The organism is Leifsonia shinshuensis (assembly GCF_031456835.1).
In the GTDB taxonomy this organism is placed as follows: domain Bacteria; phylum Actinomycetota; class Actinomycetes; order Actinomycetales; family Microbacteriaceae; genus Leifsonia; species Leifsonia shinshuensis_C.
The window spans coordinates 2752898-2807426 of sequence record NZ_JAVDVK010000001.1 but is presented as its reverse complement, the minus strand read 5'-3'; the positions used below and the strand labels follow the sequence as shown (position 1 = coordinate 2807426).

Here is a 54529-nt window from a genome sequence, read left to right as displayed (position 1 = left end):
GCGTGTCGGATCCACCAGGCGCCCCCAGACGGCCTCGTCGACGGCCACCCGCAACTCGATCGCGGACGACCAGCTGTCGAGCAGGGCGCTGACCTCGTCGGCCGCGTGCCGTTCGTCGTGGGCGCCCCGCAGCGCGTCCCGCGCGCGGCCGAGCACGTCGATGACACGGCGGGCGGCCGCCGCCCGGTCGGCGGGCGGAGCCGCGGTGAGCGCCAGCGCGCCGGCGATCAGCTCGGACTGGACGCCCGCGTGGAGCAGGCGGGCGAGGGTCGCGCGCTCCCGGTCGTAGTCGGCGCGGACCCGGGCGGCCGCCGCGACGTTGGCCTGCAGCGCCGCCTCCAGCTCCGCCTGGTCCTGCCGCACCCGCACCGACAGCGAGGAGACGAGGGCGACCGTCAACGCGATCAGCGGGTAGGTCGCCGTCTCGAACCACGCGGGGGCGGGGTCGCTGCCGGCGAGCGCGAGCCCGACGGCTCCCGTCGCCGACACGAGGAGGCCGACGCCGATGTAGAGGAGCAGGAGCACCGTCAGGCGCGCGGCCGGGTGCGCGGGCAGCGTCACCGATGCCACGAGGGAGCCGCCGATCAGGAGGACGACCAGGCCGGCCGCCACCGGTGCGACGATCGCCGGGCCCGAGAGGATGGACACGAACGGCAGCACCATCGCGGTGAACAGCAGCGCGGTGGCCAGGGGAGGCGCGGCGCGCATCCCGCCGACGACCGACGTGAACCATTCGCGGGGAGCGACCTGCTCGCCGTCCGGTCCGGGGGCGGCGCCGTCGTCTTCGTAGACACGGTGGCTGGCGGGGCGGACGACGTCCTCGGCGAGCCGCCGCAGCAGGCGCGCCGCCTCGGCCGGTTCGGGCAGGTCCGCCGCCGCGGTGGCCGCCGTCCGTTCGAGAGCCTCCACGACGTCGTCCAGCGCCTCGCTCCGCAGCCGGGCGAGCCGTTCCGTGGCACAGCCGATGTCGTCACCGGACGCGCGCTGGGCCGCCCGCAGGCGACGGAAGACGCCGAGGTGCTCGCGCACGAGGTCCACGGCCACGGCGATGAGCGCGAACACCGCGACGACGACCACGACGTTGACGGCGATGCGACCCGCCAGGTCCCCCGGCGCGACCGGGATGCCGAGCAGACCGCCGGCCTCGAGGAAGAGCAGGGGACGGACCGCGCCGATCGCCGCGTAGATCGCGAAGACGGCAACGGGACGCGCGCCACGCGGGACGACCCGGAGCACAGCCGCCCCGAGCAGGAGGAGCCCGCCCAGGATGCCGTGCTGCAGGCCGGCCACGGCCAGCACGGCTCCCGGTCCACCGGAGACGTATTGGAGGCCGGACATCACGGTGAGCGCGAACGGCAGCGTGAGCAGCCAGCTCCACACGGTGATCGCCGCCGGCCCGTGGACGCGCGCGAGGGAGCGGCGGAGCGCGGTCATCCGGATCAGAGTCCCGAAGCGGGGTCGCCGAAGGTCGACGTGTACAGGGTGGCCGCCGCGACGCGCGGTGCGGTGCGCTCCCCGCCCGCGAACCCGAGCGCCTGGAAGACGCGCTCCACGCTCTTCTCGACGGCTCGCACGGTGACGTTGCGCCGGCGGGCGATCTCCGCGTTGGACAGGCCTGCGGCGAGCAGCCGCGTCGTCTCGAGCTGGGCGGCGGTCAGGCGCAGCAGACGCGAGCGCGCATCCGTGCCCGGCTGCTCCCGCCGGACGGGACGGTCGGCCAGGACCGCCTCGGCCGCATCCACCAGCTCCTCCACCGACTCCACCGCGGCCTTGTTGACGAAGGAGGCGTCCGCGACCGTGCTGCGCTCCTGGGCGGCGGCGGCCTCGCGCGACAGGTTGCTGAGGAACATCACAGCGACGTGCGGCGACCGCGCCCGCAGGATGGTGGCGAGTTCCACGCCGTTCGGCCGGCTGCCCAGGTCGATGTCCGTCACCAGGAGATCCGGGTCGAACGTGCCGGCGAGCGCGAGCGCGTCGGGGGCCGTCGCTGCGCCTGCCGCCTCGAAGCCTCGCTGGCCGAATGCGTCGACGACGAGGGAGCGCATGAGGGCGTGGTCCTCCACCACGAGCACCCGCCGCCGCCATGTGTCCACCGTCACCCGCACAGGATAACGCGGGTGAGGCTCCCGTCCGGACCGTTCGCCGACCCCCGTTGTGGTCGGCCGGGAGCCGCGGAATCCGTTCCGTAGACTGGCTCCGAAGACCCGACGACACGGAGGATGCGCATGGGATCGAGGTGGGCACGCGTCGGACGCGGGATGCTCGCCTCCGGTGCCGCGATCTTCGTCGCCGCGCTGTTCCACGTCGCAGGAGGCGGAGCGGCGCCCGGTCTCGTGCCCGTCGCTCTCAGCCTGGCCTTCGCGACCCTCGCCTCCGTAGCGCTCACCACACGCCGCCTCTCCCTGTGGCGGCTGACCGTCGCCGTCGGGCTCAGCCAGTTCCTGTTCCACGCGCTCTTCTCCCTCGGCGGCGGAGGGGTGCGGTTCACCGCGCCCGACGGGATGGCGCACCTCCACCTTGGCGCGCACCTCACGATGTCCGCCGGGACGATGAGTGCCGGTGCCATGCCCGCGGCGCACGGGTCCCAACTCACCCCGTCGATGTGGCTCACTCACGCGAGCGCCGTGCTGGTGACGGTGGTCGCCCTCCGCTTCGGCGAGCAGGCGTTCTGGGGCCTCTTCCGGACGGCGCGCGTGCGCATCGCCCGGACGGCCGAACGACTCGTCGTGGTGCCGGTCCCCGTCTCCGCGGCCGTCGTCGCGCCGACGGTCGTCGCGCCCGCCCGGCTGCGCGACCTCGGCCTCCCGCTCGCCCGGCTGCGCCACCGCGGTCCTCCCGCGATCGCCGGCGCGTTCTGACGGCAGCCCGGGGTCCCCGGCTCGCCGCGTGACGCGCGCACGCGTTCATCGACGATCCGATCGCAAGGAAGACCCCATGAAGAAGTCCACGTTCGCCGCGTCCGTCGCGGCGGCATCCACCGCCCTCCTGCTCCTGGCCTCACCGCTCGCGGCGAGCGCCCACGTCCACGTCGACCCCGACCAGGCGTCGCCCGGCAGCTACACGAACCTGACCTTCAAAGTTCCGACCGAGTCCGCGACAGCGGGGACGGTCAAGCTCGTCGTCGACCTGCCGACGAAGACGCCGTTCACCTCGGTCAGCTACCTGCCGCTCGCCGGCTGGACCACCACGGTCGACACCGAAAAGCTGGCGAAGCCCGTGAAGACGGACGACGGCACGATCACCGAGGCGCCCATCCGGATCACCTGGACGGCCGACAGCGGCGTGCAGATCGCGCCGGGGCAGTTCCAGCAGTTCACCGTGTCGGCGGGCGCCGTCCCGAAGACCGGCTCCATCGAGCTGCCGACCCACCAGTACTACTCCGACGGGACGGTCGTGGACTGGGACCAGCCGACGCCCGCGTCGGGTGACGAGCCCGAGCATCCCGCCCCCACCCTCTACATCGAGGACGCGGCGCCGGCCGAGGACGGCTCGCCGACGCTGGTCGCGACCCCGGCGCCGGTCCCCTCCGCGGCGACCAGCACCACCGCGACCGTCGTGTCCATCGCGGTGGGAGTGGGCGGTCTGGCGCTCGGCGCGATCGCCCTGGTCGTGGCCGTGTTCGCCCTCACCCGGGTGGGACGCCGGGGCGAGCGTAAGGTGCAGGGATGACGAACAGGCTGCTCGCCGCGACGGCCGGCCTCGTCGCCGCCGTCGCCCTGGCCCTCGCCCCGGTGGCCGCCGCGGACGCGCACGACTACCTCGTGAGCAGCGACCCCGCGGCGGATGCGACGGTCACCGCTCCGCTCTCCGCGATGACGCTCACGTTCAACGACCGCGTGCTCGACCTCTCGGGGAAGGGCTCCACGAACCTGCTCACAGTGACGGGTCCGGACTCCGGAACCCGGCACTTCGAGACCGGATGCGCGACCGTGGCCGACACTGCCCTGACCGCCCCCGTCGCCCTCGGCGGCGCCGGACGGTACACGGTCACCTACCAGATCGTGTCTGCGGATGGTCACACGGTCTCGTCGTCGTACGCCTTCACCTACCAGCCGCCGGCGGGAGCCACCGCAGCGGCGGGCTCGGAAGGCAGCCCGTGCGGCGCGACCGGCTCGACGGAGGCGGGGTCGTCGCCGGGCGCGGGCGGCAGCAGCGCCGGCGCCACCCCGCCCGCCACGGCAGCCGCATCCACGGCCCAGCCGACGACCCCGGCCTCCACCGGGACCGACCTGGGCCTCGTCATCGGGATCGCCATCGGCATCGTCGTGCTCGCCGTGATCGGCGTGGCGATCGTGCTGCTGACATCGCGACGCAGGCCGCCGGCGGCGCCCGGTGCCCCGGAGGATCCCGCGGGCACCGACTGAGCAGTGCGAGGAGGGGGCTTTCCGGCCCGGGATCGCAGGCGTAGCGTTCGCGCATGGCCAGACAGACCAGCGACCAGCAGACCGACGACTTCCCGGACATCGTGCCCGAGGAGCAGATGGATCCGGACATCGTCCCCTCCCCGCAGCCGACACCCGACTCGGTGGACGACGGCGACGAGGAGGACGGCCGCCTCTAAGCGGTCGGGTCCTCCCCTTCGCCGTGTTCCGGCAGCTGTCCCTCCTCGGCGTCATGCGCCGTGAGATCGGCACTCGTGTACTGACGCTCGCCCGGCGCGAGGTCCTCGCGCTCGTCGTCGCCGTTCGCCCGGGGGTCCGACATGGTGGCTCCTTCCATCGGAATGCTGTGCGGCTTCGGACGGTAGTCGCGCCTCTCGCGGTGCGATAGGGGCGGACGGATAGCGGATGCCCACCGCGGGTTGAGGTCCCGTCCAGTCTTCTGGGGCAGGGTGGGGCCGTGGAGATCGTGGTGGACGTCGTGCTCGTGGTGCTCGCCGTCCTCGCGATCGCGGCGGGCTGGACGAAGGGCGCCATCCGCGCCGCCGGGACGCTCGTCGGTCTGGGCCTCGGGCTCTGGCTGGGGCTCACGATCGCGCCGATCGTGGTCGACTGGTTCGCGTCCGCCGGTTTCGGCGGGGTGACCCAGCGCTCGGTGGTCGCCGCCGTGGTCATCCTGGTCTGCGCCGGGATCGTCTACGCCATCGCCGGTGCCCTCGCCTCCCTCATCGGCAAGGTGCTGCGCCACGGGCCGATCCGCTGGCTCGACTCGCTGGTCGGCGCGGTCCTCGGGCTCGCGACCTGGGCGGTCGTGGTCTGGCTCCTGGCCGGATTCGCGATGGCCACGAGCCTCGCCACCGTGGTCCAGGCGGCCAACTCCTCGAGCGTGGTGGCGACCCTCAACCGGATGGCGCCGCTCCCCTCGTCCACCGTGCTGGGCGCCGTCGACGACGCGCTCGCCGGAGCCGGCCTGCCGAAGGTCTTCGAGGGCGGGGAGACGATCCGCGCGGTCCCCGAGCCGGACGGATCCGTCCCCGCCGCCGTGTCGGGCGCCGAGCAGTCGGTCGTCACGGTGCTCGCCTCGAAGCCCGCGTGCGGGCTCGACTCCGAGGGCAGCGGCTGGGTGGTGCAGCGGGGCCGGGTGGTCACCAACGCGCACGTCGTCGCGGGAGCCTCGTCCGTGGTGGTCCGGCAGTCCGGCAGCAGCGCCGTCGAGCGGGCGACGCTCGTCGCCTTCGACCCGTCGCGCGACCTCGCGGTGCTCGACGTCACCGACCTCGGCGCGCCCGCGCTCGACATCGGCCCCGACCTGGCCGCGGGGGCGCCGGCGTACGCCCTCGGCTACCCGGGCGACGGTCCGTTCACCGTGTCACCGCAGCGCGTGCGCGACCGGGTCACCGCCCGGGGAACGGACATCTACCAGAGCGGAAGCGTCGACCGCGACATCTACTCGCTCCGCGGCTCCGTGCGGCCGGGGAACTCGGGCGGACCGCTGCTCGACGCCAATGGCGACGTCGCCGGCGTGGTCTTCGCGCGGAGCGCGACGGACCCCGACACCGGGTACGCGCTCACCCTCGCCGAACTGCGGCCCGTGCTGTCGTCGGTCGGCAGCGCTCCGATCAGCTCCGGCGCCTGCTCCGCCGGCTGAGCGCCTCGCGAGACGCCTCCGGTCATGGTTTGCTGGAGGCCATGAAGGCAGTGACCTACTCCGCCACCGGCGGCTCCGACGTCCTCACCCTCGGCGAGCGCGAGGAGCCGCATCCCGGTCCCGGCGAAGTGCGCGTGCGCATCCACGTCTCGGGGGTCAACCCCACCGACTGGAAGGCCCGGCGCGGCAGCGGCCCGGCGGAACTCCCCCGCCCCCAGGTGCCGAACCAAGACGGCGCCGGCGTCGTCGACGCGGTCGGTGAGGGCGTGACCGGGTTCGCGCCCGGCGACCGCGTCTGGGTGTGGGATGCGGCGTACCAGCGCCCCGACGGCACAGCCCAGGAGCTCACGGTCGTGCCGGAGCGGCAGACAGTCGCGCTGCCGGACGACGTGAGCTTCGACGAGGGCGCGTCCTTCGGCATCCCCGCACTGACGGCGCATCGCGCTCTGACCTCGTACGAGCAGGCGCCGACGGAGCTGGCCCCCGGATCGCTGGAGGGGCGCACGGTCCTCGTCGCGGGCGGCGCCGGCGCCGTGGGGCACGCCGCCATCCAGCTCGCCGTCTGGGCGGGCGCGACCGTGATCGCGACGGTCAGCAGCCACGAGAAGGCCGAGCTCGCGCGGGCCGCGGGAGCCCACCACGTCGTCAACTACACCGACCCGGACACCGCGAAGGCGATCGGCGCGCTGGCGCCGCGCGGCGTCGACATCATCGTCGACGTGAACGTGATCGCCAACGCCGAGCTCGACGTGAAGGTCGCCGGAGCGAACGCTACGATCGCGAGCTACGCGGACGCACCCGGCGCCGACTCGGTCACGATCCCCGTGCGCCCGAGCATGTCGAAGAACCTGCGCTGGCAGTTCGTCCTCACCTACACGGTCGCTCCGGAGGCCAAGGAGGCCGCCGTGCGCGCGGTGGCCGCCGCAGCCGCCGACGGCGCCCTCCGGGTGGGAGAAGAGGACGGCCTCCCGATCACCCGCTTCCCGCTCGCCGAGACGGCGGCCGCCCACGACGCGGTCGAGGACGGCGTCGTGGGCAAGGTGCTCATCGACGTGATCTGAGCGCCTGCACCACCAGCGCGACGACCGCGGCGACCGCGATCGCGGCGGAGTACCCGAGCGCCGTCGGCAGCAGCCCGATCGCGACGATGAGCTCCCCGGCGACGAGCGCGGGCACGCCGTAGGCGAGGTAGCTGACCAGGAAGATCCCGGCGAAGAGCTCCGCGCGCTGATCGTTCGGAGCGAGCGGCGCCAGGATGCGCAGCATGGCCGAGAAGCCGGCGCCGAAGCCGCCTCCCGCCACGGTCGCCCCCACGAACAGCAGCGGCAGGATGGCCGCCGCGATCCCGACCGCGGCGATCAGCACGCCGACCAGGATCGCCGCCATCGCCCACACCACCGTCCGCCGCGCAGGCGCACGGGTCAGCAGCAGGCCGGCCGTCGCGCCGACAGCCGGCGGCACCGCGACGATGGCTCCGTTGAGCAGTCCGCTGTCGAGGTGGAACACCCCGTGCAGGATGGACGGCGACAGTCCGATGAAGAGGCCCGCGAGCATCCACGTCGCCAGGAACAGCGGGATGGCGCCGGCGAACTCCGAGCGGGCAGCGCGCGGGATCAGCAGCCGCGGGATCAGCGACCGCACGGCCCCCGGCCGGCGCTGCACCGTCTCGGGCGACGCCGCGATCACCAGGATGCCGGCGGCGAACAGCAGCGCGAGCACGACGAACACGAGGGTCGTCGGCTGCGGGACGAACTGCACCGCGAGGCCGGTCAGGAAGGCGCCGATGGCGATCCCTCCGACGGGCGCGGTGCTGCCGATCGTGGCGCCGAGCTTCTTCTGCCGCTCGGGCGCGAGCTCCACCAGCGCGGCCGTGAACGTGCTCATGGCCGCGCCCGTCGCGACGCCCTGCACCGCTCGGGCTCCGATGATCCATCCGATGTCAGGTGCGAAGAGGAAGACCAGCATCGCAACGACCTGCAGCGCGAGCGCCCCGATCAGCACGGGGCGCCGGCCGATGTGGTCGGAGAGCGACCCGGCGATCAGCAGGGTGATGAGCAGGGTGACCGCGTAGATGGCGAAGGCGACCGTCAGGAGCCACGGCTGGAAACCCCACTCCTGCTGGTAGAGCACGAACAGCGGGCTGGGCGCACCCACCGCGAGAGCCACGGCCACGAAGGCCAGGGCCGCGCCCGCGAACGCGGCGGCCGGGCGGAGCCGGAAGGAGGAGACGCGGCGGGACGGGCGCAGGGGACGCGCGGCCAGGATCCCTCCGGTCGGGCAAGGCTCTTGCGCTGTGGTCATGGTCGGCTCCTTAAAGCAAAATTGATTGCTTTTAGCGACTATAGGGAGGGTTGTGGTAAAAAGCAACAGGATTTGCTTTAAGCTATTCCCATGGAAAACACGACCACACCGTCGAAGCGGACGGGCGGACGCAGTGCCGCGGTCATCCACAACGTGCGGACCGCTGTCGAAGAGCTCGTCGAAGAGAAGGGCCAGGACAGGGTCACCGTCCCGATGATCGCCGAGCGCGCCGGCGTCAACCCGACCAGCATCTACCGCCGCTGGGGCGACCTCCCGACCCTGATCAACGACATCGCCACCTACCAGCTCGACCCCTCGCGCCCGCTGCCCGAGCGCGGCGACCTGCGCGCCGACCTCACCGAGTGGGCCCGTGAGCTGGGGGAGCACTACCGCAACCCGGTCAACGCGGCCCTGCTGCGGGGCGGAGCCTCCGCGGCCGGCGAGCGCCAGTCCAACTGCCTCCGCAACCGCCGCATCGAGGCCAACCTCCTCCTCGAGCGGTACCCGGATGCCTCGATCACGGACGACGACATCCTCGACACCGTCGTCGCCCCGATCGTCTACCGCGTGATCTTCCTGCCCTGGACGCTGGAGGACACCACCGCCGAACACCTGGTGGCCCGCCTCTTCCACTGACGCGTCTTTCACCGACGCGGCCGGAAGGCGCTAGGGTCGGGAGGCGATGCGCCAGGAACGGACCAGCGAGGAACGCGCCGCGGCCCGCTCCGGCTGGGCCGTCGGCATCGCGACGGCTCTGTACGGGATCTCGTTCGGAGCCCTCGCCACAGCCTCCGGCCTGGACGTCTGGCAGGCCTGCGTTCTGAGCCTGGTCATGTTCAGCGGCGGCTCGCAGTTCGCGCTGATCGGCATCCTCGCCTCCGGCGGCGCTGCGGCCGGTGGGACCGCCATCGCCAGCGCCGCACTGCTGGGCGTGCGCAACTCCTTCTACGCGCTGCGGCTCTCGCGGATCATCGGCCCCGGCTTCTGGCGCCGCACCGCCGCCACCCAGCTGACGATCGACGAGTCCACCGCCGTCGCCACCGCGCAGACGCAGCCGCGCGCCCAGCGGATCGGCTTCTGGGTCACCGGCCTGGTCGTCTACGTCGGCTGGAACATCATGACCCTCGCCGGCGCGCTGCTCGGCGACCTCATCGGCGACGTCAAGGCCTACGGGTTGGATGCGGCCGCCGCGGCCGCCTTCCTCGGGCTGCTGTGGCCGCGCCTCAAAGCGCGCCAGACACAGGCGGTCGCGGTGGCGGGCGGTTTCGTCGCCACCCTGCTGACCCCGTTCCTCACGCCCGGGCTTCCGGTGCTTGCGGCCGCCGTGGTGGCGATCGTGCTCGGCGTGCTGAACCTGTTCGGCACCCGAGACGATCCGCCGCATCCCGAGGCCATCCCGATGGAGCGGGAGGTGGAGCCGTGACCACGTGGCACGTCATCCTGCTCGGGTCGATCGCCGTGCTGGCCCTCAAGGCCGTCGGCTGGCTGGTGCCGCCCAAGGCCCTGGACCACCCGACGGTGGCGCGCGTCAGCGACCTGCTGACCGCGGCCCTGCTCGCCGCGCTGATCTGCGTGCAGACGCTCGGCGCGGGCCAGTCCCTGCAACTGGATGCGCGCCTCCCCGCCGTCGCGATCGCCGCCGGCCTCTACGCCCTCCGCGTCCCGTTCATCGTGGTCGTGCCCGCGGCGGCCGTCGTCGCGGCCCTCATCCGCCTCTTCACCTGAACGGCGGCAGCCGTCGCCATGGCGACGGCCACAAGGATGTCCGCTATTCGACCACCAGGACACAACAGGTTGCGCACCCTCCCGCGCCCACGTAGCATCGATCCCGGTAGCTAGGGATGGAATAGTTCCCCGAGCGCCGATTCGAGAAACCCACGCTTCAGGCGTGGGTTTCTGCGTTGCAGGACATAATCGAGCGGTGCTGCTCGCCTACATCGATGAGATCGGGGAACCCGGCGCCTTCGTCGATAGGTCGCACGACCGTTTCAATACGAGCCCGGCGTTCGGTTACGCCGGATTCGTGGTTCCCGAGGCGGGCGCGCGACACTTCGGGAGCATCTTCAACGAAGCCAAATGCGCGCTGTTCGCTTCAGAGATGGCGGCCGCGCCTCATCCCGCGAGGTGGGAGAAGAAGGGCGCGAGTCTGCTTCGCCCGGACACCCCCAGACGGTTTCCGCAGCACCTTCGCGTCCTGGACAGTCTTGTCCGCAAACTCCGCGGCATGAACGGATCCCTCTTCTATTACGCAGACGAGAAACCACTGGGGACCCCCAAGCAGACGGGTCTCGTCGTCACAGACCGAGAGACGGCCGCGATGCGTGAGGCACTCAACCGGATCGCCCGGCATGCAGACTCGCGTGCCTCGAATGTCATGGTGATGATCGACCAGATCAACGAGAAGACCCGAGCGGAGCGCCTACCCGCGATGTATGGACATATCCTCGGCCGTGGCGGCGACTTCCCAGAGATGCGACGGATCATCGAACCGCCCATGCATGTGGACAGCGTGCTGAGCTCGAACATCCAATTCGCGGACTGGGTGGCCGCCTGCGCAGGACGGGCCATCGACTATCAGCTGATCAAAGGATCGCCGTACCAATGGGTTACCGATCGGCGATCTTTGCCGGCGCTGCGTGGCGCATTCACCCACGAGTCCAAACTCCACCTGTGGCGACGAGCCGTTCCTGACCTCAATCACTCTGAGATCCTCCGGCCCGAGCGGACGGTGCACCCGCGCCCGGCGGGCAGCCTCATCGCCGACGGTGTGGATCCAGCGATCTTGCGGAAGATTCGGGCGGCAGCGGAGCGAGTGCACAGCAGGGACGCCACCGATCGAAGTGACCTGCCTCAGTCGTAGCCGAGGATGATGACGTCGTCGTCCAGGCGATGGTCGGCGTCGGCGGCAGTGCACGGGGTCATGCTCGGGATGCTAGGCGAGCGGCGGTGCCCGGCGGATGTACATGACGTCGATCGGACGGAGCGCTTCCGACGGCCTGTACATCGCCGGGCCGTCGGCGGCGCAGCCGTGTCGGCGGCTCCGCATACCGTGACGCCGTGAGCGCATCCTGGCACCCGGTGGCGAATGCGCAGCCCACCGAGTGGCTGATGCGCCAGAGCTCGACGGGCACGCCGTACGGGGTGATCCGGCGATTCGCCTTCGGCGACCCGAACCGGCCGGACATCTGGTTCCGGGTGGTCACCTGGGCGCCGACCTCCGAGGGCAGGGAGCTGATCGGCTGGTGCCGCACGCTGGAGGCCGCGGCCGCGGCTGCCTGGGACCATCGCTGCGCGGCCGAGTCGTGGCGCCACCACCTCGCCGCACGCCGCACCGATGCCGGCACGATGGCGGCCCGTCGCCCGCCCGCCGCCGAGCTGGTGCGGTTCTACCGGGCGTCGCTGCGAGCGAAGAGAGGAGCGGGCACGGACCGCGAATCCGTGCTGGCCCGGATGCCGCAGCCCGCCGGCCGCCCCTAGCCTGGTGCTGTCTCGGCCAGGGGGAACCGATCCTGTCGGGGGACGGATCGGGAAAGGGCCCGGAGCGCTCAGCGCTCCGGGCCCTTTCATGTGCACAGGATGTGCGGGACCGACTTACTTGGTCAGCGGCTCCAGGGTCGGGTCGTTGGCGTACGCCTCGGCCGCGTTCTCCTTGGTGACGATGACCGGCTTCAGCAGGAAGGCCGGGACGACCTTCTTGCCGTTGTCGTACGACTTGTCGTCGTTGATCTCCGGCTTCTTGCCCTGCTGCAGGTCCTTCACCATGGTGATGGCCTGCTTGACCAGGTTGCGGGTGTCCTTGTTGATGGTCGAGTACTGCTCGCCCGCCATGATGGACTTGACCGACTCGGCCTCCGAGTCCTGACCGGTGACGATCGGGACCGGCTTGCCGGCGCCCTTCACCGAGGTGATGATGGCGCGGGCCAGGGTGTCGTTCGGCGACAGGACGCCGTCGAGCTCGGTCGAGCCGTAGTTCGCGGCCAGCAGGGTGTCCATGCGGGTCTGCGCGTTCGCCGGCAGCCAGCCCTGGGTGGAGGTCTGCTTGATCTCGGTCTGACCCGAGACGACCTTCAGCGTGCCGTCCTTGATCTTCGGCTCGAGCACCTTCATGGCGCCGTTGAAGAAGACCGCGGAGTTGGCATCGTCAGGCGAACCGGAGAAGAGCTCGATGTTGAAGTTCTTTTTGCCCGGGTACTTCTTCGCCATGCCGTCGAGCAGGGCCTGGCCCTGCAGCTCGCCGACCTTCTCGTTGTCGTACGCGACGTAGTAGTCGACGTCGTTCGTGTTGAGGATGAGGCGGTCGTACGCGATGACGGTCGCGCCGGCGTCGTGCGCGGCCTTGGCCTGCGCGGCGAGCTGGCCACCGTCGACGGCGCCGATGATGACGACCTTCGCACCGTTGGTGATCATCGACTGGATCTGCGACTGCTGGTCGGAGACGCCCGAGCCACCGGCGTACTGGACGTCGCCCTTGAAGCCGGCCTCCTTCAGGCCGTCCTCGAAGAGGCCACCGGCGAGAACCCAGTTCTCCGACGTCTTGGTCGGGAGGGCGACGCCGATGGTGGCGCCCTTGTCGAAGCCGGACGCGGACGAGCCGTCGCCGGAACCGCTGCGGGCTCCGCCGGAGCAGCCCGTCAGGGCGAGCGCGGCGGCAGCTGCGACGGCCACTGTCGCGAGTGCGATTTTGCGCATTGCTATCTACTTTCTCTGTGTGTTGGGGGTGTTGCAGGGTGGGAAAACGGAAATCGTTACTTGGTGAGAGACCGCGAAGTGTCCTCGGCCTGGTCGCCCGTCGGCACGACGGCCGGCTGCTCCTGGGCCGCGGCGTCGATGCGCTGCGTGCGGTCGCGGTTGAACATCCTGCCGATCAAGGACGGGCCGCCGCGACGCTTCGAGTAGACGTCGATGCCGACCGCGATGAGCAGGACCAGGCCCTTGATGATCTGCACCTTGTCACTGGTGACACCCAGCAGCTGCAGACCGTTGTTCAGGACCGCGATGACCAGACCACCGATGATGGAGCCGGCGACGGTACCGATACCGCCGGAGACCGCGGCGCCACCGATGAAGACTGCGGCGATCGCGTCGAGCTCCCAGCCGAGACCGTCCTGGGGACCGGAGGACACGGAGCGGGCGACGGCGATCATGCCGGCCAGCGCGGCGAGCACCGACATGTTCATCATCACGAAGAAGTTGATGCGGCGGATCTTCACACCGGAGAGCTCAGCAGCGTGCCAGTTGCCGCCGACCGCGTAGATGTGACGACCGAAGATCGTGTTCCGGGTGATGAACGAGTACAGGATGATCAGCACGCCGAGGATGACACCGGCGACCGGGAACGAGGTGCCGACACGGCCGCTGCCGAACAGCACCGCCGCGTACACGACGACCGCGTCCAGGATGACGACCTTGAACACGCTCACCCAGAGGGGCGCCTTCTCGGAGCCCATCTTGGTCTGCTTGCGGCGGGTGCGGACCTCTGCCAGCGCGATGACGACGGCGATGATCAGGCCGAGCAGCAGGGTGGAGTTGTTGAAGCCGGTGTTCGGGCCCCACTCGGGGAGGAAGCCGCCGCCGATGTAGGTGAAGCCGTCCGGCACCGGGATGGTGTTCGCGTTTCCGATCAGCTGGTTCAGGCCGCGGAAGATGAGCATGCCGGCGAGGGTAACGATGAAGGCGGGGACGCCGACGTAGGCGACCCACCAGCCCTGCCAGGCGCCGATGACGACGCCGACGAGCAGGCCGAGCACGATCGCGAGCGGCCACGGCACGTTCCAGTCGGTCATCGACTTGGCGACGATGATGCCGACCAGGGCCGCGACCGAGCCCACCGACAGGTCGATGTGACCCGCGATGATGACCATGACCATGCCGATGGCCAGGATCAGGACGTAGACGTTCTGATTGACCAGGTTGATCAGGTTCACCGGCTCGAGGGTCTTGCCCCCGGTGAGGATCTCGAACAGCAGGATGATGACGACGAGCGCGCCCAGGATGCCGAACTGGCGGCCGGTCGACTGCCCCCCACCGAACATCATGCCGAGGTCGCGGATGCCTCCGGACTTCTTCTTCTCAGCGGTCTGTGTGGTCATGGTTATCGGGTCACCCTCTTCTTGGCGGAAGTCATGCTTTTCAGGAGAGTCTCGGGGGTCGCTTCCGCGATGGGGAGCTCGTTGGTGATCTGACCCTCGAAGATCGTGTAGATGCGGTCGGAGATTCCGAGCAGCTCGGGGAGCTCGGAGGAGATGACGATGACGCCCTTCCCCTGCGCGGCGAGCTGCTGGATGATCCCGTAGATCTCGAACTTGGCGCCGACGTCGATGCCTCGGGTCGGCTCGTCGAGGATGAGGATGTCCGGGTCTGTGAACATCCACTTGGCCAGGACGACCTTCTGCTGGTTGCCGCCGGAGAGCGTGGAGACGCCGCGGTCGACGTCGGGCGTCCGGATGCGCAGGAGCTTGCGGTACTCGTCGGCGACCGCGTACTCCTGCAGGTCGTCGACGACGCCGCGCTTGGCGATCTTCTTCAGCTTGGCGGCGACGACGGACTGCTTGATGTCGTCGAGGAGGTTGAGGCCGAGCACCTTGCGGTCCTCGCTCACGTAGGCCATGCCGTTGTCGATGGCCTCGGAGACGTTGCGGACCTGGATCTCCTTGCCGTCCTTGTAGATCTCGCCCGAGACCCAGGTGCCGTAGGAGTGGCCGAAGACGCTCATCGCGAGCTCGGTGCGCCCCGCGCCCATGAGGCCGGCGAAGCCGACGATCTCACCGCGGCGGACGTAGAAGCTGGAGTTCTTGACGACCAGACGCTCGGAAACCTGCGGGTGCTGCACGACCCAGTCCTTCACCTCGAAGAACTTCTCGCCGATGTTCGGCGTGCGCTCCGGGAAGCGGCTCTCGAGCGTGCGGCCGACCATCCCGCGGATGATGCGGTCCTCGTCGACGCCGTCCGCCTTGACGTCGAGCGTCTCGATGGCGCGGCCGTCGCGGATGATCGTGATCTGGTCGGCCACCTGCTCGATCTCGTTGAGCTTGTGGCTGATGATGATGGAGCTGATCCCGCGGCCCTTCAGCCCGAGGATCAGGTCGAGGAGGTGCTGCGACTCGGCCTCGTTGAGCGCCGCGGTCGGCTCGTCGAGGATGAGGAGCTTGACGTTCTTGTTGAGCGCCTTGGCGATCTCGACCAGCTGCTGCTTGCCGACGCCGATGTTCTTGATCTGGGTGTCGGGGTCGTCCGTGAGGCCGACGCGGGCGAGCAGCTCGATGGCGCGGGTCTTGGCCTGCTGCCAGTCGATGATGCCGCCGCGGCCCGGCTCGTTGCCGAGGAAGATGTTCTCGGTGATCGAGAGCTCGGGGATGAGCGCGAGCTCCTGGTGGATGATCACGATCCCCTGCTGCTCGCTGGACTTGATGTCCTTGAAGCGCATGACGTCGCCCTGGTAGACGATGTCGCCGGAGTAGGTGCCGTAGGGGTAGACACCCGAAAGCACCTTCATGAGGGTGGACTTGCCCGCGCCGTTCTCGCCGCAGATCGCGTGGATCTCGTCGGCGTGGACGGTGAGGGAGACATCCTCCAGAGCTTTCACACCAGGGAACTCCTTGGTGATCGAGCGCATCTCGAGGATGACTGCGTTCGACGGCATCGTCGCTCCTTGGCTCTGCGTGGAAATGATGTGCCTAAGTAGTAAACGCTATGTTCACACTTGTCGTCAAATAGTGAAGACAACGATGCGATAACGGCTTCACTCGTTGCCCGCGAGCGCTCCCTGGATCACGATCGCGGCCGCTCCGAGCGACTCTGCGCGGTCGCCCAGCGAGGACACCCGGACGCTGGTCGTCCCCGCGATGATCGGGAGCGCGTTGTGCTGGATGCCGTGCCGGATCGGGTCGAGCAGCGCATCCCCCAGCCCCACCAGCGGGCCCCCGATCAGCACGAGCTCCGGGTTGATCACGTTGGCGATGTTGCCGATGGCCCGTCCGATCGCCGTGCCGGCGTCGCTGACCACACGCAGCACCGCCGGGTCCTTGTCCAGCCCGCGCCGGAGGATGTCCGCGGTCGTGACGGCCGCGCCCGTCCCGCGACCCAGGGATTCGAGCATCACGCTGGTGGATGCGACGGTCTCCAGGCAGCCGCGGTTGCCGCAGCGGCAGATCACGCCGTGCTCGGCGACCGGAGTGTGCCCGAGCTCGCCCGTGATCCCGAGGAAGCCGTAGTACGGCTGGCCGTTGAGGATGAGGCCGGCGCCGATCCCGGTGCCGATCTTCACGAAGATGATGTTGCGCTCGCCCCGGTTGGCGCCCCACGTCACCTCGGCGAGCGCACCGAGGTTCGCGTCGTTGTCGACCATGACCGGGAAGCCGAAGACGTCCTCCAGCTCGCGCCGCGTGATCCCGACCCACTCGGGGAGGATGGCGCCCTGCAGGACGGTCCCGGTCCGCCGGTCGATGGGTCCCGGGATGCCGACGCCGACGGCCAGCACCGACTCCCGGTCGTGGCCGCCCTCCACGAGCATCCGGTCGAGCAGGCCGGAGGCCTCCCGCACGGCGCCGAGCACGTCGTACCCGGGCTCGAGGGCCACCTGCTCCTCGGCGATCACGTCGTAGCCGAGGGTCGCCAGCACGATGCGCACGTGCCGCCGGCCGAAGTCCACGCCGACGGCGACGTCGCCGGTGTCCGTCAGCTGCACGAGAAGAGCCCTGCGTCCGCTCGAGGTGACCGGACTGGTCGCGACGACGCCCTTCGCCGCCATGTCCCGGACGATGTTGGACACGGTGGCGGTGGACAGGCCGGTCCCGCGCGCCAGCTCAGCCTGGGTGGACGGTCCGTTGGCCAGGAGGAACTCGACGAGTCGTTCCTGGTTCAGATGCCTCAGTGCGCCCTGCGACCCGGGATTGCGTGCGCCACGTGGGATCAGCCCCGGAGTGGCGGTCATGACGATAAGCGTGAATGATCGAGCGGTTGGAGTCAAGCTGTGAACGCAACAGTCCAGCCCACACCCGGGTGACACGAGCGTCGGGGACCTCGGGCTGGGATGATGGAGGCATGCCCATCCTGAACAAGGACATGCAGGTCTGCATCTCGCTGGCCGGCCGCCCCAGCAACATCGGCACGCGCTTCCACAACTTCCTGTACGACGAGCTCGGACTGAACTTCGTCTACAAGGCGTTCACGACCGACGACCTGGAGGGCGCCGTGCGCGGCATCCGGGCCCTCGGCATCCGCGGCTGCTCCGTCTCGATGCCGTTCAAGGAGGCGATCATCCCGCTGGTCGACAACCTGGAGCCGTCCGCCGTCGCCATCGAGTCCGTGAACACCGTGGTCAACGAGGATGGACTGCTCACGGCATCCAACACCGACTACGAAGCCGTCGCGCAGCTGCTCGCCGAGCACCGGGTCGACCCCGCGCAGCGGGTCCTGGTGCGCGGCTCCGGCGGGATGGCGAAGGCCGTGGTCGCCGCCTTCCGCGGCGCCGGCTTCGACGACCTCACCGTGCTGGCGCGCAACACCGACGCCGGCCCGGCGCTGGCGGAACGGTACGACTACGCCTGGGTCGCGGAGGACCCGGAGCCCGACTTCGACGTCATCGTCAACGTGACACCGCTCGGGATGCGCGGCGACACCGAGTCCGTCCTCTCCTTCGAGCGGCCGTTCATCGAGCGTGCATCCACCGTCTTCGACGTGGTCGCGTTCCCGTCCGAGACGCCGCTGATCGCCGCGGCGCGCGAGGCGGCCACGGCGGTCATCACCGGCGCCGAGGTGATCGCGCTGCAGGCGGCGCGGCAGTTCGAGCGCTACACGGGCGTCGCGCTGACGCCGGAGCAGGTCGCCCGGGCGTCGGAGTTCTCCCGAGCGGAGTGATGCGGAGCGCCGCGTCCGGGGAGTAGCTTGAGCCCACGAACGTGAAGGAGCGTGACGCATGGGCATCGGAAGCGGCATCTTCATCTTCGTCGTCGGGCTCATCCTCGCCTTCGCCCTGCAGGTCGAGGTGAGCTGGATCGACCTGAAGACGACCGGGTACATCCTGATGGGCGCGGGGCTGGTGGTGTTCGTCACCTCCCTGGCGTTCGCGCTGCGGCGCCGGCCCCGCACCGTCATCCGGCGCGAGAGCATCGACCCTGCCACCGGCGAGCGGGTCGAGCGACGCACCGATGAGTACTGAGTCCCCGCCCTACACTGGTCGGGTGCCAGACGACGTCCTCGCCCTCGAGAACCAGGTGTGCTTCGGCCTGGCGGTGGCGGCCCGGAGCGTGATCGCCCTCTACCGGCCGGTGCTCGAACCGCTGTCGCTGACGCATCCGCAGTACCTCGTGATGCTCGCGCTGTGGGAGCAGGAGCCGCGGTCCGTCAAGAACCTGAGCGACACGCTCGCGCTGGAGCCGGCGACCCTCTCGCCGCTGCTCAAGCGGCTGGAGGCGACGGGCTACGTGGAGCGACGCCGCAGCACGGCGGACGAGCGCGCGCTGGAGGTGCGCCTGACCGTACGCGGCCGGGCGCTGCGCGCGGAGGCGGAACAGATCCCGCCGCGCATCATCGAGCGTCTCGGCCTGCCGATCGCCGACCTCGAGAACCTGCGCGAGAGCCTCCAGGCCATCATCGCGGCCGCCGCACGCACCCCCTAGCGGCTGTACCCTGCCCCGCGGGTCAGGGTCTACGCTGACGGCGGAGGACGACATGCGCATCAGCGAGCTGGCCGAACGGGCCGGAGTGACGGTGAAGGCCGTCCGCTACTACGAGCGACTCGGCCTGGTCGCTCCCACGCGGCTGGGCAACGGCTATCGGGAGTACGGCGACGAGCACCTGCGCGCCGTGCGGGAGATCCGGGAGCTCGCCGCCACGGGCATCCCGCCGGGCAAGGCGCGCCCGTTCATCGAGTGCCTCGGGTCCGGTCACGCGCACAGTGACGAGTGCCCCGCATCCCGCGACGCCTACCGCGACGGCCTCGCCGAGCTCGACAGCGCCATCGCGCAGCTCGAGCGGCGCCGGGAACTGCTGGCCCGGCGGCTCGCGGGGGCCGAGCACCGCATCCCCGAGCCGGAGCACGGCTGCGGGTGCACCGTCCCCCTGCCCTGACCGGTCGCCCGGATCATCCCCAGGGATGACCCATCCCCCACCTGCGGTCGATGCCCTCCGGCGGCGCTCACGGTTGACTCGGAACGTCGGCTCGCAGCGCAGTGCTCCCGGGCCGGACACGAAGGGGGAGACCGATGACGACGCTGGGCCACGGACTGCGAACCGCACCGACGCTCGGAACGCCGTCGGAACCGGTGCGGCGGCGGGCGCGGGGGCTGCTCGCCGCCGTCACCGGCAACGCGTACCTGCAGCTCGCGATCACCCTGCTGCTGATCGCCGCCGGGATGGCGCTCCTCCTCGTCGGGATCGGTTTCGTGCTCGACATCGCGGTGCCCTGGGTCTTCGGCGACGAGCTGCGCGCACTGAAGGTGCTCCTGCCGCAACTGGGCTGAGCCCTGGCCGATCAGGCGCGCCGTCGCCTAGAGTCCCGGGCATGGGACGCCTCCTCTATTCCGCGATCGCCTCCGTCGACGGCTACACGGTCGACGCCGCCGGCTCGTTCGCCTGGGCCGCGCCGGACGCGGAGGTGCACGCCTTCGCGAACGCTCTGGAACGGGGCGTCGGCACCGTGCTCTACGGGCGCCGGATGTACGAGACGATGCGGGTCTGGCAGGACATGCCGGGGGCGGAGGACGATCCGGTGACGGCCGAGTTCGCGGCCGCCTGGCGGGACTCCGACAAGATCGTCTTCTCGTCGAGCCTCGCCGAGGTGACCACTCCCCGCACGCGGCTGGAGCGGACCTTCGACCCGGATGCGGTGCGCACGCTGGTGCAGGACGCCGAGCACGACGTGTCGATCGGCGGGCCGACCCTCGCGGCCCGCGCGTTCGCCGCCGGCCTGGTCGCCGAGGTGTGGCTCATGCTCGTGCCCGTAGCCGTGGGCGGCGGCACGCCCGCCCTGCCGCTGGGCCAGCGCCTCGGGCTGGAGCTCCGCGACGAGCGCCGCTTCGGCAACGGCACGGTGGCCCTGCACTACGCCGTACAGAACTGAGTCCGCTCAGTCGCCATCCCACCAGCGCAGCACCCGGAGCGCGCGCAGAGTGAGCCACTGGCTCGGGAAGCCCTCCATCTCGAACTCGACGTTGACCGGTCCCTCGTGGTCGTTCTCGAGCACCCAGCGGCTCTCGGCGTCCCGCTTCGACCGGACCAGCTCCACCGCCTCGGCCAGGCGCGGATCCCGCCGGTCCTGCAGCCGGAAGTGCTCGAGCCCCCGCAGCACGTCGTGGTACCAGCGGACCGGGTAGGAGAGCATCGTCATCCGCGGATCGGGGATGCTGCCGTCGGAGCGGCGGCGGAACAGCCCGCGCGCGAGGAGGTACTCCTCCCCCGCGGCCGCGGTCTCCTCCACGCGCGGGTCGGAGCCGCCCGCGTGCTGCCAGGCCCGCAATCCCTCGACGGCGCAGATGGTGGAGTGGAAGGACGAGACCCGCGCGCCGTACTCCGCCCAGCAGTTCCAGCCGCCGTCTCCGAGCCGCGAATCGGCCAGGGTCTCGGCGACACGATCGCCGGTCTCCCCGAAGTACGTGGCGATGGTGAGGACCACGCCGTTGATGCACGGTTCGGTCTCGCCGTCGAAGTACGGCTCGCCGGCGTGCTCCCAGCGAACATTTTCGCGGACCCGGGCGATGGCGCGTCGCGCCTCCGGACTCGTCGGATCGAGGCCGAAGTCCACCAGCTGCTGCAGGGTGAAGTGCGTCCCGCTCCACGCATCGAAGCCGTCGCGCTCCGGGGGGATCCAGCCGGGCCGGTAGGTCCCGCCGTCCCAGAGGCCGTCCTCCGCCTGCTCGGCCAGCAGTGCCGCACCCCAGCCGTCCGTTGCGATGCGGGCGCGCTCGGCTGCGACCTCCTCAGCGGGCGCGTCGGTGAGCGCGTGCAACACCTGCCAGCGGATGGCCGGATCGGAATCGAGAAGCCAGTCGAGGACGTCCATGCGGCACACCGTAGCCCTCGCACGCGCCTGCGCGCACCTGCCTGCAGGGGTACCCCCCATTGGAGGGATATGTCAATGACTGGACCCGCCTCCACCGGGCGTCTTCCGTGGGCGGCACAAACCCATCCGGGACACACCCCATCCGGGCACATCCACCGAAAGGAAACGGCAGTCATGACCATGTCAGACGACCAGTCCGCGGACACCCCGATCTTCGACAGCAGGCGAGAGACGCTGGAGCCCGAGGCCGGCCTCCCCGAGTCGGTGCTGCCCGGCGGCGCAGCAGGCGCCGGCGGCACGACGACCAGCGGCACGACGACCAGCGGCAACTCGACCGGCGGCCAAAGCGGCGTACGCGAGGAGGCGGGACGCGTCGCCGGCTCGGCGGCGCAGGCCGGCAAGGACGTCGCAGGCACCGCGAAGGAGCAGGCGAAGAACGTCGCGAGCGAGGCGAAGTCGCAGGCGAGAGACCTGTACCACCAGACCCAGCGCGAGCTGCGGGACCAGGCGGCCCAGCAGCAGGAGCGGGTCGCGAGCGGTCTGCGCTCCGTCGGCGACGAGCTGGACCAGATGGCCTCGTCCTCCGAGCAGGGCGGCGTCGCCAGCGACCTCGTCCGGCAGGCCGCACAGCGCACCCACTCGATCGCCGGCTGGCTCGAGCAGCGCGACCCCGGTTCGCTTCTCAACGAGGTGAAGTCGTACGCACGACGCAACCCGGGCACGTTCATCGCCGCGGCGGCCATCGCCGGCGCGCTCGCGGGACGCCTGACCCGCGCTCTGGCGAGCGGGAACGACTCCGACAGCGGCAGCAGCTCCGGCTCGACCGGCACCACCGCCGCCGGATACACCGGGACGACCGGGTACACCGGCACGACCGGTTACACCGACACCACGGGCTACACCGGCGCGAGCACGACCGGCCTGAGCGGCACGGGGACGGTCGCCGACGGCGACCTGTACGACGACGGCGTCACCGACCAGCCTGAGCTGCCGGGCGCCGGCTACACCGGAGGCCGGGCATGACCGACCAGCCCAGTGCCGCAGAGGATCGCGCAGCGAACAGTTCGCTGGGCGAGCTCCTCGGAGAGGTCAGTCGCGATCTCTCCACGCTGATCCGCCAGGAGATGGAACTCGCCAAAGCCGAGATCCGGCAGACCGCCACGCGCGCCGGAAAGGGCGCCGGGCTGCTGGGAGGCGCCGGCTACGCCGGACTGATGGCGGTGTTCTTCCTGTCGATCGCCCTGTGGTGGGCGCTCGGCTACCTGGTCGGCAACGCCTGGTCCGCGGTGATCGTCGCCGTGATCTGGGCGATCGTCGCGCTCGTCCTGTACCTGGTCGGGCGCAAGCAGCTGGCGACCGTGAAAGGCGCACCGCAGACCGTCGAGACGGTCAAGGAAATCCCCCCGACCCTGAAACCGAACGGAGAGAACCGATGAGTGACGACCCCGACGCCATCCGCGCCGACATCGAGGCCACGCGCCGCAATCTGAGCGGAGACGTGGACGCACTGGCCGACAAGGTCACGCCCAGCAAGATCGTGGACCGCCAGACCCGCAAGGTCAAAGGCGCCTGGCACTCCCTCAGCGACCGGGTGATGGGCACCGCCGACGACGTGGGAGGCACCGTCTCCAACGCCGGCGAGTCCGTCGCCGACGCCGGCCGCACCGTCGTGAACAAGGCGCAGGGCAACCCGCTCGCCGTCGGCCTCATCGCCTTCGGCGTCGGCGCCCTCGTCGCCTCGCTGATCCCGGCGAGCAACAAGGAGAAGGAGCTCGCATCCTCGGCGAAGGATGCGGCACAGCCCCTGCTCCAGGAGGCGGCCGACGTCGGCAAGCAGGTCGCGAACGACCTCAAGGAGCCGGCCCAGCAGGCCGTCCAGTCGGTGAAGGAGACCGCGCAGGAGGGGGTGTCCACCGTCAAGGAGGAGGCCACCGACCGCGCGAGCGATGTCGCCGACGACGCCAAGCAGTCGCAGCAGCGGTTGCAGTCCGACCAGTAGAACTCCCTCCCCGCGCGGCGGTCGGCCTCCCCCGGGCCGGCCGCCGCCCCTTTTAAAAGCACTGCACCGAGAGGATCCGACGATGAGCGATGTCGGGGCCAGCAAGCGCCTGGCCGATGCCCCTTCCCCCGAGGACTCCCGCAAGCCGGAGAGTCCGCACCACCTCGACAAGCCGTCCTGGAAGCTGGTGCTGAAGCGCACCATGCGCGAGTTCAGCACCGACAAATGCACGGACATCGCGGCTTCGCTGACCTACTACGGCATCCTGTCGCTGTTCCCGGGGCTGATCGCCCTCGTCTCCTTGCTCGGCGTCGTGGGGCAGGGACGCTCCGCTACGAACGCCCTGATGGGGATCGTGAAGCAGGTGGCGCCCGGTTCCACCGCGCAGCTGCTGGAGGGCCCCATCCGGAACGCGGTGAACTCCCCGGCATCCGGGTTCGCGCTGGTCTTCGGCATCGTCGTCGCCATCTGGTCCGCCTCCGGCTACGTGGGGGCGTTCTCCCGCGCGATGAACCGCATCTACGAGATCGACGAAGGCCGGCCGTTCTGGAAGCTCAAGCCCCAGCAGCTCGTGGTGACCGTCATCACCGTGGTGCTCGTCACCATCGTCACACTCATCCTCGTGGTCTCAGGTCCCGTCACCAAGGCCATCGGTGACGCTCTGGGCCTGGGCGCCGGTCCGCGCATCGCGTGGGAGATCGCCAAGTGGCCGGTCCTGCTCCTGGTGGTCGTCGTCATCATCGCGGTGCTGTACTACGCCGCCCCCAACGCCAAGCAGCCGAAGTTCCGCTGGATCAGCATGGGCGCCGTGATCGCGATCGTGGTGCTCGCTGTCGCGACTCTGCTGTTCGCGTTCTACGTCGCGACGTTCGCCAACTACGAGAAGACGTACGGTCCGCTCGCCGGGGTGATCGTCTTCCTGCTCTGGGTGTGGATCGCCAACCTCGCGCTTCTCTTCGGAGCGGAGTTCGACGCCGAGACCGAGCGCGGCCGGGAACTGCAGGCCGGCATGGCGGCCGAGGAGACCATCCAGCTGCCGCCGCGCGACACCCGTCTCAGCGAGAAGTCGGAGCAGAAGGAGGAGGAGCTCATCGACGAGGCCCGCAAGGTGCGGGAGGACGCCGACTGACCGTCAGTCGATCGAGCTGCCGACCACGCGGTTGCCGCCCGCGTTCTTCGCTGAGTACATCGCGTGGTCGGCCTCGCGGATGAGCCGGTCCGGGTTCCAGCCCGGGTCGCTCGTCCGGGCGATCGACATCCCGATGCTGGCGCTGATCGGGAATCCCTCCGGCAGGTCGGCGAAGGGCAGGCCGATCGCGAGGCGGATGCGGTCGGCGACGTCCTCCGCAGCGGCGACCTCGGGCACTTCGCAGACGACGACGAACTCGTCGCCGCCGTAGCGGGCCACCAGGTCCTCCTGCCGCACCACCTCCTGCAGGCGTCGTCCGACCTCCCGCAGCAGCAGGTCGCCGACGTGATGGCCGAGACCGTCGTTGACACGCTTGAAGCCGTCGAGGTCGATGAAGAGCGTGGCGACGAGGGCCGGAGTGGCCCGGCCGTACTCGAGCAGCTGCGTCTCCAGCCGACGGCGGTTCGGCAGCCCGGTCGTCTCGTCGTGCATGGCCGCGTGCTCCAGCTGCCGCTGCAGGCGGAGGGTGGTGATCGCCTGCGCGGCCTGTCCGGCGAGCGCGTCCGCCAGCGGAGCGGCCTCCGAGTCGAACTGCCGCGGGTGCAGGAAGAAGGCGACGAAGACACCGAACAGCAGATCGTCGTGCTGGATGGGCGCCACGAGCACCGCATGCACTCCGGCGCCGCGCATGGCGGCGCCGAGCACCGGGGTCACCTCGTCGGCGGCAGCGGCGCCGCTCACGGCGAGCACGTTCCGCAGCCCGGAGGCCTGGGCGACGAGAGTCTCGCCGCCGGGCATCCCGTGCAGCGGGTTGTCGCCGGACGCCTGCAGGAATCCGCCGCATTCGTCCCGGAGGAAGACCGCGGACTGCTCGGCCTGGTAGGCCTTCGCGACGGTCGTGGCCAGGATGTCGACCAGCTCCTGCTCGCTGGTCGCCGCCGAGAACGCGATCGAGGAGTCGATGATGAGCTCCAGCCGGTTCCGGGTGCGCTCCTGGAGCGCCTGCGACCGCATCAGCTCCCGCTCGCGCTCGGCGCGGTCGGCGGCGTCGACCAGCACGAGGACCGCCCCGTCGCCGGAGTCCTCGCGGCCGACGATCACCGGGCGGTACGACCCGTCGCGGTGCGCCAGGCGCACCATGCCCTCCGACCGTCCGCCCACGCCGGCGAACCGCTGCCGGACGGACTTGAACGGCCGTCCCGTGAGCTCGGCCACAGGCAGACCGGTCCACTCGGCGAACAGATCGTTCGCTTCGACGATCCGGCCCTCCGCATCCAGCCGCACGATGGCGCAGGGCAGGTCGTCCGCAGCAATGGGGCGCACCGCTCGTCTCCTTCGTCTGGCTGAGCCGCCGTCCGAGGGCTCACCTAATGAATTTAGCCTACGAATGTTTGCAACCAGTCGGCGAAACGATCCGGATCGGTCGGACGCGCGATGAAATACCCCTGGCCGCGATCGCACCCCGCCGAGCGCACGGCGGCCAGCTGGTCGGCGGTCTCGATGCCCTCCGCCACGACGCGCATACCGCCCGTCTTCGCCTGAGCGACCGCGTCGGCGACCGCCTCCCAGTCGGCGCCGGCGATGAGGCTGCGGTCGAGCTTGAGCTCCTGGGCGTGGACGGCGAGCGCACGCTCGATGGACGAGTGCCCGGATCCGAAGTCGTCGATGGATACGGTGACGCCCCACTTCTGGATGATGTCCAGCCGGCCGGTGACGGCGCTGTAGTCGGCGATCCGCTCAGCCTCGGTGACCTCGACGATGAGGTCCGCCGGAGCCAGTCCGGAGTCCGCGAGCTGGCGTTCGAGCTCGTCGAAGAAGCGGTCCGTCTCGAGCTGCAGCGGGGAGACGTTCACGGCGACCGCCAGGTCGTAGCCGCGCTCCCGCCACTCGCGGCCGATGCGGCAGCACTCACGCAGGGCGAACAGGCCGAGGTCGTGGATGACGCCGGTCGCCTCGGCCAGCGCGACGAACTCGGCGGGCGGTACGGGACCCCGTGTGGGATGCGTCCACCGGCACAGGCCCTCGACCGCCACGACGGCGCCGGAGGCGAGGTCGATCTGCGGCTGAACGTGCACCTGGAGCTGATGGGCGGCGATCGCGCGGGCGAGCTCCCGCGCATCCAGCTCAGTCGTCGCCACCCGCACCTCCTCTTCGGCCGTCCACGCCACAGTGCCCGCACCGGGGGCGCCTGTCAACGGGAGGGGCGGTCAGGCCTCGCTGCTGGAGGGCCCGAAACCGGGCTGCGGGAACTCCGCGCCCACGTCGCCGGTCGGTTCCTCCTGCCGCAGAGTCGCGGCGATGCTCGGCCCGGCCCCGACCCGCGAGAAGGCCACGAGACCGCCGCGCACACTCGACTGGTACGTCGTCATGACTCCGTCGACGGGAAGGTCGATCTCCGCCGGCGGCCGTCCATCCGCGAAGGGCACCGCCCGCTGCGTCGTCGAGCCGTCCTCCTCGACGAACTCCGCCAGGCCGAAGGTGAGCCCGCCGCGGTCGAACGACACCCGGACGAGCAGGAAGGTGCGGAGCGCCTCGTCGTCGAGCTCGTCCAGCTCGTCGACCAGCGAACGCAACTCGGCCGTCGTGCCGAGCCGCGGTCCCGCATCCCGGACATCGCCCGCCCACGCGCGCACGTGCGCGGCCAGCGCGTCGAGTGCCGCTTCGTACGACGCGGGAGACGTGCCCTGGATGCCGAACTCGCCCCACTCGGCGACGTACCGGTCGTTCTCGTCGTCGTGCTCCACCGGCACCGTGATCCGCGGTTCCGACGCCTTGTACCACTCCCAGGCGGCCAGCTCTTCCGGTGCGAACAGCTCGCGCAGCTGCCGCACCGCATCCTCGTCGTCCGGCTCGGCCGCCGACGCGAGGATGGCTCGCTCGAAGAACGCGTTGTCGTCCACGGCCGTCTCCTTCCGACTCCCCCAGCATCGCAGGTGCGGCGCGAGGGGTGAAGGGCGTGCGCGCGTCAGGGCAAGCACATAACAAGCCATCAGCGTCCGCACAGCGCACGTAAGAATCCCGAAAGAATGCGCCGCCATCCTGGGAGACATGGATCACACGTCGACCGCCGCGGCACCCTTCCCGCAGGCGCCCTCCCGCCCCCGGCCGCGGTCGCACGGAGGGTCGTCGCCGGCCGGCGCACGCACCGTCCGCGCGGCTCTCGTGCTCGGCGTCGTGGTCGTACTGGGGATGTGGTGGCTCACCGTCCCCGCCGGCTTCTCCGTCACCCCTGCGAACGCCCTCACGTCGATCGGCGAACTGGCGGGCATGGTCGGCGGGTTCCTGGTCTGCGCACAGGTGCTGCTGATCGCCCGGGTGCCGTGGTTCGAGCGGGCGGTCGGCCTCGACAAGCTCGTCTCCTGGCACCGCTCCCTCGGCGCATCCGTGCTGTTCCTGATCGTCGTGCACGTGCTGTTCCTGGTGTTCGGCGGCGAACTCGTCGACACGAACCCGCCGTGGACGGAGTTCGTCAGCATCCTGCAGAACTACCCCGACATGCTGACGGCGCTGATCGGCACGATCGCCTTCCTGGTCGTCGGCCTGAGCAGCGCCCGGCTGATCCGCACGAAGCTGTCGTACGAGGTCTGGTACTGGCTGCACGTCACGACCTACGTCTCGATCTTCCTCACGTTCTTCCACCAGTTGAGCGGCGGCGCCCACTTCGTCGCGCAGCCGATCAACCGCATCCTGTGGATCGCGCTCTACCTCGGCACGGCCGCCGCGGTGCTGACGTGGCGGTTCATCCTGCCGACGATGGATGCGTGGAAGGGCCGGATGCGGGTGGCTGCGGTCGTCCCCGAGAGCGAGGGCGTGAACAGCGTCTGGCTCACCGGACCGCGCGTGGAGCAGCTGGGCGTCCGCGCCGGCAACTTCCTCCTCTTCCGCTTCCTCAGCCGCGGCCACCTCGGGTCCGCGCACCCGTACTCCGTGTCGGCCGTCCCGGCCGACGGCTACCTGCGCATCACGGTCGGGGCGATCGGAGACCACTCCACGCGTATGCCGGCTCTCAAGCTCGGCTCCCTGGTGTTCGCCGAGGGACCCTTCGGCCGGTTCACCGCCGACCGCGCGAGCCGTGCGCGCATCCTGCTCATCGCGGGCGGCGCCGGAATCGGGCCGATCCGCGCCCTCGCCGAGGAGCTCGTCCGGCGCGGCGCGCAACCGGTCGTCCTCTACCGGGCCCGCTCGGCGCGGCACCTGGCCCTCCTCGGCGAACTGCAGGCCATGCCGGGCGTCACCGTCATCCCGTTGGTCGGGCGGCGCTCCGAGCTCGGCTACGACCCGCTCGACGTCGAGCCCCTCCGCCACCTCATCCCGGATGCCCACGACTGGGAGGCCTTCATCTGCGGCCCCGAGGGGATGGGCGAACGGGCCGAGTCGTCCCTCCGCGCGCTCCGGATGCCGAAGCGCTTCATCCACCGAGAAGAACTGAGCATGTCATGAGCAGCACATCCTGGCGGGGAACCGTCCTCTTCACCACCATCCTCGTCGTCATGGGTGCGACCGTCGGCCTGAAGCTCTACGGGATCGGCGAAGACGCGACGACGCCGGCGGCGACGTCCACCACCACGTCGAGCGCCACCGGCTCCAGCGGAAGCGGGGGCGACAGTTCGGGCACCACGTCCGGCTCGTCGGACGCCGCGTCCAGCTCCCCGTCGGCGACGCCGAGCCCGACGCAGTCCTCCTCGACCACGGTCATCACCGGTTCCGCAGTAGAGACCCGCTACGGCGCCGTGCAGGTGAAGGTCACCTTCTCCGGCAGCACGATCACGGCCGTCGACACCATCCAGTCCCCCGACCGCGAAGGACGGGACGTCGAGATCAACGCGCAGGCGCTGCCGATCCTCGAGCAGGAGGTGCTGTCGTCGCAGTCGGCGAACATCGACACCGTCTCGGGAGCGACCTACACCTCCGAGGGCTACATCCAGTCCGTCCAGTCGGCGATCGACCAGCGGTGAGGTTCCGGGAGACGGTGATGGGCATCCCGATGTCCATCGACATCCGGGACGACAGGGATGCGGCGCCCGCGGCCGAGCGGGCGTTCGCCGTGCTGCGGGCGGCCGACCGCCGCTTCAGCCCCTACCTGCCGAGCAGCGAGCTGAGCCGTGCCAACGCCGGCGAGCCTGTCGCGCTGAGCGACGACTTCCGCGAGGTGGTGGCGATCGGCGAGGCGGCCGCGCGCGCATCGGGCGGCGCCTTCCGCATCCGCCGGCCCGACGGCTCGTGGGATCTCGACGGTGTCGTGAAGGGCTGGGCGGCGGCACGCGCGGCACGTGAGCTGGCGGCGGACGGCCTCCGCGACTACAGCCTCAACGCGGGCGGCGACGTCGTGGTCGCCGGAAGCCCGGGCGACGGCGCACTGTGGAACGTCGGCATCCGGTCGCCCCACGATCCGGCGGCGATGCTCGCCGTGCTCGCCCTCACCGACGGCGCCGTGGCGACGTCCGGCGCCTACGAGCGCGGATCCCACATCGTCGACGGCCGCGACGACTCCCCCGCCGGCGGTCTGCTGAGCGCCACCGTGATCGCCGACGACCTGACCACGGCCGACGTGCTCGCGACCGCCGTCTTCGCCCTCGGTGCCGATGGCCTCCACTGGGCCATCGAGCAGGGAGCGCGGGGCGTGCTGGCGATGGATGCGGCGGGCCGCATCCTGGGCGTCGGCGAGCTCCCTTTCGCCCGTCCCGCGGCCGCCGGATGAACGGCTCCGCACCCCCGGCCGCGCCCGGCCTCGGCTCCTATACTGCGGACATGACGGACACGGCGCGCGTGCTCATCGCCGAGGACGACAGCCGCCTGGCCGGGATGCTGGACACGCTGCTCCGCTCGGAGGGGTTCGACGTCGAGGTCGCGCGCGACGGGCAGCGCGCCCTGCACCTCGGGCTGACCGGCGCCTTCGCCGTGATCGTCCTCGACCGCGGGTTGCCGGCGATCGAGGGCCTGGATGTGCTGCGACGGCTGCGCGAGAACGGCGTCACCACGCCCATCCTCGTCCTCTCCGCTCTCGGCACGGCACCCGACCGGGTCGACGGACTCAACGCCGGCGCCGAGGACTATCTGGCGAAGCCCTTCGACATCGACGAGCTCGTCGCCCGCGTCCGCGCTCTGAACCGGCGCGCATCCTCGGTGGTGCCGACCGTCCGCTTCCCCGGTGGACGGCTCGACACCGACAGCAGGACGGTCACGGTCGACGACGGACGACGCACGGTGCTCTCCGAGCGCGAGTCCGCCCTGCTGGAGCGGCTCGCCCGCCGGCCCAGGCAGGTCTTCTCGCGCGCGGTCCTGCTCGACGAGGTCTTCGCCGACGCCGACGATCCCGGAGTGGTGGACACGTACGTCCACCACCTGCGCCGTAAGTTCGGCCGCACGCTCATCGAGACGGTGCGCGGCGTCGGCTACCGGATGGGGTCGCTGTGAGGACCGCCGACGAACAGGAGCTGCGCTCCGCCTCGCTCCGGCTCGCCGCCCAGTTCGCGCTGATCATCCTCGGTCTCTTCATCGCGCTCGGCGTCGTCGTGTACACGGTCGTGTCGGCCGGGCAGGCGGAATCCGCACAGAAGACGTTGTCGGACGCGTCGATGGTCGACTCGGTGCACGACGCCCCGCGCAGCCTCCTCGTCACCGTGGTGATGCCCGGTGGACGCGACAGCTCGCCCGACATGCCGGAGGGGCTGCCCGACGAGAAGGCGATCCAGGACGTCATCGCCCACGGGGGGTCGCAGTCCGGCGTCGTGGAGGCGGGCGGCCAGCGCTATCTCACCGAGACGGATGTGCGGCATGGCAAGGTCGTGCAGATCGCGTACAGCCTCGCCGAGCAGGAGGAGGAGCTCAACCGGCTGGTCGTGGCGCTCGTCGCCTCCGGTCTGATCGCCACCGTCGCGGCGGCGGCCATCGGACTCGTGATCGCCCGCCGCTCGATGCGACCGCTGGCCGAGGCGCTCGCGCTGCAGCGGCGGTTCGTGGCGGATGCCGGGCACGAGCTGCGCACGCCGCTCACCCTGCTGAGCACCCGCGCGCAGCTGCTGCGGCGGCACGTCGCCGCGGGAACCGCGGGATCCTCGGACACCGGCGACGACGAGGTGCGGACGGGACTGGACGAGATCGTCGACGACAGTCGGGCGCTCACCGAGATCGTGCAGGACCTGCTCACGGCGGCCGACCCGCGCCAGACGGCGGAGAGCGAGGGCGTCGGCCTCGGCGAGCTCGCAGCCGCCGTCGCCCGCTCGGCCGACGGCAGGGCGGAGGAGCGCGGCCTGACCATCTCGGTCGATGCGGCGCCGGACGCGATGGTGACCGGCGCCCCCGTCTCCCTGCGGCGGATGATCGTGGCGCTGGTCGACAATGCACTGGACCACGCGCGATCGGAGGTCCGCGTCTCGGTCGCCGTCGCCCGCGACCGCGTCGTGCTGACGGTCGAGGACGACGGACCGGGCTTCTCGGCGGGCGTCGAGGACCGCGCGTTCGAACGGTTCGCGACCGCCCGGGACGCGCAGCCCGGTGACGATCGCGCCCGGCATTACGGTCTCGGGCTCGCGCTGGTGGCCGAGGTGGTGACCCGTCATCACGGCACGGTGGATGCGTCCAACCGTGCGGGCGGAGGTGCGGTCGTCACCGTGCGGCTGCCGCGGCGCGCGTGAGAACCGCTCCGCCGCCGGCTCAGGGCGTGACGGCGTCTCGAAGCGTCTGTACGGGGGCGACGATCACCGTCTCGAGGCGGCTCACCACCTCCAGGTAGTCCGCCGTCCAGATGAGGCGGACCGCCGTGGCGCTGTCGTGCATGTCCGCCGAGTGGGCCTGGCTCTCGAGCACGGCTCCCGCAAGACGCGCCACCATGGTCGGGTCGCTGGGGACCGGTTCCGGCAACGGTCCGCGTGCGAGGAGTCGCGCCGCCAGCTCGCGGTACCAGCTCTCCAGGCGGTCGAGGGCGTCGTTGAGCGCTTCGCGCGCCTCCGCCGTGTGCGGGTCGACGGGAGGCTGTCCGCGCCACAGTTCCAGGATGGCGTCGCTCGCCAGCCGCACGCCCGCCACCCCGGTGACCGAGGCAGACACCTCCGCCAGGGGGAGGCGCTTCGTGCCCCGCTCGGCGAGGTACGTGCGGAAGGCGTCGTCCAGCCGACGTGACGCCGCCGCCGCGCGGAGCGACTGAGCGTGTGCATCGACCGGTATGGTCGCACCGCCGCGTGGTCCCGCGCCCGCCGCGACGGCGGCGCTCAGATAGCCGATGCCCTCCGAGTACGCGTCCGACAGCGCACGTCGCAAGGACGCCGCGGCGCCCCTCGGCCAGAACAGCACACCGACGAGGAGGCTGACCGCACACCCGAGGGCGATGTCCTCGATGCGGATGAGGCCGACCGTCCACCCGGTCGGAGCGATGATGTTGAAGAGGAGCACGAGCACGACCGTGAACGCCGCCTGACCCGCCGCGAACGAGATCGCCGCCGGGGCGACGCCGGCGACGAGAATGCCGAGCGGCAGCACGATCCACAGCGCGACCGGGTTGCCGCCGATCACGAAGAGCGCCGCAGCGCCCAGCACGACTCCGAGCACGGTGCCGAGCACCCCGCGCAGGACGGTCTGGCCGGTGCTCAGGGCGTTGGACCGCAGCACGGACAGGGTGCCGAGCACCACCCAGAACGAGTGCTCGACCCCCGTCAGCTTCGCGAGCAGCACCGCCAGCCCCAGGGCGATGGCCCCGCGGATGCTGTTCCGCAGCCAGACCGAGTTCCAGCCGATGTACCCGCTGGCGCGTTCGGCGGCCGCGGCGACCGGGCCGCTGAGGTCGCCGGGCTGGCGCCCGAGCAGCCGCTGCCACCAGGTGCGGCGCTCGGCCCGTGCGGTGAGGCCGATGTTCCCGCCGACCGTCGCGACCGCATAGGCGAGCTCCTGTGCCCGGAAGCCCGGGTCGAGTGTGGTGACCACCTCATCCATTGCGCCGCCCGGTGTGGGTGCCGGGGCCGGCTGGGCGAGCATCGCCGCCTCCACCGCCCGCCGCGCGTCGGAGAGGCGGCGGAGCGCGTCCTCCAGGTCGGACGGGTCGGCGCCGTGTTGCGCCAGCGCGAACGCACCCTCGTCGAGCACGTCCGCCGCCGCTGCCTTCAGCGCCCTCGCCGCGTCATGCGTCGGGTCGGAGGCGGCCAGCGGGCGGGCGTACCGGTCGTACTGGGCCATGACGGTGTCGAGCCAGTTCAGTTCGTCGACGAGCCGGACGATCGTCCGCGCCGGGGTGCTGAGGCTGGTCGGCCGATACGGAGTGGCGAGGAACGACTCGTGCAGCGCTCCGACCGCGGCATCGGCCGCGACGACCGCGCGATCCCGCTCGGCGAGGAGGGAACCGTCCTCCGTCTCGTCCCGCCCCGCCAATGCCTCGCGCATCCCGAGCATGTAGGCGGACTCCGCCCGCAGCCGTGCGCTCAGCGCCCGGAGCGCCTCCACCGCCGGTCCTCGCAGCGGTTCGCGGGACGGTGCCGGCCAGAGGACCGTGACCGCGACGATGCAGACGACCGCCGCCATCCCCCAGCCGAGCAGGCGCGGCCCGAGGGACGCCACAGTGCCCGGCAGGGTCACCGGAAGCACGAATGCGAGCAGCAGCGCGGTGCTCGCCGACGCCGTCACCGAGCTCACGGCCCCCGCGAAGAGCACGGCCAGCGCGACCACCGCCATCGCGAGCGCGGACAGCCACGCCGGCTGGGATGTCAGCGTCCCCAGGCACACGAGCACCGCACCGGCCACGGCGAGCGCCGCCAGCGCTTGGGCCCGCTCACGGAGCGGCCCACCGAAGTCGACGAACAGCAGCATCGCGAACGACCCGAACGCCGAGAAGATGGCGACGTCCGGGTTGCGGATCACCCCGCTGGCGAAGGCGAACAGCAGCGGCATGACGATCGCGGCCCGCCCGGCGCGGCGCAGCGCGCTGTAGCCCGGATCGTGCCGAGCCAGCCACTGCCACACGCGCACACGGCCTCCCGCATCCCCTGCGGCGCCCGACGATGCGGGGCGCCTTCCAGGCACAGGATAGTGGCCCGTCCGCCGCGGCGGTCAGGGGTCCCGAGCGCATCCCGTCAGCCGCCGCGTCGACGCCCGCTCCGTCGAGTCCGCTCGCGCGCCGCATGGTGTGCGACGACCGGCGCCGCGAGTCCGGCCCACCGCCCGTAGAGCCCGATCAGGATCAGGGCGCCGCCGTACACAACGGCCCACCACGGGAATTCCAGGGCGGCCCCGCCCCCCTTCGCCGTCCAGACGTCCTCGGCAGGCGTGGGCAGGACACGGCGGCCCGTGACCAGGATGCGATGGCTGTTGATCCCGAGCGGCGTACAGGTGACGAGCGTGACCAGATCCTCCCCCGTCCTCTGCCGCAGGGTCGTGGTGTCTTCGGGCGCGACCACCCGGGTGCTGATCACCCGGTAGGCGAGCACGCGCCCGAAGGTCGTGATGATGAATCTGTCGCCGAGACCGAGCTTGTCCAGCTCGGTGAACATGGTCGCCTCCGCCAGCCCGCGGTGGGCCGTGATGACGGCGTGCGTGCTCGTCCCGCCGACCGGCAGCGAGGTGCCCTGCAGGTGACCGGCCCCTCTCAGCAGGCTGGCGTCGCTCGTGCCGTGGTAGATCGGCAGATCGACCCCGATCTTCGGGATCTGGATGCGCGACATCGTGCCGTTCGGGGTGTTCAGCAGCCTCCAGTAGTCGTAGGCCTTCCCTGCGTTGCTCCCGCTGCCCGTGGGGACCCGGGTGTTGCGCTCTAGCACCGCTCCGGCCGACAGGTCGGAGTTGTAGCGCCGGGCCTCCGCGAGCTGCTCTGACGCGCGCGGCTTCACCTTCGCGATGGACTGGTTGTACCTGCTCACCACCAGCGACTGGTTGTAGGAGGCCAGCCAGCTCGCCGCGGGAGAGTAGGCCAGGATCGTCGCTCCGATGACGGCGACGACGATCGTCAGGATGAGCAGCCAGCCCGGTCGCCATCGCCGTCGCGGTGCGGCGTACCGCCCTACTGTCGGCCGCATCCTCTTGCGTCCTCGCGACGCTGATCACGCGCCCTCGCGGCGGGTGTTGCGACGGCGGACGACGAGCACACCACCGAGAGCCACCACGAGCAGCGCGATCCCGCCGATGGTCATGGCGAGCTGGATGCTCGATCCCGTGAACGGCAGCTGCGGCACTCCCTGCTGCGTGTTCTGGATCTTGACCAGCGGCACGGTGCCGTTGGCGCCCGCCTTCACCATCACGGGCGTGAGCGCGGCGGCGCCCGAGGGCAGCACGAACCCGTTCGGCGCGGCGATCTCCTCGAGCACGTAGCAGCGCTGCTGCAGGTCGTGCCCGGCGACGGTCGTGTCACTCACCGTGCCGTCGGCCGCGACGGTCTTCTCCGTGTCTCCGACCCAGAGTCCAGGGATCACGATCGTCCCTGAGCCGTCGGAGGTCGCGACGTACGGCGTGTTCGTACCTGCCGTCGTGACCTGCTGAAGTCCCGTGATGTCCGCCGTGCACGACGACTGCTGGTCGGTGGTGCCCATGTAGACGCGGAACTTCGCGCCGCTCAGGCCGTCGCTGTTCTTCGCCTGATTCACCTTCTGGACGGTCAGATCGCCCCAGCGGGTGACGACCGTGGAGGACGGCGAGCCGTCCGTCCCGTTCGGCGTCCCGGGGGTGAGGCTCAGGTCGTTGAGGTCGACGAACGCCTGGTTCTCGATCGCCCCGGGGGCGGTGACGGTCGCCTCGAAGGTGAGCACCACGTTCATGCCGGCTCGGAGCTTCGCCCGTCCCGCGGCGGTGAAGGTCACCGCCAGCTTCTGACCCGTCCATGCGGCGTCGTAGTCCGTGCCCGCCACGAAGGTCGTCGTCCCCGCCACGACGGTGACCGGGACGGCGGCGCGTGGACTCAGCTTCGGATCGAGCGTGTCCGACAGCACGAAGCTGTCGTACGTCTGCCCGGGCGCCAGAGCCGGGATCAGCTGGGTCACCTGATAGGTGACCGGCGCACCGAGGATCACACCGTTGCCGGGCTGATCGACGACGTTCTTCGCCGGACCCTGGGCGACCGTGTTCTTCGGGTACAGATTGACGTCGTACACCCAGTCGCCGTCGAGCTTCTCGTGGTCGGCCGGCGTCGGGAGCGTCACGATGAACGGCGCCGCGGGCGCGACGACGTTGCTGGGCGTCGACACCTCCCGGACGAAGTAGACGCCGAGCGGAAGCGTGGGCGATGTCGCGAGTCCCGACGCATCCGTGGCGGGCAGCAGGGTGCAGTTGCTCAGCGCGTACGAGCCCAGCTGGGTCACGCCTTGCGCGGCCGCGGCCTGCTTAGCCGTCGCGGTGATGGCGTTGACCGCGTCCCAGCCCCGGTTGGTGCCGTCGAACAGGTCGATCCCGCTCACCGTGCAGTACTCGAACACCACGCCGGCGACGGGCGCAGTGGTCGGGTCGGTACCCGTGCCCGCCGGGTTCTGGTCGCCGTTGCCCGGGTTCTCGTACTTGTGGATGATGATCCGCCCCTGCTGGGACGTGTCGATCGACGTGGCGTTCGCTGCGACGCTGGTCGACAGGGCGCCCAGCGCTCCCAACGACAACGCCGTGCCGACTGCGAGGGCCGAGAGCCCCCGGTGTCGCGTGTGTGCGCTCATGTGCTGTGTGCTTCCTTTCCGTCCGCGCGGTGCGGCGCGAGGTCTCACACATGAAGACGGATCGGCGGCGGCCTGAGGACGTTCCGGGTCCCGGCATGCATTTCATTCGGTGATCTACGCCCTATCGCGGCCGTTCGTCACCACCAGGAGTCGTCCTCCAGGCGCACGGCGAACACCGGTGGCGAGACCCGCGTTCGCTGAGGCCGCGGCGGTTTGGGGTCCGGCACCCGATGCTCCGCCTCCGCGAAATGCGCCGCGAACGCCTCCGACCAGCGCTCCATGCGCTCGGCGGTGGGTCGCACGCCGGCGGCGGAAACCCGGGCGGCCATCTCGAGAGCGGCGGCATGGGCCTTGCGCCGGATGCCCAGGTACGCGGCCGCCGACAGTGCGGAAGAGGAACTCACATCCTGTTAAGAATGCATATCGCCCGTTTCGTGACGCCGAGTGGCTATCCCGCTCGCATCCGTCGCGGTTCCCAGCTGCGAACAAGCCTCCGGAAATGCGAAAGGCCCCCGGTCTCCCGGGGGCCTTCACGTTCGTGCGCGAGGGGGGACTTGAACCCCCACGCCCTTGCGGGCACTGGCACCTGAAGCCAGCGCGTCTGCCAATTCCGCCACTCGCGCGAACCCAGGAACTCTAACACGACGCGCGGATCGTTCACGAATCCGGGCATCCTCCGGTCGGCTGATCTTCACCCGATAGCCAGTGGCTTTCCCAGGGTTCCGACTAACATGCATGTAGTCATCGAGCCGGGAGCGGGAGACTGTGGGCATTCTGGACAACTTCGAGCGGGGGCTCGAGCGCGCCGTCAACGGCGCGTTCGCGAAGACCTTCCGCTCCGGGCTGCAGCCGGTCGAGCTCACCAGCGCTCTCCGCAAGGAGCTCGACACCAAAGCGGCAGTGGTCGCGCGCGACCGCGTGCTCGCTCCCAATCGCTTCGTGCTGCGGATGTCGGACGCCGACTTCACGCGGATGCGTTCGATGGGCGCCGCGCTTACCGACGAGCTGATCGACTTCGTGCAGAAGCACGCGGCCGCCCAGCACTACCAGTTCGCCGGGGGCATCTCGATCGAGCTGGAGCAGGACGCCGAGCTGTCGGTGGGGATGCTCCAGGTGGAGTCCGAGAACGTGAAGGGCGACGTCGCCTGGACGCCCGTGCTCGACATCGACGGCGTGCACCACCCGCTCGCGCACTCCCGCACTGTGATCGGCCGGGGTACCGACGCCGACATCACCGTGAACGACACCGGCATCTCCCGCCGCCACGTCATGATCACCTGGGACGGCCACCGGGCGCAGGTCGAGGATCTCGGCTCGACCAACGGCACCAAGCTCGACGGCGAGCCGCTCCGCAAGGCGATCCTCGAGCCGGAGTCGGTCATCACGCTGGGCCGCACGCGGATCGTCTTCCGCGTGCTCCCCCAGGCGGCTCCCGCTCAGCGCGGCCGCGCCGACGACGCGACCCGGCGCCACGATGTCGGCAACTTCTGGAGTCCTTCGTGAACCCCAGTGAGCTGACCCTGCTGGTGCTGCGGTTCGGCTTCCTCCTGCTGCTGTGGCTGTTCGTCTTCGGGATCGTCTACGCCCTGCGGACCGACCTGTTCGGCCAGCGCGTCCGCAAGCTGCCCGAGTCCCGTGCGGCCGCGGCTCCCGCGTCCCCGTTCCCGGCGGCGTCTTCTGCGCCCGCACCCGCCCCCGTGCCCGTCCCGGCCGGTCCGACCGAACCGGTCATGAAGGCCGCACCGGTCTCCACTCTGCCGTCGGGCGCCAACCGCGCCGGCGGCCAGACGAACGCCAGCGTTCAGACCACGCGCCGGCTGGTGATCACCTCGGGTCCGCGCGCCGGCACCGAGCTGCCGCTCGGCCGCGATCCCATCACGATCGGTCGCTCCAGCGACTCCAACCTCGTCATCCGCGACGACTACACCTCCACCCACCACGCCCGCCTGCTCCTCTGGAACGACGAGTGGATGATCCAGGATCTCGACTCCACGAACGGCACGTTCCTCGACGGCCGCCGCGTGACGGTCCCGACCCAGGTCCCGCTCGACACGCCGATCAAGATCGGTACGACCACGTTCGAGCTGCGGCGGTAATCGTGGCGACGAACAAGGCGGCGGCGATCTCCCACGTCGGGAAGATCCGCTCGAACAACCAGGACTCCGGTTACGCCGGACGCCAGCTGTTCGTCGTCGCCGACGGCATGGGCGGACACGCGGGCGGCGACGTCGCCTCCGCCATCGCCGTCACCCGGATCCGGGAGGCCGACCGAGAGTACGAGACGCCCGCCGAGGCCGAGTTCGCGCTGCAGTCGTCGCTGATCGCCGCCAACTCGCTGCTCGCGGAGACCGTGTTCGAGCATCCCGAACTGACGGGGATGGGCACCACGGTGAGCGCGATGGTGCGCGTCGGCGACCAGATCGCCTTCGCCCACATCGGCGACTCCCGCATCTACCTCCTCCGCGACGGCGAGCTCAAGCAGGTCTCCACCGACCACACGTTCGTGCAGCGGCTGGTGGACAGCGGCCGCATCACCGAGGAGGAGGCGATGGTCCACCCCCGCCGCTCGGTGCTGATGCGGGTGCTGGGGGATGTGGACGCGTCCCCCGAGATCGACACGTGGACGCTGGACACCCGTCCGGGCGACCGCTGGCTCATCTGCTCCGACGGTCTGAGCGGTGTGGTCAAGCACGACGACATGCTGGCCGCCCTCTCGTCGAAGGACGGGCCCAAGCAGGTGGCGGAGCGGCTGCTCAAGCAGAGCCTCGACGCCGGAGCGCCCGACAACGTCACCGCCATCGTCCTCGACATCGGCGACACCGCCCGCGGTGACGTCGTCAAGGAGCCCGTCACGGTCGGCTCGGCCGCGTCTCCCCTGCAGTTCGGCGCCGAGCCGAAGCCGACCACCCGCGCCGCGCGCCTTCCGGGCCTCCGCCTGCACCCCATCCGCCCGGCCACAGGGCCGACGCACTTCGAGCCGCAGTCCGAGGACTACCTCGACGAGCTGATCGAGGAGGATGCGCGCCGCGCCCGGCGCCGCCGGATCACCTGGATGGTCGGTCTGATCATGCTCGTGGTGGCGATTGTGCTCGCCATCGTGCTCGGCTACCAGTGGACCCAGTCCCGCTACTACATAGGAGCGGCGCCCGACGGCAAGGTGGCTATCTACCAGGGCGTGCAGCAGGGCATCGGACCGATCAGCCTCTCGCACCTCTACCAGGAGTCGGACGTCGTCGTCGACGATCTCCCCGAGTACGACAAGCAGCAGGTCGAGCAGACCATCAACGCCGACGACCTGCGTGCGGCCCAGACGATCGTGGAGCAGCTGAGCGATGCCGGCAGACAGTAGCACCGCCGCGCGCGAGCAGGCCCGTCCGCCCCGGAACCTCACCGGGCCGGTGAAACGGCTGCGCCTCCCGGCGAAGCTCCGCAACCGCGAGCTGTTCCTCCTCCTGATCGCCTGCGCCATCAACGCGGCCGCCGTCGTCCTGGTGCAGCTGGGCGCCCTCGGGCACGTCGACCTGACGCTCGTCTACCTGGGAGCGGGACTCTCGGCGCTGGTGCTCGGCATGCACATCGCGCTCCGGTTCGTGGCGCCCCAGGCGGACCCGTTCCTGCTGCCGATCGCGACGCTCCTGACCGGTATCGGGATCGCCGAGATCTACCGCATCGACATCCACTACAAGGACGCCGGCTGGGACAGCGCCGGGGTCAAGCAGATCGTGTGGAGCGCCATCGCGATCATCTGCGCGATCCTGGTGGTGGTGCTCATCCGCAACCACCGCATCCTGCAGCGCTACACCTATCTCTTCGGTTTCGCCGCGCTCGTGCTGCTGCTCCTCCCGATGCTCCCCGGCATCGGGCGCGAGATCTACGGCGCTCGGGTGTGGATCGGGATCGGACCGTTCAGCTTCCAGCCCGGCGAGATCGCCAAGATCTGCCTCGCGATCTTCTTCGCCGGTTACCTGGTGCAGGCGCGCGACTCGCTGTCGACGGTCGGCAAGAAGTTCTTGGGGATCCGCTTCCCGCGCGCCCGCGACCTCGGCCCGCTCCTCGTGGTCTGGCTGATGGCCATGGCCGTGATCGTCTTCCAGCGCGACCTCGGCACCGGTCTGCTCATCTTCGGTCTGTTCCTCGTGATGCTCTACGTGGCCACCGCGCGCATCAGCTGGGTCATCCTCGGCCTGCTCCTCATCGTCGGAGGCGCGATCGCCGCGAGCCAGCTGCTCCCGTACGTGCACGACCGCTTCGCCAACTGGCTGACCCCGTTCTCGCAGAACGTCTACGACGCGCAGGGCGGCAGCTTCCAGCTCGTGCAGGGGCTCTTCGGGCTCGCCCACGGCGGCCTCATCGGAACCGGCCTCGGGCAGGGTCAGCCGTGGGTCACCCCGGTCTCGCAGAGCGACTACATCATCGCGAGTCTCGGAGAAGAGCTCGGTCTCGCGGGCCTCTTCGCGCTGTTCGCGCTCTACCTGGTCTTCGTCGCGCGCGGTCTCCGCATCGGCTTCGCCGGACAGGACGACTTCGGCAAGCTGCTCGCCGTGGGACTCTCCTTCACGGTCGCCCTGCAGTGCTTCATCGTGATCGGCGGCGTGACGCGCGTCATCCCGCTGACCGGGCTCACCACGCCGTTCCTCGCGTCGGGCGGTTCGTCCCTCGTCGCCAACTGGATCATCGTGGCGCTGCTGCTGCGGCTGTCCGACACCGTCCGCAATCAACCCCGGCTGGTGGTGAGCTGACATGAACCGTGAGATCAAGCGCGTGAGCACGATCGTGCTCGGGATGTTCCTGGCCCTGCTGGTCTCGACGTCCATCCTGCAGGTGTTCCAGGCGGACACGCTGAACACGGATGCCCGCAACACCCGCGCCCTCAACGACAGCTACTCCGCGCAGCGCGGCGCCATCCTCGTCCAGGGCCAGCCCATCGCCCAGTCGGTGCCGTCGAACGACGTCTACAAGTGGCAGCGCGTCTACAGCAACGGTCCGCTCTACTCCGCCGTCACCGGCTTCTTCCCCATCAACGGGGAGCCGACCGGCCTCGAGGGCGCGCTCAACGCCAAGCTGAGCGGCTCCGCCAACTCGCAGTTCTTCGACCGGGTGAACGCCATCCTGACGGGCAAGAACCCGCAGGGCGCGGCCGTCGAGACGACGATCGACCCGGTGGCGCAGCAGGCGGCGTGGGATGCGCTGGGCGACAAGCAGGGGGCCGTGGTCCTCCTGCAGCCCAAGACCGGCAAGATCCTCGCCATGGTGTCCAAGCCCACCTACGACCCGAACGTGCTCGCCTCCCACGACGGCAAGGCGGTCGACGCGGCCTATCAGCAATTGCTCGCGGCCCCCGGGGATCCGCTGATCAACCGAACGATCGGCGGCAACCTGAACCCGCCCGGGTCCACTTTCAAGCCCGTGATGAGCGCCTCCGCCTTCGGAACCGGCCAGTACACCAAGGACAGCCAGCTCCCGAACCCCGCGTCCCTGCCGCTCCCCGGCTCCGGCACCGTCGTCAAGAACGACTCGCTCACCACCTGCGGACCCGGCGCCACCGTCTCGATCGCCACCGCGCAGATCCTCTCCTGCAACATCCCGTTCGCCGAGCTCGGCATGGAGCTGAAGCCCGAGGTGATCAAGGACCAGGCGGACAAGTTCGGATTCAACCAGTCGCTGAGCATCCCGATCCCGGTCGAGAAGAGCATCTACCCGCTCTACACCGACCCGGCGGAGCGGGCCCTCGGGTCGTTCGGGCAGATGGACGACCGCGCCACGCCGCTGCAGATGGCGATGGTGTCGGCAGCGATCGCCAACGGCGGCACGCTGATGACGCCCAACCTGGTGGACTCCATCCGGTCGGCCGATCTGCAGACCGAGGAGAGCTTCCAGCCGAAGGAGTTCTCGCGTCCGCTGACCCAGCAGAATGCGGACACCATCAAGCAGATGATGGTGGACGGCGTCGATCACGGCGTGGCGAGCAATGCAAGAATAGACGGGGTCCAGGTCGGCGGTAAGACGGGCACGGCGCAGAACGGGGAGAACGATCCCTACACGCTGTGGTTCACCGGTTTCGCGCCGGCGAACGACCCCGAGTTCGCTGTGGCTGTAGTTGTCGAAAATGGCGGTGGACAGGGTCAGAACGGCACGGGGAACTCCCTTGCCGCTCCGATCGCGAGGAAAGTACTAGAGGCGGTGCTGAATAAATGAGACCCACAGCAGGGCTCACCTTCGGGGGACGTTACGAGCTGCAGTCGCGGATCGCGATCGGCGGCATGGGCGAAGTGTGGCAGGCCACGGACCTCGTCATCGGTCGCACCGTCGCCATCAAGATCCTGAAGGACGAGTACCTCGGCGATCCCGGCTTCCTCGAGCGCTTCCGCGCGGAGGCCCGCCACGCCGCTCTCGTCAACCACGAGGGCATCGCCAACGTCTACGACTACGGCGAGGAGGACGGCAGCGCCTACCTCGTGATGGAGCTCGTCCCCGGCGAGGCCCTGTCGAGCATCCTGGAGCGGGAGCACGTCCTCAGCACCGACCGGACGCTCGACATCGTGGCGCAGACCGCCGCCGCGCTCCACGCCGCGCACGCGGCCGGCCTGGTGCACCGCGACATCAAGCCCGGCAACCTGCTGATCACCCCGGACGGCCGGGTGAAGATCACCGACTTCGGCATCGCCCGCATCGCGGACCAGGTGCCGCTGACCGCCACCGGTCAGGTCATGGGCACCGTGCAGTACCTGTCGCCCGAGCAGGCATCCGGTCACCCGGCGTCCCCGACGACGGACATCTACTCGCTCGGCATCGTCGCGTACGAGTGCCTCGCAGGCCGCCGACCGTTCACCGGTGAGTCGCAGGTGGCCATCGCGATGGCGCAGATCAACGAGGCGCCGCCGGAGCTCCCCGCCACGGTGGCGGAGCCGGTCCGCAATCTCGTCTTCGCCTGCATCGCCAAGAACCCCGCGGACCGTCCCTCCTCCGCCGCGCACCTCGCGCGCGCCGCCCAGGCTCTGCGCCGCGGTGACGTGCGTGCCGCTGCGGCCGCGGTCCCGGCCATCCTCGGAGCAGCCGCCGCGACGGATGCCGCCACCGTGCTCATGCAGCCGCCCGTGGCGCCGACCCAGGCCACGACCGTCCTGCCCGCCACCGCGGTCGCGCCGGTCGTCGAGGAGGAGACCACCGAGCCGGTCGAGGAGCGCAAGCGCAGCCGCTGGACCTGGCCGCTGATCGCCCTCATCGCCCTGCTCGCCCTCGTGCTGATCGGCACGATCATCACACTGGTCGCCCAGCCCAAGGTGGCGCCGACGTCGTCGCCGGTCGTGACACCCACCAGCCAGCCGACCACGCCGTCCCCGAAGCCGACCCCGACGAGCAACACCGTCCAGATCACCGAGAGCGACTTCCTCGGCCTGACCGCCGACCAGGCGCGCGACAAGCTCCAGCAGCTCGGGATGGTCGCCGACGTCTCGCAGGGCAACGCCGCGACGACCCAGGACCAGGCGAACAAGGTCTACTCGGTCAACCCGACCGGCCCGGTGCCGAAGGGCTCGACGATCTCGGTGAAGGTCTACGGCCCCGTCGCGCCGGTCCCGACGCCGACCGACACCGTCTCGGCCACCCCGCCCTCGGGCCAGGGGACGCCGAACTCGCAGATCACGGTGAACTTCGGTTCCGCCACCTGCCCGGCCGGGCAGAACCTGATCGGCCGACGCCTCTACGTGAACGGCCAGCCGCAGACGCCGGTCAACGACACCAAGATGGTGTGGTCGCCGAGCGCGGCCGGAACCTACCAGCTCACTTACACCATCTTCTGCGGGGAGTCCGTGGAGTCCGGCCAGTCGCCTGCACTGCCGTACGAGGTCACGTCTTCGACCTCCACGCCGGCGCCGGGTGCCGGGGGCACCGGGGGCAACGGCAACAAGTGACCCCGGCCCGGGGCCTCGGGCGGATATCCAGCCGGGCCCCGCTACACTAACCGGAGTCAGCACCCAGAAGGAGTCCGCATTGAGCCCAGATAGCCGCCTGCTCGCAGGCCGATATCAGGTGGGCGAACTCATCGGCCGGGGCGGTATGTCGGACGTGCACCGCGGCACCGACACCCGACTGGGCCGCACGGTGGCGATCAAGCTGCTGAAGCCCTCCCTCGCGACCGACCCCGCGTTCCGCACCCGTTTCCGCCAGGAGGCGCAGGCCGCGGCCCGCATGACGCACCCGACGATCGTCCGCGTCTTCGACGCCGGCGAGGAGACCGTGCGTGAGCCGAACGGTCACGAGGCCCAGCTCCCGTTCATCGTCATGGAGTTCGTCGACGGCGTCCTTCTGAAAGACCTCATCAAGAAGGGCCCGCTCGAGCTCTCGGAGGCCGTCCGCATCACGGAGGGCATCCTCACCGCGCTGGAGTACTCGCACCGCGCCGGCGTCGTGCACCGCGACATCAAGCCGGGCAACGTCATGATCACCAAGTCCGGCCAGGTGAAGGTCATGGACTTCGGCATCGCCCGCGCCATCAGCGACTCATCGGCGACCGTCGCGCAGACCACCGCCGTGCTCGGCACGGCCAGCTACTTCTCGCCCGAGCAGGCGAAGGGCGAGTCCGTCGACGCCCGCACCGACCTCTACTCCACGGGCGTCGTGCTCTTCGAGATGCTCACGGGACGTCCGCCCTTCCGCGGCGACACCCCGGTCGCCGTCGCCTACCAGCACGTGAGCGAGACCGCGGTCGCGCCGAGCACCGTCAATCCCAAGATCTCCCCCGCGATGGATGTCGTGGTCGCCCGCGCCCTCACCAAGGACCGCTTCGAGCGCTACCAGACCGTCGCGGAGTTCCGCGCCGACCTGGAGGAGGCGGCCGCGGGCCGCGTCCCGAAGCGCAAGCACGAGGACGAGCTCGCCGAGACGCTGTTCGGCGCGCCGCCGAGCTCGGTGTCCGGCCCGGAGGCGGCCTTCCGGCAGCTGGCCGAGGACCAGACGATGACGCGCACGCAGCGCCGCCCACCGGTCATCTGGATCTGGGCCGGCATCGCCATCATGGCGGTGGTCATCGTGGCCGTCCTCGCCTGGGTGCTCCGGCTCGCGCCGAGCACGACGATGCCGGAGACGTCGCGCAAGGTGCCCAACCTGTCGGGGCAGACCCTCGACAAGGCCTCGGCTGAGCTCGAGAACATGAAGCTCAAGTGGGTGCAGACGAGCGAGTCGAGCCCGACCTACTCGCAGGGCGAGGTCATCCGCACCGACCCCGGTGCGGGGATCGTCGTCGCGACCGGTGACACCATCACCGTCTACGTCTCCACCGGCAAGAAGACCGTGTCGGTTCCGGACGTGCACAACATGACGGTGGATGCGGCGACGCAGGCACTGCAACAGGCCGGGCTCACCGTCGGTCCGACGACGTCGGAGAACTCACCCACGGTGCCGGCCAACGTCGTGATCTCCACGGATCCCGCGGCCAACGCGTCAGCGCACGAAGGCGACGCCATCGGCCTGCACGTATCGAGCGGCAAGGTGACGCTCACCGACCTCACCGGGCAGACAATCCAGGCCGCCACCGGCATCCTGTCTCAGCTCGGTCTGACCGCCAACCCGAAGCCGGACCCCACGTGCCCGCAGGACAAGGGCGCGACGATGGTGCACACGCAGTCGGTCGCCCCGGGGGATGTGCCACAGGGCACGACCGTCGATCTGACCTACTGCTCGGGCTGATCCGACGCCTTTTCGACGCCGCCGCGTTGATCAGCGCTCTCGTCAGCGAGTGGCGATCGCACTAATCGTGGACGCCGAGCTTGTCACGTATGTCGTCTTGAGTAACGGGCTGTTCGCTATCCACGCGTTTCCCGCCGTCGGAACCTCATCGCTCAGGGCCAGAGGCACGAAGCCGCGCGACGTCGCAGTCACGGTGCTGTATATGCCTAGACCCTTCACACCATTGCGAGTCTCATACACGTACAACGATCGCCCCAGGGGGTCGTAAGCCAGTCCGGCCTTGCCGAGTGGGATCGTCGGGAAGGGACGCGTGACGACGTTCGTCGCTCCATTGATCACATAGATACCGCCGCACCACGTCATATACAGCGTGCTCGTCCACGGTGAGGCAACGATCGCGGTCTGGCCGCTACCTGGCAACACATCACATCCCGGGAGGCCCGGAACTTGCAGCCTGTTGATGATCCTCAGGGATCCGTCGACAACGAAGATGACGCCCGCCACACTTACGTACGCGTGCCCGTTGGCAATATTGAACGCGATCGTGGGTACCGCGTCGATGGGCGAGTCATTCGCCACAACCGGCAGGGCGGCTCGCCCATGAACGCCTGTGGTCAGATCGAGCCGATCTATTGCGTTGCTCGACCTTGGGTCATACCCCTCGATCCCCCAAAGCACGTTCCTGACCGGATCGAGGGCAAAGCCCGTCCACATAGTGCTGATGTCGTGCCACCCCTCTGCAGCGGCCTCGGGCTCCGATGCTGGTGCCGCGACGGTGTAGCGATGTGAGACGGTGTTCGTCCGCATGTTGACAGTTACGACGTACGATCCTGAGAGCCCTGAGTATGTGGGGTTCGTGTTGATCCAGGTATCAGTGACCAACGCGATCACCGTCCGGGTGAGAGAGTTGACCGTCAGCGCGATCACTCGTGACGGCGCATGCGGCGCAGGTCGCTCTCCATCTGGAGGAACGTTCGAGGCAGCATCAAAGCTCTCGCCCACGCGAATGTATGTGCGTAAGCCACCCGACGGACCGAGTACTGCAATCATTGCGCCGGCCGCGCCGTCCTGTTGGCCAACGTACAACGTACCGGTGAGGGGGTCCGCCGCAATCGCTTGCGGACGTGAATGCGTGTTCGCCAGGCTGATTGTCGTGACCGAGTAGCGGGCACCAGCTGCCGCCGGTCCGGTCGCGGCGAAGATCAAGGCGGCCGTCGCGAGAACAGTGAGTGGTAGAGCGAACAGCTTCTTCACGGTCTGACTCCGTCCGATGGTGTCAGCTATGAACTGTCCTCCAACAAATGAGGATATGTCAAGTAATCGTCGCGCCTTCGGTGACGGAAGGCGCGAGAACGAGCACCGAGAAAGCTTTCCCTCCGGCGATGGCTGGTGGGGACTTGCGGCGCCGTCAGCCCAGCTTGACCAACGGGTTGAGCGAGCGGGCCGCCTCGGCTGCGCCCGCCAGTCCGGACGCCTCCAGCCAGTTGCCCAGCATCCGGTAGCCGCCCTCGGTGAGCACCGACTCCGGGTGGAACTGCACCCCGTAGATCGGTGCATCCCGGTGCTGAAGCGCCATGATCACGCCGCCCTCGGTGCGTGCGGTGATCTGCAGCTCCTCGGGCAGAGTGCCGTCGACGACAGCCAGCGAGTGGTAGCGCGTGGCCGTGAAGGGCTGCGGAACGCCGTCGAAGAGGATCGTGTCGTCGTGGGTGACCTTCGAGGTCTTGCCGTGCATCAGCTCTTCGGCGTTGGTGACCACCCCGCCGAACGCCTCGGCGATCGCCTGGTGGCCGAGGCACACGCCGAGCAGCGGCTGGCCGGTGGTCAGCACCTGCTCGACGACGGGGACGGACACGCCCGCGTCGGCCGGTTTTCCCGGGCCCGGAGAGAGCAGGACGGCGTCGTACTCGGCGAGCTTCCCCGCCAGCTGGTCGGCGCTGACATCGTCGTTGCGCACGACATCGGTCTCGGCGCCGAGTTCGCGCAGGTAGCCGTTCAGCGTGTAGACGAAGCTGTCGTAGTTGTCGATGACGAGTACGCGAGTCACGGCCCCACGGTACCTTCCTGCGGACCGAGGAGCGAATCCACCCAGGGGAACACCCAGGTCACCAGGGTGAACAGGAGCACGGCCGCCAGCACGAGCAGGATGAGCAACCGCACCCACCACGGGCCGGGCAGAACTCTCCACAGGGCTCCGTACATCGTCAGCCTGCCTGTCCGACCGCGGCGGCGATCTCACTCGGAACGTCCTGCGGCGGCGCGAACGTCTGGTACACGCTGTACGCGATCAGCCGCTCTCCAGCATGGAAGGGCGGGTTGCACGTCGTGATGGTCATGAACCGCTCCACCGGGGTCGCGGCCGGCTGGCGCGGCACGGGCAGCAGCACGCCGACCGCAGTCGGCTGCACGTACTCGAAGTTCCGGAAGGTGTACGTGTACCAGCCGTCCTGAGTCTGTACGTAGATGCGGTCTCCGATGCGCAGCTTCGAGAGGTCGATGAAGGTGTTGCCCCATCCCGAGTCGTGCCCGGCGACGGCGAAGTTGCCGACCTGACCGGGCATCTGAGTGTCCACATAGTGGCCCACTCCCGCCGTGTAGCTGTTCAGCACACGCTCGGTGTCGACGGTCTGCCGGATGACCCGCTTCCAGTCCGGGCCGAGCCGAGGGATGTAGAGGACGGCGAAGGGCTGGTAGGGAGCAGGCGCGGCCATCACAGGAGGATCGACCTGGGCCGCTTCAGGGTCGGGTGCCGGTTTGGGCGCCTTGATGGCGTCGTCCACCCACTTCTGGCTCTGCTGGGCGGCGGCGCTGGTCTGCTGACCGGCCAGCACGAGGTTGTTCCACCAGATCTGCCAGCCGAGGAAGAGAAGGACGAGCACGCCCGCCGTGATCAGCAGCTCGCCGATGACACCGACCACCGTTGGGCGCCGTGCAGGGCGGCGTCCCCGACGACGGTCGCGGGTGTCGGGCGGGGTCATGTGTCACATTCTAGAGACGGTCTCTGTGAAACGACACGGGCCCTGCACCCACTCGGCCCCTGTTCGGGGGCCTCAGAAAGCTCCGGGGCTTCCCCGCTACACTGTGGTGCTATGGCCCGCAGCAAGTCGAAGACGAAACCTGAGCGACCCGCCCGCGCCGAGCGCACTGCAGCGGCGTCCGGAGAAGAGGCGCCGAACCCGGTGTGGTTCAAGCCGCTCATGTTCGGCTTCATGCTGCTCGGACTGATCTGGATCATCGTCTTCTACGTGAGCCAGAACCAGTACCCCATCCCGGCCCTCGGCGCCTGGAACATCCTCGTCGGCTTCGGGATCGCGTTCATCGGCTTCCTGATGACCACCCGCTGGCGCTAGCGCGTCTCGCACTCCCTCTTCGACCCGGGTCGGCTTTCAGCCGGCCCGGGTCGTGTGTTTTCCACACTTCTCCACAGGCTGCCTGTGAGTAGTCGACGCTCGTTCCCGCGTGCTTTCCCCAGTGTTAATAAGCCTGTGGAGAGTTACAGCCGTGTAATTACCCACAGTGTTAATAAGCCTGTGGATAACTTATCCACGCGTTGTGGGAACTACAGGATCAGACGAAGAAGTGGATGAGGCTGATCGCCACGAAGATCAGGCACAGCAGAACGAGCAGCGGAAGCTGCCAGCGGCGGCGCTGCGGCTTGCGGGTCTCAACGTAGATCAGCCCGACGAGGAAGCCGCCGACGAGCCCGCCGACGTGCGCCTGCCAGGCGATGTTGAACCCGGGCAGGAAGCCGATCCCCAGGTTGATGGCGAGCAGCACGAGCATCTGGGTCGCGTTGCCGCCCAGCCGTCTCTGGATGATGAAGAACGCCCCGAACAGGCCGAAGATCGCGCCGGATGCGCCGAGCACCGGCTGCACCGGAGAGGCGAGCAGCAGCACGCCGAGCGAACCCGCGAAGCCGCTGATCAGGAACAGCGCCAGATAGCGGGCCCGTCCGAGCAACGGCTCCAGGGCCATCCCGAACACGAGCAGCGTGTACATGTTCAGCGCGATGTGGATGATGTTGGCGTGCGCGAACACGCTGGTGAGCATCCGCCACGGCTCGAAGGCCACCCCGAACGTGCCGCTCGGGTAGGAGTAGGCGCCCGCGTACACGATGGCGCTGTTGACGGGGAGGTTGAGCAGCTGCCCGAGCGTCTGGACGATGAAAACGAGAACGCACACGGCGATGATCGCGTACGTCACGACGGGCGCGCCCGACCCGGTCAACCGCGTGAGCCACGCCGGCTTGGTGCGCGGATGCGTCGCGCGCTGCTGCGCCATGCACTCCGGGCACACCACACCCACGGCGGCCGGAGTCTGGCACTCGCCGCAGATCGTGCGGCCGCAGCGCTGGCAGAGCACGTAGCTCTGCCGGTCAGGATGCCGGTAGCAGTAGCTCGCGCGGGCGTCGACGGGCTGAGTCATGTGTGCTGCTCGCCCGCCCTCTCTCAGACCTGCTCGACGTCGATCGACTCGATGACCACGTCGTCCAGCGGCCGGTCGCGCGCATCCGTCGGCACCTCGGCGAGCTTGTCGACGATCTTGCGCGACGCGTCGTCCGCGACCTCGCCGAAGATGGTGTGCTTGCCCTGCAGCCAGGTGGTCGGCGCAACAGTGATGAAGAACTGCGAGCCGTTGGTGCCGCGGCCGCCCTGGATGCCGGCGTTCGCCATGGCCAGGATGTACGGCTGGGTGAAGTCGAGCTCCGGGTTGATCTCGTCGTCGAACTGGTAGCCCGGTCCGCCGACGCCCTGGCCGAGCGGGTCGCCGCCCTGGATCATGAAGCCGGGGATGATGCGGTGGAAGACCACACCGTCGTAGAGAGGAGCGGTCGACTTCTCGCCCGTGGCGGGGTGCGTCCACTCGATCTCGCCCGTCGCCAGCCCGACGAAGTTGCGAACCGTCTTCGGCGCGTGGTTGCCGAAGAGGTTGACCTTGATGTCTCCGTAGTTAGTGTGGAGCGTGGCGACAGCGGTGTGCTTAGACATGGCACCAATTCTTGCACAGGGCGTACAGACGACTTGGGCGGCCTGAGGACCTCTCGGGCCATCCTCAGCCCTTTCGGTGGCAAGATGGAGTCAGTCGCCACCCCGACTCGACGGAGGAACAGATGAGCCTGACACGGAAGCGCAAGAAGGAGCTCAAGCGACTGCGCAGCGGAGCCGAGGACCTGTGGACTCAGCAGCAGGAGGTGCTGGCGAACGCCAACGCCCTCGCGGCCGAGGCTCGCAAGCAGGCGGCTTACTACACCCGCGAAGAGATCGCGCCGCGCGTCCGTGGGGGGTACGACCAGTACGTGCGCCCCGCCGCCGACACCGCGAAGGCCACCGCGGGCCGCTACGTGGGCCAGGCGCGCGAGCGCGTCGTGACTGACGTCATCCCCGCGGTCGGCACTGCCGTCGGCACCGCGCTCTCGGTCGTCGACCACGCACGCGCCGCCCGCTCCGCCGCCTTCGCCGGCGAGTTCAAGAAGGCCGGCAAGGAGCTGACCAAGAAGACCAAAGCGGCCACGCAGAACTCTGGTCCGGGGGCGGGAAGCGTCATCGCCATCGGTCTGGGGATCATCGCGGCCGTCGGTCTGCTCTATGCGGTCTGGCAGACGTTCCGCGCCGACGACGAGCTGTGGGTCGCCGACGAGGAGCCTGCTGCTCCGGCGAGCGGCACCACTCAGCAGTAACGACCCCCGGGTCTTTTCGGGGGTTTCCCCGATGGTGAGGATGCGCGCCCGCTGACACGCTGGAGAGCATGAACAGTCTCTTCCGGCCCCGCGATGGCCGCATCCTCGCCGGCGTGTGCGCCGGTCTCGCTCTCCGTTTCGGCCTGCGGCCGTGGACCGTGCGTCTGATCTTCCTGCTGTCGTGCCTGCTGCCCGGTCCGCAGTTCATCGCCTACCTGGTGGCGTGGATCGTTATCCCGAGCGAAGGCAGGACGGCGACCGTCTAGGCCGTGGCGCCGCCCGCGCCGTCGTCGAGTCCGGCGAGGGCCAGGGCGATGTCGACCAGCTCGACGTGGCGCTTCGGGATGCCCGCCAGCGGGAACCACGCGGCCTCGTCCGTGGTGCCGTCCAGCTCGTTCGTCAGCTCCCCGCCGACTACGGTCGCGCGGTACACGATACGGAGCGCGTGAAGGGGGCCGGCCTCCGGGACGAACCGGTGCTCGGCCGGGATCACTTTGGAGTCGATCCCGAGCAGCGCGCCGACTTCCGCGACGTAGCCGGTCTCCTCCGCGATCTCGCGCACGACAGCGTCCGCCGGATCCTCACCCGGGTCGATGCCGCCGCCCGGGAGCGTCCATCCGGACCGGCCGCTCTCGTTCCAGTGGGCGAGAAGGATGCGGTCACCCAGCGTGATCACACCGTAGGCGGCGACGCGGATATCCATCGCCACACTCTACTTCCGTTGTCGGTGGTGAGGGGCAGACTAGGGGTGATGCCCGAACTGCCGGAAGTCACTGCCCTCGCCGCCGACCTCGATGGCCGGCTGAAGGGTCGCGTCATCGACCGCCTGTCGATCGTCGCCTTCTCGGCGCTGAAGACGTTCGACCCACCGGCCGACGCGCTCCATGGTCTGACCATCGCCGGCGTCAGCCGCCACGGCAAGTTCCTCGACATCGCGGCGGGCGAGCTCCATGTCGTGGTGCACCTGGCACGGGCCGGCTGGATCCGCTGGCGCGACGCTCCGCCCCCTCCCCCGAACGGACGCCTGGGCAAGGGCCCGCTCGCCGCGCGGCTGGTTCTCGACGACGGCTCCGGTCTCGACATCACCGAGGCCGGCACCAAGAAGAGCCTCGCGATCTACGTCGTCCGTGACCCCGCCGAGGTGCCGGGCATCCAGCGACTCGGACCGGACCCGCTCGATCCGTCGTTCACCGAGGAGGCGTTCGCCGCCATCCTCGCGGCCCAGGGCCGGGCGCAGATCAAGGGCGTCCTGAGAAACCAGTCGCTCATCGCCGGGATCGGCAACGCCTACTCCGACGAGATCCTGCACGTGGCCAAGATGTCGCCGTACAAGCCGGCCAACATGGCAGCCGACGACGTCGCTCGCCTGTACGAGGCGATGCAGTCGACGCTCCGGGATGCGCTGACTCGCGCCGACGGCCTCGCAGCTTCCGAACTGAAGAGCGAGAAGAAGTCCAACCTGCGGGTGCACGGCCGCACCGGTCAGCCGTGCCCGGTCTGCGGCGACACCATCCGCCAGGTCATCTTCCACGACTCCACCTTCCAGTACTGCCCCACCTGCCAGACCGGCGGCAAGCCCTTGGCCGACCGCGTGCTGTCGCGCCTGCTCAAGTAGGTCAGCAGGCGCAGTCGATCCCGCGCGGCGCGGTGAGGGGGTCGACCGACGCAGTGATGCGGCCCGCCTCGTCCTCGGTCGGCAGCCCTTCCCGCGCCCAGTACTCGTATCCGCCGATCATCTCGCGCACCTCGTAACCGAGCCGGCTGAACGCGAGCGCCGCCCGAGTGGACCCGTTGCATCCCGGTCCCCAGCAGTAGACGACGACCGGCATATCCATGGGGATGAGAGCCGGGGCACGTTCCGGGATCTCGGCCGTCGGCAGGTGGATGGCGCCGCCCACGTGTCCCTGTGCCCATGCGGTGACGGAACGGCTGTCGACGAGCACGAACCGATCACCGCGCTCCAGGGCGGCATGGACGTCGGACGAGTCCGTCTCGAAACGGAGCTTCGCGGAGAAGTGCTGGGTGGCTTCGGAGATCGTCAGTGTCATGGCTTCGAGACTAGGAAATCGGACCGCGCTGCTGAAGAGACCATCGACGGCATCCG

General features: G+C 69.9%; 61 protein-coding genes and 1 tRNA gene (1 of these 62 only partly in view). 37 read left to right on the top strand and 25 right to left on the bottom strand.

The genetic code is table 11. The annotated features are described in order from the left end of the window. Together J2W45_RS13680 and J2W45_RS13675 are read right to left on the bottom strand one after the other, a co-directional pair. On the bottom strand, positions 1-1434 hold the 5' portion of the coding sequence (locus J2W45_RS13680) for a sensor histidine kinase (protein WP_310132818.1). Its footprint begins 243 nt before the window's first position; the window shows 1434 of its 1677 coding nt (coding positions 1-1434); the start codon lies at positions 1432-1434; the stop codon falls past the left edge of the window. 5 nt (positions 1435-1439) lie between these two features. Beyond that, a complete protein-coding gene (locus tag J2W45_RS13675) occupies positions 1440-2099 on the bottom strand; it encodes a response regulator transcription factor (RefSeq protein ID WP_310132815.1) in 660 nt (219 codons plus the stop codon). 126 nt (positions 2100-2225) lie between these two features. Between J2W45_RS13675 and J2W45_RS13670 the strand changes: the two genes are divergently transcribed. The 4 genes from J2W45_RS13670 (at position 2226) to J2W45_RS13655 (ending at position 4561) form a co-directional block, all read left to right on the top strand. Beyond that, positions 2226-2858, top strand: coding sequence for a hypothetical protein (locus tag J2W45_RS13670; RefSeq protein WP_310132814.1), 633 nt, complete (start codon positions 2226-2228; stop codon positions 2856-2858). Between the two features lie 76 nt (positions 2859-2934). Continuing rightward, a complete protein-coding gene (locus J2W45_RS13665; protein ID WP_310132812.1) occupies positions 2935-3669 on the top strand; it encodes a YcnI family copper-binding membrane protein in 735 nt (244 codons plus the stop codon). Next, positions 3666-4364: a copper resistance CopC family protein gene (locus J2W45_RS13660; RefSeq protein ID WP_310132810.1), complete on the top strand. Its 699-nt coding sequence runs from the start codon at positions 3666-3668 to the stop codon at positions 4362-4364. Before J2W45_RS13665 ends, J2W45_RS13660 begins: the two co-directional genes overlap by 4 nt. A 53-nt stretch (positions 4365-4417) precedes the next feature. Then, positions 4418-4561, top strand: coding sequence for a hypothetical protein (locus tag J2W45_RS13655; protein ID WP_310132808.1), 144 nt, complete (start codon positions 4418-4420; stop codon positions 4559-4561). On the opposite strand, the gene J2W45_RS13650 is transcribed toward J2W45_RS13655, so the two are convergent. Further along, positions 4558-4704, bottom strand: a complete 147-nt coding sequence (locus J2W45_RS13650; protein WP_310132806.1) for a hypothetical protein — start codon at positions 4702-4704, stop codon at positions 4558-4560. The two genes, J2W45_RS13655 and J2W45_RS13650, sit on opposite strands and share 4 nt — an antisense overlap. 135 nt (positions 4705-4839) lie before the next feature. On the opposite strand from J2W45_RS13650, the gene J2W45_RS13645 reads away from it, so the two are divergent. After that, complete coding sequence (locus J2W45_RS13645; RefSeq protein ID WP_310132805.1) at positions 4840-6027, top strand: MarP family serine protease; 1188 nt, start codon at positions 4840-4842, stop codon at positions 6025-6027. Between the two features lie 41 nt (positions 6028-6068). Next, positions 6069-7088, top strand: coding sequence for an NADPH:quinone reductase (locus tag J2W45_RS13640; RefSeq protein ID WP_310132803.1), 1020 nt, complete (start codon positions 6069-6071; stop codon positions 7086-7088). Here the strand turns inward: J2W45_RS13640 and J2W45_RS13635 are convergent. Next, a complete protein-coding gene (locus J2W45_RS13635) occupies positions 7072-8328 on the bottom strand; it encodes an MFS transporter (RefSeq protein ID WP_310132800.1) in 1257 nt (418 codons plus the stop codon). The two genes, J2W45_RS13640 and J2W45_RS13635, sit on opposite strands and share 17 nt — an antisense overlap. 90 nt (positions 8329-8418) lie before the next feature. Here J2W45_RS13635 and J2W45_RS13630 point away from each other — a divergent pair, with 90 nt between their 5' ends. The 5 genes from J2W45_RS13630 to J2W45_RS13610 all read left to right on the top strand — a co-directional run bounded on the left by J2W45_RS13630 (position 8419) and on the right by J2W45_RS13610 (position 11805). After that, a complete protein-coding gene (locus tag J2W45_RS13630) occupies positions 8419-8964 on the top strand; it encodes a TetR/AcrR family transcriptional regulator (protein WP_310132798.1) in 546 nt (181 codons plus the stop codon). A 46-nt stretch (positions 8965-9010) separates the two neighbouring features. Next, entirely contained in the window at positions 9011-9751 is a 741-nt protein-coding gene (locus J2W45_RS13625; protein WP_310132795.1) for an AzlC family ABC transporter permease, read from the top strand. Next, the gene (locus tag J2W45_RS13620; RefSeq protein ID WP_310132792.1) at positions 9748-10053 is read left to right on the top strand and encodes an AzlD domain-containing protein; all 306 of its coding nucleotides are present in this window, start codon (positions 9748-9750) and stop codon (positions 10051-10053) included. Before J2W45_RS13625 ends, J2W45_RS13620 begins: the two co-directional genes overlap by 4 nt. A gap of 196 nt (positions 10054-10249) precedes the next feature. Beyond that, positions 10250-11188: a DUF3800 domain-containing protein gene (locus J2W45_RS13615; RefSeq protein WP_310132790.1), complete on the top strand. Its 939-nt coding sequence runs from the start codon at positions 10250-10252 to the stop codon at positions 11186-11188. A 197-nt stretch (positions 11189-11385) separates the two neighbouring features. After that, a complete protein-coding gene (locus J2W45_RS13610) occupies positions 11386-11805 on the top strand; it encodes a hypothetical protein (RefSeq protein ID WP_310132788.1) in 420 nt (139 codons plus the stop codon). A 114-nt stretch (positions 11806-11919) separates the two neighbouring features. Here J2W45_RS13610 and J2W45_RS13605 read toward each other — a convergent pair whose 3' ends face one another. The 4 genes from J2W45_RS13605 to J2W45_RS13590 all read right to left on the bottom strand — a co-directional run bounded on the left by J2W45_RS13605 (position 11920) and on the right by J2W45_RS13590 (position 17257). Continuing rightward, positions 11920-13017, bottom strand: a complete 1098-nt coding sequence (locus J2W45_RS13605) for a substrate-binding domain-containing protein (protein ID WP_310132786.1) — start codon at positions 13015-13017, stop codon at positions 11920-11922. 56 nt (positions 13018-13073) lie between these two features. After that, positions 13074-14417, bottom strand: a complete 1344-nt coding sequence (mmsB, locus tag J2W45_RS13600) for a multiple monosaccharide ABC transporter permease (RefSeq protein ID WP_310132782.1) — start codon at positions 14415-14417, stop codon at positions 13074-13076. Positions 14418-14419: 2 nt separating this feature from the next. Next, the gene (gene mmsA, locus J2W45_RS13595) at positions 14420-15967 is read right to left on the bottom strand and encodes a multiple monosaccharide ABC transporter ATP-binding protein (RefSeq protein ID WP_310132781.1); all 1548 of its coding nucleotides are present in this window, start codon (positions 15965-15967) and stop codon (positions 14420-14422) included. Between the two features lie 99 nt (positions 15968-16066). Then, entirely contained in the window at positions 16067-17257 is a 1191-nt protein-coding gene (locus tag J2W45_RS13590) for an ROK family transcriptional regulator (protein ID WP_310132780.1), read from the bottom strand. Positions 17258-17367: 110 nt separating this feature from the next. On the opposite strand from J2W45_RS13590, the gene J2W45_RS13585 reads away from it, so the two are divergent. From J2W45_RS13585 to J2W45_RS13560, 6 genes are all read left to right on the top strand, one after another. After that, positions 17368-18183 (top strand): shikimate 5-dehydrogenase, encoded by an 816-nt coding sequence (locus J2W45_RS13585; protein ID WP_310132778.1) that lies wholly within the window; start codon positions 17368-17370, stop codon positions 18181-18183. A gap of 58 nt (positions 18184-18241) precedes the next feature. Then, on the top strand, positions 18242-18484 hold the full coding sequence (locus J2W45_RS13580; RefSeq protein ID WP_310132775.1) for a DUF6458 family protein: 243 nt from the start codon (positions 18242-18244) through the stop codon (positions 18482-18484). Between the two features lie 22 nt (positions 18485-18506). Beyond that, complete coding sequence (locus J2W45_RS13575) at positions 18507-18944, top strand: MarR family winged helix-turn-helix transcriptional regulator (RefSeq protein ID WP_310132772.1); 438 nt, start codon at positions 18507-18509, stop codon at positions 18942-18944. A 52-nt stretch (positions 18945-18996) separates the two neighbouring features. Further along, complete coding sequence (locus tag J2W45_RS13570; RefSeq protein ID WP_310132770.1) at positions 18997-19395, top strand: MerR family transcriptional regulator; 399 nt, start codon at positions 18997-18999, stop codon at positions 19393-19395. 134 nt (positions 19396-19529) lie between these two features. Beyond that, the gene (locus tag J2W45_RS13565; protein WP_310132767.1) at positions 19530-19787 is read left to right on the top strand and encodes a hypothetical protein; all 258 of its coding nucleotides are present in this window, start codon (positions 19530-19532) and stop codon (positions 19785-19787) included. 41 nt (positions 19788-19828) lie between these two features. Then, positions 19829-20386, top strand: coding sequence for a dihydrofolate reductase family protein (locus J2W45_RS13560; protein ID WP_310132764.1), 558 nt, complete (start codon positions 19829-19831; stop codon positions 20384-20386). 6 nt (positions 20387-20392) lie between these two features. Here J2W45_RS13560 and J2W45_RS13555 read toward each other — a convergent pair whose 3' ends face one another. Next, positions 20393-21325 carry a hypothetical protein gene (locus J2W45_RS13555; protein ID WP_310132762.1) on the bottom strand — a complete coding sequence of 311 codons (933 nt, stop codon included), beginning with the start codon at positions 21323-21325 and terminating at the stop codon, positions 20393-20395. Positions 21326-21499: 174 nt separating this feature from the next. On the opposite strand from J2W45_RS13555, the gene J2W45_RS13550 reads away from it, so the two are divergent. The 4 genes from J2W45_RS13550 to J2W45_RS13535 all read left to right on the top strand — a co-directional run bounded on the left by J2W45_RS13550 (position 21500) and on the right by J2W45_RS13535 (position 24453). After that, positions 21500-22348, top strand: coding sequence for a hypothetical protein (locus tag J2W45_RS13550; protein WP_310132760.1), 849 nt, complete (start codon positions 21500-21502; stop codon positions 22346-22348). After that, positions 22345-22761: a phage holin family protein gene (locus J2W45_RS13545; protein ID WP_310132758.1), complete on the top strand. Its 417-nt coding sequence runs from the start codon at positions 22345-22347 to the stop codon at positions 22759-22761. The genes J2W45_RS13550 and J2W45_RS13545 overlap by 4 nt, the downstream gene beginning before the upstream one ends. Further along, positions 22758-23324 carry a DUF3618 domain-containing protein gene (locus tag J2W45_RS13540; protein ID WP_310132756.1) on the top strand — a complete coding sequence of 189 codons (567 nt, stop codon included), beginning with the start codon at positions 22758-22760 and terminating at the stop codon, positions 23322-23324. Before J2W45_RS13545 ends, J2W45_RS13540 begins: the two co-directional genes overlap by 4 nt. 82 nt (positions 23325-23406) lie before the next feature. Further along, positions 23407-24453 (top strand): YihY/virulence factor BrkB family protein, encoded by a 1047-nt coding sequence (locus J2W45_RS13535; RefSeq protein WP_310132754.1) that lies wholly within the window; start codon positions 23407-23409, stop codon positions 24451-24453. A gap of 3 nt (positions 24454-24456) precedes the next feature. On the opposite strand, the gene J2W45_RS13530 is transcribed toward J2W45_RS13535, so the two are convergent. The 3 genes from J2W45_RS13530 to J2W45_RS13520 all read right to left on the bottom strand — a co-directional run bounded on the left by J2W45_RS13530 (position 24457) and on the right by J2W45_RS13520 (position 27353). Continuing rightward, entirely contained in the window at positions 24457-25776 is a 1320-nt protein-coding gene (locus J2W45_RS13530) for a diguanylate cyclase (protein ID WP_310132751.1), read from the bottom strand. Between the two features lie 53 nt (positions 25777-25829). Then, a complete protein-coding gene (locus tag J2W45_RS13525) occupies positions 25830-26591 on the bottom strand; it encodes an EAL domain-containing protein (protein ID WP_310132748.1) in 762 nt (253 codons plus the stop codon). A gap of 69 nt (positions 26592-26660) precedes the next feature. Next, a complete protein-coding gene (locus J2W45_RS13520; RefSeq protein ID WP_310132746.1) occupies positions 26661-27353 on the bottom strand; it encodes a hypothetical protein in 693 nt (230 codons plus the stop codon). A gap of 148 nt (positions 27354-27501) precedes the next feature. Between J2W45_RS13520 and J2W45_RS13515 the strand changes: the two genes are divergently transcribed. From J2W45_RS13515 to J2W45_RS13495, 5 genes are read left to right on the top strand one after another with little or no spacing between them, the layout of a single operon-like run. After that, on the top strand, positions 27502-28893 hold the full coding sequence (locus J2W45_RS13515; RefSeq protein ID WP_310132745.1) for a ferredoxin reductase family protein: 1392 nt from the start codon (positions 27502-27504) through the stop codon (positions 28891-28893). Further along, positions 28890-29408 carry an FMN-binding protein gene (locus J2W45_RS13510; RefSeq protein WP_310132743.1) on the top strand — a complete coding sequence of 173 codons (519 nt, stop codon included), beginning with the start codon at positions 28890-28892 and terminating at the stop codon, positions 29406-29408. Before J2W45_RS13515 ends, J2W45_RS13510 begins: the two co-directional genes overlap by 4 nt. Then, complete coding sequence (locus J2W45_RS13505; RefSeq protein WP_310132741.1) at positions 29405-30151, top strand: FAD:protein FMN transferase; 747 nt, start codon at positions 29405-29407, stop codon at positions 30149-30151. The genes J2W45_RS13510 and J2W45_RS13505 overlap by 4 nt, the downstream gene beginning before the upstream one ends. A 50-nt stretch (positions 30152-30201) precedes the next feature. Then, positions 30202-30867 carry a response regulator transcription factor gene (locus J2W45_RS13500; RefSeq protein WP_310132739.1) on the top strand — a complete coding sequence of 222 codons (666 nt, stop codon included), beginning with the start codon at positions 30202-30204 and terminating at the stop codon, positions 30865-30867. Then, entirely contained in the window at positions 30864-32087 is a 1224-nt protein-coding gene (locus J2W45_RS13495) for a sensor histidine kinase (RefSeq protein WP_310132738.1), read from the top strand. Before J2W45_RS13500 ends, J2W45_RS13495 begins: the two co-directional genes overlap by 4 nt. 19 nt (positions 32088-32106) lie before the next feature. Here J2W45_RS13495 and J2W45_RS13490 read toward each other — a convergent pair whose 3' ends face one another. The 5 genes from J2W45_RS13490 to J2W45_RS13470 all read right to left on the bottom strand — a co-directional run bounded on the left by J2W45_RS13490 (position 32107) and on the right by J2W45_RS13470 (position 37687). Beyond that, positions 32107-34404 (bottom strand): FUSC family protein, encoded by a 2298-nt coding sequence (locus J2W45_RS13490; protein ID WP_310132736.1) that lies wholly within the window; start codon positions 34402-34404, stop codon positions 32107-32109. 104 nt (positions 34405-34508) lie between these two features. Continuing rightward, complete coding sequence (locus tag J2W45_RS13485) at positions 34509-35447, bottom strand: class C sortase (protein ID WP_310132734.1); 939 nt, start codon at positions 35445-35447, stop codon at positions 34509-34511. A 24-nt stretch (positions 35448-35471) separates the two neighbouring features. Further along, on the bottom strand, positions 35472-37064 hold the full coding sequence (locus J2W45_RS13480; protein ID WP_310132731.1) for a SpaH/EbpB family LPXTG-anchored major pilin: 1593 nt from the start codon (positions 37062-37064) through the stop codon (positions 35472-35474). A 137-nt stretch (positions 37065-37201) separates the two neighbouring features. After that, positions 37202-37468 (bottom strand): hypothetical protein, encoded by a 267-nt coding sequence (locus J2W45_RS13475; RefSeq protein ID WP_310132729.1) that lies wholly within the window; start codon positions 37466-37468, stop codon positions 37202-37204. 135 nt (positions 37469-37603) lie between these two features. Continuing rightward, positions 37604-37687: transfer RNA gene (locus J2W45_RS13470), tRNA-Leu, on the bottom strand. 142 nt (positions 37688-37829) lie between these two features. Between J2W45_RS13470 and J2W45_RS13465 the strand changes: the two genes are divergently transcribed. From J2W45_RS13465 to pknB, 7 genes are all read left to right on the top strand, one after another. Beyond that, positions 37830-38567 carry a DUF3662 and FHA domain-containing protein gene (locus J2W45_RS13465; RefSeq protein WP_310132728.1) on the top strand — a complete coding sequence of 246 codons (738 nt, stop codon included), beginning with the start codon at positions 37830-37832 and terminating at the stop codon, positions 38565-38567. After that, positions 38564-39160 (top strand): FHA domain-containing protein FhaB/FipA, encoded by a 597-nt coding sequence (locus tag J2W45_RS13460; protein WP_310132725.1) that lies wholly within the window; start codon positions 38564-38566, stop codon positions 39158-39160. Before J2W45_RS13465 ends, J2W45_RS13460 begins: the two co-directional genes overlap by 4 nt. A 2-nt stretch (positions 39161-39162) precedes the next feature. Next, positions 39163-40413 carry a PP2C family protein-serine/threonine phosphatase gene (locus tag J2W45_RS13455; RefSeq protein ID WP_310132721.1) on the top strand — a complete coding sequence of 417 codons (1251 nt, stop codon included), beginning with the start codon at positions 39163-39165 and terminating at the stop codon, positions 40411-40413. Beyond that, positions 40397-41803, top strand: a complete 1407-nt coding sequence (locus J2W45_RS13450) for an FtsW/RodA/SpoVE family cell cycle protein (RefSeq protein ID WP_310132718.1) — start codon at positions 40397-40399, stop codon at positions 41801-41803. Before J2W45_RS13455 ends, J2W45_RS13450 begins: the two co-directional genes overlap by 17 nt. Before the next feature lies 1 nt (position 41804). Next, positions 41805-43259, top strand: a complete 1455-nt coding sequence (locus J2W45_RS13445) for a peptidoglycan D,D-transpeptidase FtsI family protein (RefSeq protein WP_310132715.1) — start codon at positions 41805-41807, stop codon at positions 43257-43259. Then, positions 43256-44974 (top strand): serine/threonine-protein kinase, encoded by a 1719-nt coding sequence (locus tag J2W45_RS13440; protein WP_310132714.1) that lies wholly within the window; start codon positions 43256-43258, stop codon positions 44972-44974. Before J2W45_RS13445 ends, J2W45_RS13440 begins: the two co-directional genes overlap by 4 nt. Positions 44975-45053: 79 nt before the next feature. Further along, positions 45054-46748 carry a Stk1 family PASTA domain-containing Ser/Thr kinase gene (pknB, locus tag J2W45_RS13435; RefSeq protein WP_310132711.1) on the top strand — a complete coding sequence of 565 codons (1695 nt, stop codon included), beginning with the start codon at positions 45054-45056 and terminating at the stop codon, positions 46746-46748. Between the two features lie 42 nt (positions 46749-46790). On the opposite strand, the gene J2W45_RS13430 is transcribed toward pknB, so the two are convergent. From J2W45_RS13430 to J2W45_RS13415, 4 genes are all read right to left on the bottom strand, one after another. Further along, positions 46791-48002, bottom strand: a complete 1212-nt coding sequence (locus J2W45_RS13430) for a YncE family protein (protein ID WP_310132707.1) — start codon at positions 48000-48002, stop codon at positions 46791-46793. Positions 48003-48156: 154 nt separating this feature from the next. Continuing rightward, the gene (locus tag J2W45_RS13425) at positions 48157-48795 is read right to left on the bottom strand and encodes an anthranilate synthase component II (protein ID WP_310132706.1); all 639 of its coding nucleotides are present in this window, start codon (positions 48793-48795) and stop codon (positions 48157-48159) included. Further along, the gene (locus J2W45_RS13420; RefSeq protein ID WP_310132704.1) at positions 48792-48950 is read right to left on the bottom strand and encodes a hypothetical protein; all 159 of its coding nucleotides are present in this window, start codon (positions 48948-48950) and stop codon (positions 48792-48794) included. Before J2W45_RS13420 ends, J2W45_RS13425 begins: the two co-directional genes overlap by 4 nt. A gap of 2 nt (positions 48951-48952) precedes the next feature. After that, positions 48953-49726, bottom strand: a complete 774-nt coding sequence (locus J2W45_RS13415) for a class E sortase (protein WP_310132702.1) — start codon at positions 49724-49726, stop codon at positions 48953-48955. Between the two features lie 111 nt (positions 49727-49837). On the opposite strand from J2W45_RS13415, the gene J2W45_RS13410 reads away from it, so the two are divergent. Further along, the gene (locus J2W45_RS13410) at positions 49838-50098 is read left to right on the top strand and encodes a cell division protein CrgA (protein WP_064110473.1); all 261 of its coding nucleotides are present in this window, start codon (positions 49838-49840) and stop codon (positions 50096-50098) included. A 217-nt stretch (positions 50099-50315) separates the two neighbouring features. Here the strand turns inward: J2W45_RS13410 and J2W45_RS13405 are convergent, their stop codons facing one another. Both J2W45_RS13405 and J2W45_RS13400 read right to left on the bottom strand, forming a co-directional pair. After that, complete coding sequence (locus J2W45_RS13405) at positions 50316-51173, bottom strand: rhomboid family intramembrane serine protease (RefSeq protein ID WP_310132700.1); 858 nt, start codon at positions 51171-51173, stop codon at positions 50316-50318. A gap of 23 nt (positions 51174-51196) precedes the next feature. Further along, entirely contained in the window at positions 51197-51736 is a 540-nt protein-coding gene (locus J2W45_RS13400; RefSeq protein ID WP_310132698.1) for a peptidylprolyl isomerase, read from the bottom strand. A gap of 122 nt (positions 51737-51858) precedes the next feature. Here J2W45_RS13400 and J2W45_RS13395 point away from each other — a divergent pair, with 122 nt between their 5' ends. Beyond that, the gene (locus J2W45_RS13395) at positions 51859-52425 is read left to right on the top strand and encodes a hypothetical protein (protein WP_310132696.1); all 567 of its coding nucleotides are present in this window, start codon (positions 51859-51861) and stop codon (positions 52423-52425) included. 68 nt (positions 52426-52493) lie between these two features. Continuing rightward, on the top strand, positions 52494-52691 hold the full coding sequence (locus tag J2W45_RS13390) for a PspC domain-containing protein (protein ID WP_310132695.1): 198 nt from the start codon (positions 52494-52496) through the stop codon (positions 52689-52691). Here the strand turns inward: J2W45_RS13390 and J2W45_RS13385 are convergent. Further along, a complete protein-coding gene (locus J2W45_RS13385) occupies positions 52688-53128 on the bottom strand; it encodes an NUDIX hydrolase (RefSeq protein WP_310132693.1) in 441 nt (146 codons plus the stop codon). The two genes, J2W45_RS13390 and J2W45_RS13385, sit on opposite strands and share 4 nt — an antisense overlap. A 48-nt stretch (positions 53129-53176) precedes the next feature. On the opposite strand from J2W45_RS13385, the gene J2W45_RS13380 reads away from it, so the two are divergent. Next, entirely contained in the window at positions 53177-54040 is an 864-nt protein-coding gene (locus J2W45_RS13380; protein ID WP_310132692.1) for an Fpg/Nei family DNA glycosylase, read from the top strand. A gap of 1 nt (position 54041) precedes the next feature. Here the strand turns inward: J2W45_RS13380 and J2W45_RS13375 are convergent, their stop codons facing one another. After that, entirely contained in the window at positions 54042-54473 is a 432-nt protein-coding gene (locus J2W45_RS13375) for a rhodanese-like domain-containing protein (RefSeq protein WP_310132691.1), read from the bottom strand. Positions 54474-54529: the final 56 nt, after the last annotated feature.

Coding starts and splice junctions, on each gene's coding strand:
- J2W45_RS13670 (WP_310132814.1), top strand. CDS start 2,226: ATGGGATCGAGGTGGGCACGCGTCGGACGCGGGATGCTCGCCTCCGGT.
- J2W45_RS13665 (WP_310132812.1), top strand. CDS start 2,935: ATGAAGAAGTCCACGTTCGCCGCGTCCGTCGCGGCGGCATCCACCGCC.
- J2W45_RS13660 (WP_310132810.1), top strand. CDS start 3,666: ATGACGAACAGGCTGCTCGCCGCGACGGCCGGCCTCGTCGCCGCCGTC.
- J2W45_RS13655 (WP_310132808.1), top strand. CDS start 4,418: ATGGCCAGACAGACCAGCGACCAGCAGACCGACGACTTCCCGGACATC.
- J2W45_RS13650 (WP_310132806.1), bottom strand. CDS start 4,704: ATGTCGGACCCCCGGGCGAACGGCGACGACGAGCGCGAGGACCTCGCG.
- J2W45_RS13640 (WP_310132803.1), top strand. CDS start 6,069: ATGAAGGCAGTGACCTACTCCGCCACCGGCGGCTCCGACGTCCTCACC.
- J2W45_RS13635 (WP_310132800.1), bottom strand. CDS start 8,328: ATGACCACAGCGCAAGAGCCTTGCCCGACCGGAGGGATCCTGGCCGCG.
- J2W45_RS13630 (WP_310132798.1), top strand. CDS start 8,419: ATGGAAAACACGACCACACCGTCGAAGCGGACGGGCGGACGCAGTGCC.
- J2W45_RS13625 (WP_310132795.1), top strand. CDS start 9,011: ATGCGCCAGGAACGGACCAGCGAGGAACGCGCCGCGGCCCGCTCCGGC.
- J2W45_RS13605 (WP_310132786.1), bottom strand. CDS start 13,017: ATGCGCAAAATCGCACTCGCGACAGTGGCCGTCGCAGCTGCCGCCGCG.
- mmsB (WP_310132782.1), bottom strand. CDS start 14,417: ATGACCACACAGACCGCTGAGAAGAAGAAGTCCGGAGGCATCCGCGAC.
- mmsA (WP_310132781.1), bottom strand. CDS start 15,967: ATGCCGTCGAACGCAGTCATCCTCGAGATGCGCTCGATCACCAAGGAG.
- J2W45_RS13590 (WP_310132780.1), bottom strand. CDS start 17,257: ATGACCGCCACTCCGGGGCTGATCCCACGTGGCGCACGCAATCCCGGG.
- J2W45_RS13585 (WP_310132778.1), top strand. CDS start 17,368: ATGCCCATCCTGAACAAGGACATGCAGGTCTGCATCTCGCTGGCCGGC.
- J2W45_RS13580 (WP_310132775.1), top strand. CDS start 18,242: ATGGGCATCGGAAGCGGCATCTTCATCTTCGTCGTCGGGCTCATCCTC.
- J2W45_RS13570 (WP_310132770.1), top strand. CDS start 18,997: ATGCGCATCAGCGAGCTGGCCGAACGGGCCGGAGTGACGGTGAAGGCC.
- J2W45_RS13565 (WP_310132767.1), top strand. CDS start 19,530: ATGACGACGCTGGGCCACGGACTGCGAACCGCACCGACGCTCGGAACG.
- J2W45_RS13560 (WP_310132764.1), top strand. CDS start 19,829: ATGGGACGCCTCCTCTATTCCGCGATCGCCTCCGTCGACGGCTACACG.
- J2W45_RS13555 (WP_310132762.1), bottom strand. CDS start 21,325: ATGGACGTCCTCGACTGGCTTCTCGATTCCGATCCGGCCATCCGCTGG.
- J2W45_RS13550 (WP_310132760.1), top strand. CDS start 21,500: ATGACCATGTCAGACGACCAGTCCGCGGACACCCCGATCTTCGACAGC.
- J2W45_RS13545 (WP_310132758.1), top strand. CDS start 22,345: ATGACCGACCAGCCCAGTGCCGCAGAGGATCGCGCAGCGAACAGTTCG.
- J2W45_RS13540 (WP_310132756.1), top strand. CDS start 22,758: ATGAGTGACGACCCCGACGCCATCCGCGCCGACATCGAGGCCACGCGC.
- J2W45_RS13535 (WP_310132754.1), top strand. CDS start 23,407: ATGAGCGATGTCGGGGCCAGCAAGCGCCTGGCCGATGCCCCTTCCCCC.
- J2W45_RS13515 (WP_310132745.1), top strand. CDS start 27,502: ATGGATCACACGTCGACCGCCGCGGCACCCTTCCCGCAGGCGCCCTCC.
- J2W45_RS13510 (WP_310132743.1), top strand. CDS start 28,890: ATGAGCAGCACATCCTGGCGGGGAACCGTCCTCTTCACCACCATCCTC.
- J2W45_RS13500 (WP_310132739.1), top strand. CDS start 30,202: ATGACGGACACGGCGCGCGTGCTCATCGCCGAGGACGACAGCCGCCTG.
- J2W45_RS13485 (WP_310132734.1), bottom strand. CDS start 35,447: ATGCGGCCGACAGTAGGGCGGTACGCCGCACCGCGACGGCGATGGCGA.
- J2W45_RS13480 (WP_310132731.1), bottom strand. CDS start 37,064: ATGAGCGCACACACGCGACACCGGGGGCTCTCGGCCCTCGCAGTCGGC.
- J2W45_RS13450 (WP_310132718.1), top strand. CDS start 40,397: ATGCCGGCAGACAGTAGCACCGCCGCGCGCGAGCAGGCCCGTCCGCCC.
- J2W45_RS13445 (WP_310132715.1), top strand. CDS start 41,805: ATGAACCGTGAGATCAAGCGCGTGAGCACGATCGTGCTCGGGATGTTC.
- J2W45_RS13440 (WP_310132714.1), top strand. CDS start 43,256: ATGAGACCCACAGCAGGGCTCACCTTCGGGGGACGTTACGAGCTGCAG.
- J2W45_RS13420 (WP_310132704.1), bottom strand. CDS start 48,950: ATGTACGGAGCCCTGTGGAGAGTTCTGCCCGGCCCGTGGTGGGTGCGG.
- J2W45_RS13415 (WP_310132702.1), bottom strand. CDS start 49,726: ATGACCCCGCCCGACACCCGCGACCGTCGTCGGGGACGCCGCCCTGCA.
- J2W45_RS13410 (WP_064110473.1), top strand. CDS start 49,838: ATGGCCCGCAGCAAGTCGAAGACGAAACCTGAGCGACCCGCCCGCGCC.
- J2W45_RS13405 (WP_310132700.1), bottom strand. CDS start 51,173: ATGACTCAGCCCGTCGACGCCCGCGCGAGCTACTGCTACCGGCATCCT.
- J2W45_RS13400 (WP_310132698.1), bottom strand. CDS start 51,736: ATGTCTAAGCACACCGCTGTCGCCACGCTCCACACTAACTACGGAGAC.
- J2W45_RS13395 (WP_310132696.1), top strand. CDS start 51,859: ATGAGCCTGACACGGAAGCGCAAGAAGGAGCTCAAGCGACTGCGCAGC.
- J2W45_RS13390 (WP_310132695.1), top strand. CDS start 52,494: ATGAACAGTCTCTTCCGGCCCCGCGATGGCCGCATCCTCGCCGGCGTG.
- J2W45_RS13385 (WP_310132693.1), bottom strand. CDS start 53,128: ATGGATATCCGCGTCGCCGCCTACGGTGTGATCACGCTGGGTGACCGC.
- J2W45_RS13380 (WP_310132692.1), top strand. CDS start 53,177: ATGCCCGAACTGCCGGAAGTCACTGCCCTCGCCGCCGACCTCGATGGC.
- J2W45_RS13375 (WP_310132691.1), bottom strand. CDS start 54,473: ATGACACTGACGATCTCCGAAGCCACCCAGCACTTCTCCGCGAAGCTC.